Origin of the sequence: Gloeothece verrucosa PCC 7822, assembly GCF_000147335.1 — a bacterium.
GTDB lineage: Bacteria > Cyanobacteriota > Cyanobacteriia > Cyanobacteriales > Microcystaceae > Gloeothece > Gloeothece verrucosa.
This window is the reverse complement of sequence record NC_014501.1, coordinates 1-57,671: the sequence shown is the minus strand read 5'-3', so window position 1 is coordinate 57,671 and position 57,671 is coordinate 1. Positions and strand designations below refer to the sequence as shown.

The window sequence follows — 57,671 nt, the reverse complement described above, 5'->3', positions numbered from 1 at the left end:
TGTTTAGATAAGTCTGGATTATTGAGATCTCCTTTAATTAGTTCTATTTCTAAACCCTTTAAGTTATCTAAACGACTGTTAGGGCGAACTAACGCCTTGACTGAGTATCCTTGTTCTAACAATAGCCGCACTAAGTTAGTGCCGATAAACCCTGTTCCCCCTGTAACAAACACTTTAATAGTCATACTCATTTAAGATTCGTCGATTGTGATCTAGGGTATCGTAGAAGGGGAAAGTCAAAAAAGTACAAATGGTTTATTGGATTTTAACTGAACCTTTAAAGGTAGAACGGTTGACAGTTGCGATCGCTGATTTGCCTTCTTCCCTCATTGGTCTTAAATTAGTTCATTTATCCGATTTTCATTATGACGGAAAGCGGCTTTCAGAAGATTTACTTGCCGAAGTGATTGCTACCAGTAACAGAGAAAATCCTGATTTAATTGTTTTAACGGGAGATTATATTACTTATCTGCCTGATCCGATTGAAGATTTAATTGATAGGCTTAAATACCTTAAAAGCCGTTGGGGAATTTATGCCTGTTTAGGCAATCATGATATTTATTATCCGGGTGCTAAGTTACGAGTTATAGAGGCGTTTTCTCGCATAGGAATAAGGGTTTTATGGAATGAAATTGCTACGCCATTTGGTGAACAATTTCCTCTCGTTGGGTTAGCGGAATATTGGTCAAAAGAATTTGCGCCGGATTTAGTGATGAATAAACTTGATCCAAGGGTTCCTCGGCTGGTTTTGTGTCATAATCCTGATGCGGCTCAAATGTTGCAACAATGGCGAGTAGATTTACAACTTTCCGGTCATACTCACGGGGGACAAGTTGTTATTCCTGGTTTGGGTTCTGCGCCGCTTTTATTGCAATCTATTTGTCGTCTGACTCCAAAATTTTTACAGCCATTTATTCCGTATTTAAGATTATGTTCTAGAGTAGTGAAAAATTGGCACTGGGTTCAGGGATGGCATCAAGTAGGACGAAATCAATTATATATTAATCGAGGGTTGGGGACTTATTTCCCGGGTCGGGTTTTCTGTCCTCCTGAGTTAACAGTTATCAGGTTGGATAAACGTTAAGCTCAACAATTAACTTTATTTTTGTCCAGGCACTTACTGCCTAATTAGAATTGTGTTTGTTGCAATAAGTCAAAATACTTATCGATATATTAAGAAACCTCTGGGTAATCTTGCTTATGTCTAAAGATAGATCTATATTGAAATTAATGAAATAGAAATCAATATAAATTCTATTTTACAACAAAAATTCGTTGAGAATTTTTTATAGATTTCTATTATTAATATGCTTTGAAAAGCAATCATATAAGGCTTTAGAGCTTTAATAAGAACTTTGCATTGATAAGCTTTTGATGGTTGCCAAAGCTAATCTTGATGTCAAGTTGTTAAAGGAGATTAAAAATGGTGACTTTAGATGCTGCCCTAAAGAAAGAATATATTGAGCTTTACAAAAATTGTAAAATAAAATCAGAGTGTATTAATAGAATTGATCAATATATTGATCTGATTAGCCAAAAAAAAGACAAATATAAAGTTGTTGAACAAGCTACTCATGTCCCTTGGTATTTTGTTGCTGCGATTCATTTATTAGAATCAAGCCTCAATTTTAATACTCATTTACACAATGGAGACCCTCTAACGGCTCGAACGGTTCATGTCCCTAAAGGCCGTCCTGTTGAGGGACAACCCCCTTTTGACTGGCCAACATCAGCGATTGATGCCTTAAATTATGCCGGGTTATCTAGCTGGAATGATTGGAGTATTGAGGGAATGTGTTATAGTTTTGAGAAATATCACGGCTGGGGTTATCGGCAATATCATCCTCAAGTAAAATCTCCTTATTTGTGGAGTTTTAGTAATCACTATAGTAAGGGAAAATATGCAGCAGATGGAATTTATGATCCTAACTTAGTCAGTCAACAATGTGGGGCAATGGTCTTAATCAAACGCATGGAAGAACGAGGATTACTCCACATATCTGCTCCCCCACTTCAGCAAGTAAGCTGGTTAGAATTATATCGCAAAGAAGTGGGTGAAAATGCGTCTCCGCGTGCTGTGTTAGCGGCATGGGCTAACGATAAATTAATGGAGGTGGTGGAATTACCCGATCGAAGTACAGAAGATTTGATCAGTTTTTGTAGCAAGTATCCTAATGCTAAAACTTTCCACATAGCACCCTCTACTAAACCTGCTCCTGCTGTTACAACCCCTCTAGTTGTTCAAGTAACTTCTTTACCCCCTCTAGATCGTATTTTACGATGGGGAGACAAGGGAGATGATGTTAAAGCCTTACAACAAGCACTAAACCGTTTAAATTTTAACGCAGGAGCGGCTGATGGAGATTTTGGCGATCAGACGCAAGAAGCCGTTAAAGCTTTTCAGTTGCGAAGTGGTTTATTAGTTGATGGAGAAGTCGGGTCAGTAACTTGGGAAAAACTTGGTGGAACTGGGAAAGTTATTCTCCCTAATCTAGCCAGTTTTGCCGCCAGTGAAGCCGCTAAAAAACTTCGTTGGAATGGGGCTTCAAGTGATGCGGAAAAATATCTAGCTCCCTTACGACGGATCATGCAACAATTAGGTCACATCGGCCCGGAACCTGTTTTCTATAATTGGTGTGCGGCTTTTGTAACCTATTGCTGTCGCCAAGTAGGAATAGAGATTCCTGACCAACCAGAGGGGTTTTGGGCATCAATGGCTTTAGTTGACTCTTGGCAGTATTGGGGAAAACAGAAAGGGTATTGGCATCCCAAGAGAGAAGTAATTCCTGAGCGTGGAGATATTGTTACCTTTGATTGGTCAGGGGTAAACGGACAATTCAATCACATTGGTATTGTCAGAGGTTATACTTCAGGATCTTCTCTGATTGAAACGGCTGAAGGCAATGTAGACAATCAATGTGGTCATTTCAGCCGGTCTCTATCCTTAATCTCTGGAATTGTCAGAATCCGTTAATACTTGAGTTGTGGTTTGCTCAGGTAAGTCTTAGAGATTTGACCTATCTGAGCATTTTTAGGTAGTCATTTTAGTTTCGATGAAAAGCAGCACAATTAAATAGATGTATGCCGCCACCTAAAGCCAATTAAGCGCTCAGGGCATCACTAAAGCGAATTTTCAGATAATCTTCTTCCATTTTCGCCCCAGAGGGTTTTAATGCCGCCAAAGCTTGAGGTAAGACTAAATTCCGCCGATGGTTGCCGATGCGAATATTTAACTCATCCCCGGTTTTATTTAACTGCACTTGTTCTTTAGGCACTCCCGGTAAATACAATTCTAAGCTGTAATTATTTTTTTCTTGAACAACTCGAACAGTATTTTCTTTATAATAAACCTGAGCCGGATCTTCATCCTTATAAAGCGTATCTTTTAACCTTTCTAAAGCCTCTAAACCGCACATTTCCTCAGAATAAAGCGGAACCTCTTTAATGGGTAAAGGATGGAAATTGTCGTAAATTTCTTGTTTATAAATCTGTTGATTATCTTTCCATTTTTTGAAAAACGGATCAGTTACCGTATCGGGAATAATCCGATTAGCCACAATTAAATCCGTCGAAACATTATACAAACTGAGGTAAGCGTGGGCCCGTAAAGACTCTTTAATCACCATTTTTTCGGGATTAGTCACCAGCCGCACCGTTGTCTGAGTATTATCCGTCAAAACCTTTTCTAAAGCTTCAATCTGCTCATAAAATTCATAGGGAGCATCCATCACCTCTTTATCCGGTAAGGAAAACCCCGTAATAGGTTTAAAAATCGGTTCAAACAGAGGACGCAGGGCAATAGACATCCCTTGTAACGGCTTGTAAAATCTTCTCATATACCAGCCGCCCACCTCGGGAATACTCAGCAGCCGCAAAGCCGTACCCGTAGGAGCCGAGTCTATAATCAAGACATCGTAGGTTCCCTCATCATAATGCCGTTTCATCCGCACTAAACCGAAAATTTCATCCATTCCGGGTAAAATCGCTAATTCTTCGGCTTGTACCCCTTCTAACCCACGCGCCTGTAAGACTTGGGTGATGTAGCGTTTTACTGCCCCCCAATTCCCCTCTAATTCCATCAACGCATCGAGTTCTGCCCCCCAGAGGTTAGGGCGCACCAAACGGGGATCGTGTCCTAATTCGAGATCAAAGCTATCTGCTAGGGAATGGGCGGGATCGGTACTCAACACTAAGGTTCTGTAACCAAGTTCAGCACATCGCAGTCCAGTGGCAGCCGCTACGGAGGTTTTCCCGACTCCTCCTTTGCCAGTCATGAGAATTACGCGCATGGGTTGCTCTCTCAGAAATTTTACATTGCTTATTATTTATTATAGGATTTACTTTTCAATAATAATTTGTTCCCTAGAATTAACTACATCCTGAAAATAGTTGCGAATTAATTCTGGATCGATGGTAATAATTCCATCTTTGCCAAACCAGCGCTCAACAATAGCCACTGAACTCGGTTCTCCATCTAGATAACCTTGCATCAATCTAACAACGCTAAAATTGACCACATCTAAAAACTTTGAGTTATTTTCTGGCACCATACAAGCGATTCCCTCACGATTGTAGGGTTTTTGAGGGACAACTTGATAAGCATTTTTGTCGCTGACCGTTTGCCGATAACCATCCAAAACTATTCCACTTGCGGCAAAACCATCAACTTTGCCCTGTTTTACGCTATCAAATCCCTCTTGCATTGACTCGACATTAACAATTATCGCTTTGGGTTGTAAGACTTTAATTACTTGTGCAGGAATGGAGTTACGAATAGCCGCGATCCGTTTACCGGCTAAAGAGTCCACAGAACCTAATTGACTGCCGCCCTTCACTAAAAGTCGAGTACCGCCAAGGCCCATACTGACAGAGAAATCAACAAATTTATCTCGCTCCCAAGTAAAGGCAGCATTACAAATAATGTCAACTTCTTGACTTATGAGCTTAGGAATTGCATCAGTAGGAGTAACTTCCACAAATTGTAGGGTAACGTCTCTTCCGAGTTGAGTTTGAAGTTGATTTTTGAGAAAATTGAGATAATCTATCGAGTAACCCACCAGTTCGTTTTTATCATTAACATAAGCCAAAGGAACAAGATCTGTCGCTGTACCTACTACTAATGTACCTGTGCGAGCCACTCTTTCTAAAACGGTTTCGGCTCCAGATTTTAGGGGAACTCCTAAAGTAAAAGCAAGGCTTATCAGGGCAAGTGTTAATGTTTTGATCATATCTACTCCTCATTACTGGGCTGAATTCTGAAAAAATTTGGAAAAAATGTAGTAAGATAACTCGATAGGATGATTATAGATATCATGTCACGAGTTTTACCGTTTTGTAAAAAAATTTATTTAAAAATAGCTCATTACCCAAAGGGAACTAAATGAACATTACCACAACCACTGGATTAGTTGGCTTTTTATTAGCGCTATCGGCTTTCAATATTCCTTCCTCTGAGGCCAAAACTTTATATACTTCTGCTAGTCCTGTTAAACCGACGATTGAACAACGTCTAGCTAAAATTAGTGCCACTATTAGAGAACAAGAAAATCATCTGCCAGAATCAGCTAAAACCGATTTAGATACTGAAATAGCCGGGGCCTGGGGGAATGGTCGTGGTAGAGGTTGGGCTGATGGTTCAGGGGGTAGAGGTTGGGCTGATGGTTCAGGGGGTAGAGGTTGGGCTGATGGTCGCGGCGGAGGGGGTTGGGGAAATACTAGGGGCGGTGGCGGTTGGGTTAATGGCCGTAACTGGGCTGATGGTGGGGGTTTCTTGAATCGCCGTTAATCTACTAATTTTTCAATTAAATTAGGGATTTTAAGTAACTTAGAGTGATTGATAGATATAATGTCATATATCTTACCGTTTCGTTGCAAAATTAATTTTTCAATAACTGATTAGGCAAAAAGATAGGAATGAACATTACCACAACCACTGGATTAGTAGGCTTTTTATTAGCGCTGTCGGCTTTCAATATTCCTTCCTCTGAGGCCAAAACTTTAGACAATTCTGCTAGTCCTGTTAAACCGACGATTGAACAACGTCTAGCTAAAATTAGTGCCACTATTAGAGAACAAGAAAATCATCTGCCAGAATCAGCTAAAACCGATTTAGATACTGAAATAGCCGGGGCCTGGGGAAATGGTCGTGGTCGCGGTTGGGTAGATGGTTCAGGGCGTAGAGGTTGGGTAGATGGTTCAGGGTCTAGAGGTTGGGCTAATGGTCGCAACGGTGGCGGCTGGGGTAATGGTCGAGATGGAAGTTGGGTTAATGGTCGTCGTTGGGGTGATGGTGGCGGTTTCTGGAATCGCCGCTAATATTGATGAAAAAGATAGATTAATATGACTTTAAGCCAACAAAATTTTCTAGAAATCCCGGCGGCTGATATTAGCACTTTTGGCCCCATTAACCTAGTGGTTATTCAGACCACGTCTTTTTGTAATTTGGACTGTGATTATTGTTATTTACCCCATCGTCATCTGAAAAACCAGTTATCTTTAGAACTGATTGATCCGATTTTAAAAACGGTTTTAACTAGCCCTTTTGTCGAAGACAGTTTTACCATTTGCTGGCACGCCGGTGAACCTCTGGCTGTTCCCGTTGCTTTTTATCGTTCGGCTTTTCAAATTATTGCTGAAGCTCAGAAAAAATATAGTACAAAACCTTGTCAGATTTTTCAATCTGTGCAAACCAATGCGACTTTAATTAATGCGGCTTTGTGTGACCTGTTTAAAGAATATCAAGTTCTGGTAGGAGTCAGTATTGATGGCCCTGCATTTATTCATGATGCCCATCGTAAAACTCGCTCGGGTAAAGGAAGTCATGCCAGTACCATGCGCGGGATATCTTTATTACAAAAAAATGACATTCCTGTGCAAATTATTGCCGTGATTACTGAAGATTCTTTAGATTATCCGGATGAAATTTTTAACTTTTTTATGGAAAATGGACTGACGGATGTAGGATTTAATTTAGAAGAAACTGAAGGGGTTAATCAATCTTCGTCTTTGGATAAAATCGGTATAGAAGAACGTTATCGGGCTTTTATGCAAAGAATCTGGGACTTGACGGCTCAAAGTGAGGGAAAATTTCAGCTACGAGAATTTGAGTCGATTTGTACTTTAATTTATAATGATTGTCGGCTGAATAATACTGATATGAATGCTCCTTTTGTGATAGTGAGTTTTGATCATCAAGGCAATTTTTCAACCTTTGATCCTGAATTACTATCAGTTAAAACCACTGATTACGGAGATTTTATTTTAGGCAATGTTTTTCATGATACTTTAGAATCTGTTTGTCATACAGAAAAATTTCTAAAAATTTATCAGGATATGAAAACCGGGGTTGACCTCTGTCAGCAAACCTGTCAATATTTCGGCGTATGTGGTGGGGGGGCAGGCAGTAATAAGTATTGGGAAAATGGCACGTTTCGCTCTACCCAAACTCGCGCTTGTCGGTATCGTTCACAAATTATAACCGATATTATTTTAGCCGAGTTAGAAAATATTTATCAGATTACCAGTTAAAATCGCCTAGAGACGTTGCAGGCAAAGTTAGTACAGGGATGACTGATAAGACGAGCAATTAAGTTGGTGGGCACGATAAAATATTCTCTACGAGGTTTCAACTTCTAGATCTATGCCCACCCTATCATCATGATCCCACTCAAAGGCAATGAATCTTAAACGTTACCCAAAATTTAGATCTTTGTTCCTGCTTTGTTTGATAATTGTCGCTATTGTTTCCTTTAACTATTTGAGCATAGAAAAAGTCGATGCGGCTGATGAACAGTCGGGAACGAGTTCCCGGCCCCAATGTAGTTATCACCCAGAAGCTTATCAAGAGCTTAATCTAACGAATTTAAAAGATGAACTTGAAGGGACTGGTTTAATTGGTTCAATTCATGGTGCTAGTTCGTCATCTAAACTTTTTGTGCTTTCTGTACGGGAACCTGAGAATTTTTTCAATCATCGTGAGTTTTCTTTGGTGACTTATGATAGAGCGGCTTTCAAGGCTTTAACAGAGGTTAAGCGTCATGATCAAGTGTGTATTCGAGGGCGCTTTCTTGCTAATCCTAGCCAGCAAAAACATATTTTAGTAGAATCTCTAAAAATTCTAGAACCTTGGTCATATAAAAATGATTTTAAACCCTATGAAAGAAAAACTGCTCTGCCTGAAGAATTAAAAAATCAAACCAGTGTGATAGGCAAAGTTCACGCCGTAGCCGCCGATGGAGGAGTGATGGTTATTGAGTATAAAGATGCTGTGATTCCTGTATTTGTTCAATCTCCTCAATTGACTAAAGATTTATTTCGTGGCGATATTATTCGCCTCCATTATCGCTTGCAAAATCTGCCCACACAACCAACCCATTTACGACTAAATCTTGATCTCGACAAACCCCTACAAATGATTGATTCTATCGCCGCTTGGCACGAAAAAGAAATTGTTGTCAAGGGAAAATTGGTTAAGTTTCCCCAAAGTCCTCAAATCAAGTTTGATGTCTATGCGCTTGCAGTAGACACAGGGGGCATCACTCGATATTTTACTCTAGTTAATTTTGACGATGCCTCAGAATTTGAAAAAATTAGGCAAAAACTCGCCCAAATTTGGAATGATCATCTTTCTACTGCTAGTTCAGGTCGAAATATGTTGATCAATGAGGATGTGGTTATTGAAGTTCGAGGCCGGGGTAATGTTGTCTCCCCTGGACAAGCTAATCCTCAAATTTTGTTATCTGGAGTCGAAGATATTCAACTTTTAAGCTATGGCGCTACGCGCTAGGCAACAGGCGCAACAGGCAACAGTTGATTATGACAAGGTTTTATCTTCTCGCCATGTCCTAACTTTAATGCGTAGTGCTATAATTTAGCCCGCGCAGGCGGGCCGGGTTCGTCGCTGCTTGCCCTTGAGGGTTAGGCTTATTTAGGCTGAACGGGAAAACCTTGCCGCCTCAACAATTCTGCCGCTCCAGGGCCAGGATTATAATTAATTCCAAAGGTAGCATCTGGGCGATCATCGATAATTTTCGGCGTTAACAGCACAATTACCTCACTACGGTTTCCATTATTATCGGTTCGTCTAAACAAAGCACCTAATATAGGAATATCTCCTAAAATCGGCACTTTAGTAACCGTTGTTCGCTCAGTTTCGCTAATAATACCCGAAAGAATCAAGGTTTGGCCATCCCGCATTCGGATCAGTCCTGATGTCATTTCCCGCCGTGATAACAAGGTAAGGGTGTTATTTGAACCATTGCCACTATCAAAGGTCTGTGTGGCACCGGGAGCGGCAATAGTGGGACTGACGAATAAACTCACAAAGCCATTATCGTCAATGCGATCCACTTCAACGGTAAGGGTTAAACCAGCATCTTGTAGAACCGGGGTTGTGGTTCTAACGCCACTGAGAGGATCAACTTGGGTATTAACACTTTCAACCACTTTTTGGGTTAACTTGACGGTGGCTTGTTGTCCCTCTTGAACCACGAGAGTCGGGTCGGTCAGGATTTTCGCATTACCACTGGTAATACTAGCCTGTAGGGTTGCTAAGAATTTTTGGGGAAACTGGAATAAATTAGGGAGTTGATAGGTAAAAGTTCTTTGTCCAGTGGCTGCATCATAGGTAGCTGCTGATACACCGGGTTGAAACGGGTTATTAAAGGTCCCAAAACTCGGACGAGCATAGGGAATTGTGTTGTTGGCGGTTCTGAGAATATCAGCACTTCCAGAATTGAAATTCCCAAAGGGAGCATTTTGTTGATCAAAGAAAATATTGGGCGTTAAACCTCCAAGTGCATCCGGTACACTAATAACCGGAGGCGTAACGACTGAGGCGTTGGTTTGTGCTGAGGTAGGAGGATTGTAATTGCCAAAATTTAAGATGGCTGTTCCGTTATCTTGAAGAAAGAATCCATCATCAAAGCCAAAGGAAAATCTACTCGAGTAAGATTGTGTACCTTGAAGTTGAACGTCAACCACTTTGACATTGACGGCTACTTGACGACGGCGAGCATCAAGTTGCACTAGCATGGAAGTGGCAATTTCCACTTGACGCGGTTCTCCAATTAAGGTTATGGAATTGAGTCTTTGATCGGCAACAAGGGATAATCCTTGTAACAATAATGGTGAATTTACTCCGGCTTGGTTAACTACGGTGAGAGGATATAGTCCGGGTGGTGTTTCTCTGCGTCCCACGACTCGGCCTGTTAGGGGGTCGGTAATATCTTCGGTTTGTGTGACTAAACGTTGATATTCTGCGCCTTGTGTTGCCAAAAAAGTTGCTGCGTTGATGGCTTCAACTTGGTTTAGTCGTATAGTACGGGTAATTAAATTCCGAGCGGCTGCCGGCAAAGCAGTACCCACAAATATTGTCCGTCCTCGACGATTGGCTTTTAAGCCTGATACCATCAGCACAGAGTTAAACACTTCTTGTACTGATTCATTTTCTAAATCTAGAGATACGGTTTGTTGCCCTTGAGGAGCCACAGCCCCCTGTTGTCCCTGTCCTTGAGCCGCACTGGTTTGGCTATCGGTAAAGATCAGATTAAATCCGGCATAACGAGCTAACACGGCTAACACTTCCCTGGCCGGTGCTTCCCGTAAGACAAGACGAGGAATAATAGCCGCAGTTCCTAAATCAATGGTCTGGGCCATAGAGTCAATATTGGACACAGCCATATCTCCCACTGGTGGGGCTACCGCCCGAGGTAAGACGGGAAAAGCCGGGGTGGTCGGTTGAGTCTGCTTCTGCTTATCTTCAATTACGATGTCTGGATTAGGAAGCATGGGGCTAGACTGAGCCAAGAGCTTCTTATCTTTTAACTCCTCATTTTTTTCTAAGGGAAAATTGAGAGAACTTGTCTGGGGGAAAGAACTTGTTTCTGGCTCTGTTATAGATGACTCCCTGATGTCTTTACCAATAGATTCTATTGAAAAAGTTTCGGCCCCTGTTTCTGTGGTCAAAGTTTGATGGGAAAACCCGTTAAAAATGGGGGGTTTTTCCGAATGAGAGTCGGAAGATTCGGGGCTTGCCAGCAACGATGGCTGGATAGCTACAAATATCGAAGCGACTCCCCCTAATATTAGCGGATAATGATAGTTATACACGATTCACTCCTCAACCTATGTTGTCAGCAACACTTTTTATTAATAATTAATTTTCCTTTTAAGATCCTAGGATAAATCAATAATTTTTATAAACAGTCGTCCTCCTGATAATTATTGTGGGGGTTGTGCGGATTGTGATGATGGGTCGGGTGGTGGTGGTGGCAGGTCGCCAAAAGATACAGGTAAAATCACTTCTAGTAAGAAGGTGGTTTTCAGTTTGAGCTTTGCAGGTGTAAGCTTTCCGGTTCGGTCGAACACTCCGGCTTTTTGCTTGCTGTCTATTGGCTCACTCACCAGATTTTTAATTAAAATTAAAGGCTGTAATTTTTCTAAATCTCGTAATAGAGATTGGCTTTGCTCAAATTCTCCTTTCATTTCAATATTAATACTCTGACGTTTCAGCTTTTGGTTAACTCCTTGCCCAAGGGAACCATCATCTATAACCGTTACTTCCCCTTGAGGTTCAAAACTGACCAACTCTACATTTCTGGATTTAAAAAAACCATTGATATCCAATAAGAGTGTGTCCAGACTTTTTTCATTACCAAAAAAAGCTAAAATTTCTTTTCTGAGAGCTTGTTTTTGTTGCAGTTCTTGTTCTGCCGCCGCTAATTTTTTGGCAAAATTACCAGTATTTTGTTGGTTAACGTTGTCCAACAGAGAAGCTTCTTCGGTTTTTTGCTCTTGGTAAGTGGTATAGGCTGGCATAACCATATTCAACAATATATAAATTGCCCCTATTCCCCCTAAAATCGCAAAAGCTATTCCGCTTACTTTTGGGGTGAAAGTAATGCCAAAAGCCACTGGATATTTACTTGAATCTTCAAAATCCTGGCCTTCTTCTGGAGTATATTCGTCGGAAAATGTCATGGTTTTAGAACTCCTTTTTGTTCAAGGGTTTTAATCCGAGTCACTAATCCAACAGCACCATTACGAGCTAATGCTGGTAGTAATTGAGAGGCAGGACTCTCATTGAGTTGTGTGACAATAGTATATTTCACTCCCTCGGGAAACTCAACAATTAGGTTTTTTGCGACAAATTTTTCCGGATTTTCCAACTCCAGTGGTAAAGGGCTGGATTCGGCTTTGATCAATTTGATGGTCTCAGCTTTGAAAAAAGGAGAGTTTTGTAAACTTAATATAAACTTATTTACATCATCGTAATTGATGGCATAACCTTCGAGCGTTAACTGATTGGCCATCATTGATGATTGTCCGGGTGGTGCCGGTTGTCCGGGTGGTGCTGTTTGTGGCACTAAAGTTTGTTTAATGCTGCTCACTTGTACTGCTTCAGGTATTCGATTGCGAATTTCTTGTAAAATCGCTGAGGCCGGTTTGACTTGATTAAAAACACTCACTAGAGATTGTGTATTTTCATCAATAGCTTGAATGTATTTGCGAATTTGTGTTAATTTTTGATTTTGATCGGTAAACTCTTTTACCTTGACCTTTAGTTCTTCAACATTTTTCTGAGTTTGAGTGGTTTGCCAATTCAAAAGTGCTAATAAACCCAAGGGAAAAGCGATTAACAAAACCATCACTCCTAAGCCAATGAGCATCGGTATTTGTTCTTGAGCGGTGGGAGCCGCGCTTCGAGTTTGGGTAAAGGTTTTGTTGGCTTCTTCGCTTTGACGATCTTTAAGAAAATTAATATCTATGCTGTACATTTTAATTACACCTCTCGCAATCCTAAACCCAATACCGTTCCTAACCCAGGTCGTTGAACTGAGGTAATCTCTTGCTCAACATCTAAAGAAAGAGCCGTGATCGGATCGATCTGCATCGTCGGGATACTTAAGCGCTGAGTAAAAAATTCATCTAATTGGGCAAGTCCTCCCCCGGGCCCGGCCAACAAGAGTTGTACTATTTCTAATTCGTCGCTCTGATTGAGATAAAAGTTGATCGAACGACGTAATTCATCGGTTAGTTCGCCTAAAACTCTCATTAATGCGGTCATGCCTGGGTTAATCGCCGCTCCTGCGGTACTCATACTATCAAATGCCGTGACGGGAATGGTCATTCCTTGAAGAATATCAGGACTTCTCGAGGTGGGTAAATTCATTGCACGTGAGAGAGCATTTTGCAACTGATAAGTTCCGATGGGCACTGTTCGAGAAAATTGTGGCACTCCATCCACGACAATGGCTATTTCCGTATTGTCAAATTCAATATCCACCAATACGGCCGCTTCATTGGAACTAAATTGTCTTAGTTGTTCTCTAATGGTACGAATAAGGGCAAAACTATTAATTTCTATCACATCCACTTGTAAACCCGCTTGCTGAAATGTTTCTATGTAAGAGTCGGTCACTTCCCGTCGCGTTGCTACCAGCAGCACGTGAACTTTTTCAATGCCATCTTCGTCTTCAAAATAGCCGAGCTTATGATAATCAAGGTCTACTTCTTCTCTGGGATAAGGTAAATATAAACTTGCTTCATGATTGAGTACCATATCCCGTAATTCTTGATCGTCGAGTTCTGCGGGAATGGGAATAATACGGATAATTGACTCCCGCATCGGTACTCCTGTGGCTACTCGCTTGGCTTTAATCTTATACTCGGTCAACATCTCTTGGATGATTTCCGCTAAAGCTGGAGAATCCACGATTTTTCCCTCTTGGAAGATTCCTTCAGGAATTTCTACTGTACAAAATTTGGACAGTCGATAATTTTGTCCCTGTTTAGATAGTTGTGCTAGATTTACTCGCTCTGGGGTGATTTCCATCCCAAATCCTTGTGATTGCTTAGGAAGCAGTTTTTTCAAAAAACTTAACATATCTTTAAGCCTAAAGGAAAATTGAGTCCGAAGGGAGGAGTAGAGAAAGGTAAAAAAGTATTTTTTTTATCCTAGCGAATTTGACTTAATAAGGTAAATATTAAACTTACACTAGAATCAGGGCTTCTATTGAGATGATCAAATGCTCATTCAAGAGCGATGATCACCTCCCTTGGCACAGGCTCATTTCTGTTAAAAGATTCCTCCACAGCTATAGAATACCCAATCTTGGATTGTAATATTAACATATAGGTCTATCAAAGCTATAAGCCTATCCTGATGGCCAAGCACAATGTCTCTGTCTGACTTGAAAGTCGGCTCATGAGAAACTAAGCACACAAGTCTAGCAGGTCGTTAGTTAAGATAACTATTTAGAGGAGTTCTCCAACAGCTATCCGACAAATGAGAAGAACGGGTTAATCAACAATAAAAGTAGTTTAACAATTTCATTGCCCAGATGTATAGAGATTCATCAAAAATAGCGACTCATGTTTCAATCTCAACAAATTTTAACAAACCGTTATCAATTGCAACAACGATTAGGACGCACAGCCGCAGGACATCAAACTTGGTTAGCTCTCGATACAGAATCTAATCAATTGGTAACCATTAAGTTCTTGGCATTTAATCCTCAAATGGAGTGGGAGGAATTAAAATTATTTGAACGGGAAGCCCAAGTTCTTCAATCTCTGGATCATCCCCGCATTCCCCGTTATCGAGATTATTTTGAAATTGATAAAAATCTCGGACAAGGTATTCCTTGGTTTGTTTTAGTACAAGATTATATTTCTGGGTCTTCGTTACAAGATTTATTAGACCAAGGACAACGCTTTGCTGAAGATGAAATTCGCTCTCTCACCACACAAGTTTTAGAAATTCTTATTTATCTTCATGAACAAAGTCCCCCAGTGCTTCATCGAGATATTAAACCTAGTAATTTAATTCGCGGACAAGATCATCAGATTTATTTAATTGATTTTGGAGCCGTTCAAGCTCAAGCGGCTGTCACGGGAGTCACGTTTACGGTGGTAGGAACAAGCGGCTATGCGCCTTTAGAACAATTTTGGGGGCGGGCTGTTCCGGCTTCAGATTTGTATGCTTTGGGAGCAACTTTAATTCATTTGTTAACTGGAGTTTCTCCTCTAGATTTACCTCATCAAGATTCTCAGATTCAATTTGCTGATAAAGTTAGTCTTAAACCGGATTTATTAAGTTGGATTCAACAAGCTACCCAAATCAGTCTTGAAAAGCGTTTTAGCTCTGCTAGAGAAGCTCTAGAGGCTCTGCAATCGGGAAATTTACCCCGTCGTTATGGAGAAAAATTTGGCCGAAAAAATAAACTTAGTCAACCGCTAAAAAGTAAAATAAATTTGCTTAAAAATCCTGAAAAAATAGACATTTATTATCCGTGTTTTTTTCAAATAAGTTTAAGCCCTATTCAATTTTGGTTAGGAGTATCTACTGTAATTATTTTATTGATTGTGCTTCCTCCTGTGGGTTTTATTTTATTAATAGCACTGTTCTTAGGCTTCCTGAATATTCATGTTTGTTTACGAAGCGAGAGTTTTAAAATTAATTATAAATTGTGGAATTTTACTTATTCAACAAAAGAAGAAAAGAATTATGAATTGATCGGAGTATTTTTACATTGCGTCTCCAAAAGTTATCAAGTTAGACTGCGGACAACCCAAGGAACTTATATAATCGGAGAAAATCTTCAAGAAGAAGAATGTGCTTGGTTAGGCCAAGAAATTCAAGATTTTATTAGAGAGTAAAAAATTGACCAATGAGCGTAAGCGGCTCGCCCCAACCTAATGACTAATAACTAATGACTAAATCTATGAATCAATCCTTATATTATCAAATTTATTCTTTAATTCTTTATCAATCAGTTTTCACTAATGAGGTGGGAGAAGCTTTTTTAAATCTTTTACAAGCTTTAGCGCAAGAGCAGCAAACATCTACAAAAATTGCCTTACTTAAAGCCTATGGAAGCTGGGTTAAAAGCCTGGCGGCTAGAAATATAAGTTGGCAAGATTTTATGATTGAGCAAATCTTATGGGATGATAACCCCTTTAGCCGCCAAGTCCAAAAAAAATCTCTAGAAGAGTTACCCCATTCTCTAATTGATGCTGTTAAATATGACCTGACCATTTTGCAAAGTGTCTATCATTGTCAACCCGAAAAAATCACGGAATGGGTTCAAAAATATACTCAAGTTGATTTTGCTCTCATTCCTTGGACATTTCCCTCAATTAAAACCAGCTTTTTAACTTCACAGGTAAATTGGGCGGATACTGTAGAAGATTTGGCGAATTATTATCGAAAGCAGGGAAGCGGAATTTTTGCTCAATATAAAGCTTTTCGCTGGCAAAACGGAAACTTAGCAGGAATTGCTAATCCTGATCCGATAAAATTACAGGAGATTGTTGCTTATGAATCTCAAAAAGAGAGTTTAGTCAAAAATACGGAATTTTTATTAGCTGGATATCCCGCCCTTCATGTGTTATTGTATGGCAGCCGAGGAACAGGTAAATCCTCTTTAGTTAAAGCTTTATTACAACAGTATCATGAGCAAGGATTGAGATTAATTGAGGTGGGGAAATCAGAATTAAAAGACCTGGGAATTATTTTAGAAGAATTACGAGACTTACCGCAAAAATTTATTATCTTTGTGGATGATTTATCATTTGAAGAAGATGATGAGGCTTTTAAAGCCTTAAAAGTGGTTTTAGAAGGAAGTTTAACAGCCAAAGCGCGAAATGTAGTGGTTTATGCCACTTCTAACCGACGACATTTAATTCGAGAGTTTTTTGGCGATCGCCCTCGCCCCAGTGAAGGGGATGAAGTTCATGCTTGGGATACGGTACAGGAGAAATTATCGTTTAGTGATCGCTTTGGCTTAACTTTGACTTTTGAAGCGGCTAACCAGGATACTTATCTGGAAATTGTGCGGGTTTTAGCGCAACAAGCTAATATTCCTTTGTCATGGGAGGAAATTGAACAAAAAGCGAAACAGTGGGCGATCCGTCATAATGGGCGTTCAGGAAGGACAGCAAGACAGTTTATTGATTTTTTACTCGGGGAGTTAAAAAGGGCGGCAGGTTAATATTAGATTTTTCCGACTTGTTTAAAATATTAATGCCCACATTTTTAACTTCGGCTGCCATAAATGTCTATTATTACCAATCGAATCAACTTTTGGGAATCATTACTAGGACTCTACTGTACAGGTTTGATCGGCATATTATCTTTACTGTTGATAGCTGTTCCTCAGATTGAGCAATTTCTAGCTACTAATCCGGACGCTTCCGAAACACCCGTTTTTATTTTAGCGTTAATGTCTTTAATAGTTCCCTCAATTTTACTGGCTATTTCAGTTGTCATTGGTCTATTACTGAGCCAAAAAATAGGCTTACGTTCTTACATAGTTGAGTTTTTTTCTAATACAATTGAAGAGGTTAAATTAAAGAATGATTTAGTGCTAGGTTTTTGGGGAGGAATAATAGTCGCCTTAATCATTAAGTTACTAGAAACTGTTTTTCGCCTCTATATTACTGAATTAAATCAATTAGAAAATCTAACAAAATTTGATTTAAGTAAAATTTTGCTTGGTGTGTTTTATGGAGGGTTAACGGAAGAATTATTATTACGGTGGGGTTTGATGACTCTCCTTGCTTGGGGGTTATGGCGACTAACAGGGGGTAAAGATACGCCTAACAGTTGGGTGATGGGATTAGCGATCGCTATTTCTTCTATCGTATTCGGTTTAGGGCACTTACCCGCTTTAAGCGTACAATTACCTTTAACGCTACCAATTATTTTTCGGACAGTGGTGTTAAATGCGATCGGGGGTGTAATATTTGGCTGGCTATACTGGAAGCGAAGTCTAGAAGTAGCCATGATCGCTCACGCAAGCAGTCATATAGGTTTGGCTGTTCTACAAGGATTAAATGGTAAAATTTTCTAGGGTGTGCATTGCCCATCTTTTAAGTATTGGAGTGGCAATCACATGACAGACAAAACCAAAATTATTCCCTTACAATTGTCTGATGGAACCATTATCAAAGTTGAAGCAACTCCTATAGGAAAATTAATAAAAAAATACAAAAACGTAGTGGACTGACAAACTGAGGTTGACCAAATATTGCTCGGCTCGTATAGCCTTAATATAGCTGTGTTTGCCCTAAAAAATGAGTAAGAAAAGCGGATTTTATTGCATAAATACCGCTAAAAAGCTTCTCTCTAAAGTGCTAAAAAGTGATGGATTAACAATAAAAGTTTTACATCAGTCTTTAGCCATAAAACCCTTTTCTAACTTTTATCAGATTTTTCACCCAAGTCTAATTGTTAACATTTCGTAACAGAGGCATAAAAAACTCTTTTTTTTGTAGCATTCACGAAAAGATTCTCATGACAAACACACAAACATACACAAAAAATCCAACCACAGAAAAAGCTTTAGAACTCTTCTTTACTTTTGATACAGACACTCAACTTGCCCTGCTTTGGTACGGTTATTTAGACATAAAAGATCAATTAGATCCCGCTCCTCCCAATTCCGTAGAAGTAATGGGAAAAACCGTTTTTGATCAAGTGGCGGCTTTACCAAAAGAAGAACAATTACAAGCTCAACGAGACATGATTACCGGTGCAGGCGACATAGGTCGTACTTATCAAGCGCTAGACATTGGTGCAAGAATAGAAGTCTGGCTGTTATTAGGTCAGGGAATGGAACAAGGCACCATTATTCAAGTTCCTTCTGACTACGAATTGCCCGATAATACCAACGAATTCGTAGAAGCCATTAAACAAGTCAATTTTGAAGAAAGAATTAACTTCATGCGTAGCGCTGTCATGAGAATGGGTTAATCATTTAAACCTGTTTGATTTGGGTTTGAAACTGACACCTTGCTCATGTGCAGCTACACGAACGAAGCCCGCCTGCGCGGGCTAAATTTTTATTAGTAATAAAACAGATTAAACCTAAAGTTTAGTGCCGCATTCACAACAACATTTATGATGGGGCAGATTTTCAGTCCCACAGCTACGACAGATAATAGAGGTAGCACGAGACTTATCAACATAATTAGGCACCACGCCCATCATTTGAGTATTCCCTTGGCCCGGAGCAATCATCGGATAACAATCTTCATGACTTTCAACTCTCACCTCTAAAATAACCGCCCCGGGATGAGCCAACATTTCAGCAATAGCAGGGGTAAGTTCTTCTCGTTTTTGCACTAAAATACCCTTAATCCCATAAACATCTGCCAATTTACAAAAAGCCGGCGAGCCGGATTGCAAATTCGTGGCTTCATAGCGGTCGTTATAAAACAAATGTTGCCATTGACGCACCATTCCTAACCAACCATTATTGAGAATGACAATTTTTACCCCTAAACCATACTGAGCGATGGTTCCCAATTCCTGCATATTCATCTGAAAACTGCCATCGCCGCTAATACAAATGACCGGTTCATCGGCAAAGGCCACTTTAACCCCCACTGCCGCCGGCACACCATAACCCATTGTGCCTAAACCGCCGCTTGTCATCCAATGACGAGGAAGATTTTTGAGAAACTGAGCCGCCCACATTTGGTGTTGTCCCACATCTGTCGTGTAATAAGCATGAGGACATTGGCGGGCCACTTCGACGATCACTTCTTGAGGAGAAATGCTATTAGCGGGATAGGAGGGAACTAATGGATAAGTTTGTTTTAATTGTTGCAGATGTTCAAACCAGAGTTGAGTCTGTGAGTGGGGAATGTTGACTTCCTGTTGTTGCATTATTTCCCAGAGGTCTTGTAGCACCTGTAGTACATCTCCCACAATGGGCACATCAGGTTGACGATTTTTGCCCATTTCAGCCGGGTCAATATCGATGTGAATGACGTTTGCTTGTTGGGCAAATTCTTGACGTTTACCGGCCACACGATCATCAAAACGAACCCCAACGGCAATTAATAAATCACACTCACTAACCGCATAATTAGAATAAGCCGTTCCGTGCATTCCGAGCATTCCCAAGGCTAAAGGATCAGACTCATCAAAGATGCCTTTACCCATTAACGTCGTGGTGACAGGAATGTTATAGGTTTTTGCCAGTTTTTCGATCTCGACATGAGCATTAGCAATAATTGCACCGCCACCAACATACAGTAAAGGGCGTTCAGCTTTCTGAATTAATTCTATGGCTCTTTTGAGTTGACGCGGGTTTCCTTTGACGGTGGGACGATATCCGATTAATTTGATGCTTCCGGGTTCTATGGGAATATAATCAAATATTTCTGCGCCTACATCTTTGGGAATATCAATTAATACAGGCCCCGGTCTGCCGCTACTGGCTATATGAAACGCTTCAGCAATTACTCGCGGAATTTCACTCGCTTTTGAGATGATATAGGAATGTTTAACAATGGGTAGAGTAATCCCAAAAATATCCACTTCTTGAAATCCATCGGTGCCTAATAAAGAGCGAGGAACTTGCCCAGTAATCACTATAATTGGTACAGAATCCATGTGAGCAGTGGCTAAACCCGTTACTATATTGGTTGCTCCTGGCCCAGAGGTGGCTAAACAAACCCCCACTTTACCGGTTGCTCTGGCGTAACCATCGGCAGCATGAGCCGCTCCTTGTTCATGTCGGACAAGTATATGTTGGATATCTCCTCTTTGTTCGGCTTTGTAAATTTCATCATAAATTGGCAGAGTTGCGCCTCCTGGATAGCCGAAAATATGTTTCACTCCGTGACGTTTCAAACTGTCTAATAAAGCATAAGCGCCATTGACTCGTTCAGTTTTTATTGCGGCGATCGTCTCACTATTTATGTTGGTTGTCTCCATGTTAAACTCCCTTAATTTAGCTGATGAAAGAGTCATCAAATCTTAATACTTTTGCTTTTCTGTTTAGAAATATTTAGAACTGTTATGTTACAGGAATCCTAAGCGGATTTCATTTGCTCAATAATTATCAAAAATTGCTCCAGTTCTATGAGGGTCTGAGTCTAGCCCATGACTCGAGTTTAATTCAATAATAATTCTTTTTTGGTTTACTGCAACTTAAAATAAACAAAATTATTGAAAAACTTTTTAAATCTTTATGATTGAACCGTCAGTAGCTAAAGGCTTATTCTCATTAACTCTTAAGATAAAAATTATATTTGATCTGTTCTCAGCTAACTTAAAAAATTAATAGTTTTTTAAACAGGACAACTTTGTACCTCTTCGCGCCACGAGTTGCCTAGGGCAGCGCGGAGGAAATAACCCGCCAGTCACAAAATCCTCAAAGCCGGTGCCGAGAGTGTGGCAAGTAACTTGACGGTGGTACATAGCAAATAAGGTTGAGGGATATAAACTCCTCAACCCAAGAAGATTTGTGCTGTGAAATTAGGAGGATCAAGAACTTGTAGAGGCGGTTCTCAAATCGGAGCTAATTGAATAATTTTAATCCTATTGAACAGTAATACTTTGTTGCTTATTTTTTTGTTGAGAATTGAGTTGAGTAAGCATTTGTGACCAGTTCAAGGTGATCAATCTGGGTAAGAGAACACAAACAGCCGCATTGAACAGAATAATTAAAAATAATTGTAATCCACTCATTTCCATAATCAGGGCCTCTCGGATGCTTTTATTAATCTTTGCTTTTTTGCTTCTTTCTATTATGTCCCAAAAGTCCTTAAAACTCCTACTTTAAAGCGTTTAAATAACTTCTGAATGACATAAGTTTTCCTGAAGATAAGATTTATTGCAATTATTTATCAAGCAAAATTACCTGATAATATTAGTATGACTCGGGCCTCTACCATAGATACAATTAACGAACAACTATTGCTATTCATCTATAACAGCATGGCGATCTAGTAAAAGCAAGGTACGTAATTGATCAGTATCTAATTCAGTTAACCAATTTTCCCCGGCATCTACTGTCTGTTCTGCAAGTTGTTTTTTGCTTTCGATCATGTCATTAATTTTTTCTTCTAATGTGCCGGTACAAATAAACTTATGCACCTGGACATTCTGCTTTTGTCCAATGCGAAACGCTCTATCAGTGGCTTGATTTTCGACTGCCGGGTTCCACCAGCGATCAATATGAAAAACATGATTAGCACGGGTTAAATTGAGTCCGGTTCCTCCCGCTTTGAGAGAGAGAATAAAAATCGGCGGTCCGGCGGGATCATTTTGAAAACGATCAATCATTTCTTGTCGTTGTTGTCGTGGCGTTGCCCCGTATAAAAACAGTACCTCTCGACCTAATTTTTGAGTCAGATAGGGTTGTAATAGTTTACCCCACTCAGCAAATTGGGTAAAAATGAGAGCGCGATCTCCTTCTTCCACTAACTCTTCTAACATTTCCTCTAAACGCAGGAGTTTACCCGATTTTTCCCCGGAGTTTAAGCGGCTTTCTTTTAAATACTGGGCGGGATGGTTACAAACTTGTTTAAGTTTCAACAGTAAACTGAGAATTAATCCTCGCCGTTGAATACCGGTTGCTGCTTCAATATTACTCAGAGACTCATCCACTAATTTTTGATAGAGATCAGCTTGTTCAACAGACAACCCACAATAGACATTCATTTCCTGTTTTTCGGGTAAATCTTGAATAATATCCTTATCCGTTTTCAATCTCCGCAGGATAAAAGGACGCACCAAAGAGCGCAAAATGGTCAAAGATTCTTTATCCCCATACTTTTCTATAGGAATAGCAAACCGCTTTTGAAAAAATTGCTGATTTCCCAAAAACCCAGGATTGAGAAAATCCAAAATAGACCATAATTCAGACAATCTATTTTCTACCGGAGTCCCGGTTAAAGCCATACGAAAACCTGCATTTAATTTTCGGACAGCTTGAGACTGTTTAGCCTGAGCATTTTTAATATTTTGGGCCTCATCTAAAACCACCCCTTGCCATTGAATTTCCTCTAAAGTTGCCGCATCTCGATAAACCAAAGAATAACTGGTAATGACTAAATCCTTATTTTCTACTTGTCTTTTAAAGGCTTTACCTTTTTTTCTCTCATGGCCATGATGCACCAAAACAGATAGAGTGGGAGCAAATTTTTGCACCTCTCTTTCCCAGTTATTCACCACAGAAGTCGGACAAATCACTAAAGTGGGATTGACTAAGCCATATTCTTGTTTAAGATAGAGAATAAAAGCCAAAAACTGAGGGGTTTTTCCCAATCCCATATCATCCGCTAAACAAGCACCTAAGCCCCACTTTTCTAGGAAACTTAACCAGCCGGCTCCGCGATTTTGATAAGGACGTAATTCACCTCGGAAACTTTTGGGAGTGTCTAGCGGTTGGATACTTTGATTATTGGTAATATTATTAATAAATTCTTCGAGAATTCCCGAAGCTTCAAAATTGACCACCGGTAATTTAGCCAGACTTTTTGTCTCTCCGGTACTCAGACGTAAAGCATCTTCAACCGTTAAATTAATTTGCTCATTCGATTGCTCCAAAACCGATTGAGCCGCGCGAACATCTGCCGGTTGAAGGGCGATCCATTGCCCATTAATTTCTACTATCGGCGACTTTTGAGCTAATAATTTATCAAAATCTTTTTGAGAAATCGTTTGATTGCCTATAGCAATTTTTAAGTTATAACTCAGGAGACTTGCTAAATTGAGACGTTCGCCGGGTTTGGAATTGACGGCGGCTTCCACTTTAATTCCTAAACGTTTTTCATCGCCTGACACTAAACCCGGGGGTAAAATAACACCTAACCCGTTATTTTGTAATTCAGCAACAGAGGTTTTAATAAATTGATAAACTTCTATGGGATTAAGTAGACAAGCAATAGGTTTACTTTCTTGTAAACTCTGGCTAATCGGTTCATAAAGACGAGAGGCTAAACCTAATCCTTTGAGTAAAGTTTCCTGCGGCTTTTCAATGGCTCTTTTTTGCACCATTAAACGCTCAACCGGATGCTGCCAAATCGTTTCAGCCTTGACTAAAAAATGATCATCATCTAACGCTTGTAAATGATAAGTTAATTTCCAGTCCACCTCACCCACCTGAATTTGTTCATCCGTTGGCGGTTGTAGCACTAAACAAACTCTATACTGATTTTGTCCTAATTGGTTATTAGTAGGAGTAACTAAATAGTCTTGAATGGGTAATGTCCAATTGTAGAGCGCTGTTTGGACACGAGTAACATTCTTAGAGTCAAATTCAAAAGAAGGAGAATAATGAACTAAGGATTGTAACCAAGGCTGAACTATTAAACTTTTAGGAATATTAGGAACATTATCAATCCAACTCCGTAATTGAGTATCTACTAAAATCCTTAACACCTCAAGCAACAAAGCCTGGGAATCAGCAACCCCCTCGCCCTCAGCTTCTCTTGAAAAATCTTCTCCCTCCTGCAAATAAGCCCGACAAACCGTCGGCATCGTTTGAGTAAACTTAGCAAAACGAGCTTGATCAATCGCACTATCTAACAAAGGGTACCAACAACTAATCGGTTGTTCAAACGAGTCAAACAGACCCGGTAAAAATTTTCCTCGACCTAACAAATCTAAACTCCAGCGATAAATATGAAGCCAAAAAATTAGGTCTTTTCCGAAAAAAGACTCCTCGATATCAAGAACATTTAGAGGTAATTTTTTAAAAAAATTTAGAGCCACTCTAGGAGGTAAAGCAATCCCTTCTACTTGCCAAAGTTGCAAACTGAGAGATTTTTTTTGACTATCATCATCAACTTTTTGCTCAGATAAAAGAGGTAAAAAAGTTTTACTTTTCCCTTTAGCAACACTAGGTAAAGCCATCACTAAACTCGTCCATTTTTCGGCGAATTTTTCAGCCACTCCAAGCTGTTGACTTTCTAAAAAAGACGGCAACTCAGTTTGATTTAAATTAAAGGGATGAGGAGAAATAGAAGAAGCCGGTAAGGATGGCCGCCAAGTCTCCCCCCAAATAAAGAAATAACCTTTGGCAGAATGTCTAATCCAACTCCCATGTAAAGTAGGCATAAGCGTGCGGAATAATCCTAATAGTCTGAGCGTGCGGAACAAATAATCTCTGTGACTCGTCGCCTTGATCTGAGAAACAAAAAACCGAGCGGGTGTTACTCTCTTCAGCAGTGAACGGCTAAACTAGCCAATCAAAACCATCTTGTATTGTAGTTAACATTTACCGAACTCTCAAGGGTTCTCAGTTATGATTAAAACTAAAATTCCCTAAGAGACGATGAAAACAACTCTAACCACGATTACAGCAATATTAACCTGCATAAGCCTAATGATACCCGCTAGAGCCGAAAATATCGAACAATTACGCCAGTTTCTAGCCACAAAACAATGTCAGCAGTGTGATTTAAGCGGCTCCGGGTTAGTATTAGCCAACCTAGCCGGGGCAGACTTAAGAGGAGCCAACTTAAGCGGAGCCAACCTATCTCAAGCGAACTTAAGCGGAGCCAACTTAGCCGGTGCAAATTTAAGTGGAGCCTCTTTTAATGGCGCAAATTTAACGGCAGCCAACCTCAGAGGAGCAAGCGTCAACGGAACAGATTTTAGAAACGTTTATTTTGTCAATGCTGATTTAACCGGGGTAAGCTTAGATAAGGCTTATGTGCAAGGAGCCGTAGGCATTCCCGACTCAGCCGGCAACCCAGAAATGTTTTATGGTTGGGGCTTAATGGAAAATAAACAAGGAAACTTTAACGCGGCTTTGCAATATTACAATAAAGCCTTAGACTTAAACCCCAAATATGCCGAAGCCTATTTAGCTCGTAGCATGGTTCAATATCATTTCGGCAACAGCGCCCAAGCGACTCAAGATGCTAAAACAGCCTCAGAACTTTTTCAAGAACAACAAAACCCTGCCGGTTATCAAGCGGCTGAAAATTTTATTGCCGGTATGGAAGCCATCGCCAAGCGAAAAACCGATGCTCCCAGTGGAAGTACAGCCGGCATAGAAAGGGTACTTCAAACTGTCGGCGGCTTACTGTTACAATTTTTCTTACGCTATTGAGACATTATGATCACTCAACAGTTATGGGAAGATAACCAAGCTTTAGTACAGGATTGTTTAAATCATCCCTTTGTACAAGGAATTAAAAACGGAACATTACCCGTCACTAAATTCGCTTTTTATGTAGGGCAAGATGCCTTTTTTTTAGAAGCCTTTGCCCGTGCCTATAGTATTGCTGCGGCAAAAAGTCCTGACTGGGAAGGATTTTGTCATTTTCATCGCTTAGGAGATGGTGTTTTAGAAGAATTACACTTACACCAAAGCTATGCCCGTCAGTGGGGAGTCACCCTTCAAGAGATTCAAGCCGCACCAGCAACTCGCCGCTATATCGATTTTTTACTCGCTACTGCCTGGAGTCGGGATGTCGGGTTGATAGCTGTGGCCATGAGTCCCTGTATGCGTCTATATGCCTTTTTAGGACAACAATTGGCTCAAGCGGGTATCCCAACTCATCTCTATAGTAATTGGATCAAAACCTATAGTAGCCCCCTATTTGAGGAATTAGCCCAAGAAATTGAGGCATTAAGTGATCGTTATGGGGAATTGACCGAGGAAATTAAGTCGGCTTATTCCTATGCTTTGTTGTGTGAAAGAGATTTTTTTACGGCGGCTTGGGAAAGTGATTTTAGTTGAAAAATTCTTGATGAAGAAATAAAATTAAAGGAAGGTTTACCGGCTGATTTTAGGGTAGAAAATAAAGTTATTTTTGAACTTAAATCAAGAGAAACCGTAGCACCACTTGACAAAAAACAAGTTATTACCTATCTTCACCTAACCCATAAATATCTCGGATTTCTCATCAATTTCAACAGTGACTTAATCAAAAACCCTTCACCTGCCTTGTCAACAACCTATAACACCCACCCTTAACCCCCTTTGCGGAGTCGCGCGAACAACTCTTAATTATAACTTATTCAACTCAACTTCAAGAGTATAATAATATAAAAATATAAAACATCTGAACATCAATGTATTGTATCGGTTTAATGAGCGGCACATCCGTTGACGGCATTGATGCTGCCCTACTAAATATCACCGGAAAAGACATAGACTTAAAAGTTGAATTAATAGCCGGAGCAACTTATCCCTATCCTCCCGCCTTGCGAGAAAAAATCATCGCCGTATCTGAGGGAGCTTGTTTATCTATACTAGAACTGGCCCAGTTAGATGATGCGATCGCCACTCAATTTGCCTTGGCGGCTAAAAAAATACAACAGGGACATCCCCAAGCACAATTAATTGGTTCTCATGGTCAAACGGTATTTCACCGTCCGCCCAATCCTCCGAGGGGAGAATTTTCTAAAACCTCATTAGGATATAGCCTACAACTGGGACGAGGAGAAGTAATAACGGAGTTAACCGGCATCACAACGGTGAATAAATTTCGGGTAGCAGACATCGCGGCTGGTGGGCAGGGCGCTCCTCTTGTCCCTAAAGTGGATGCTTATCTGCTGTCCCATCCTACCGACGATCGCTGCATCCAAAATCTCGGCGGGATCAGCAATGTGACTTATTTACCTCCAAGAATCCATGAAAATTGGGAAGCTCAAATCTATGGTTGGGATACGGGACCGGGCAATGTTTTGTTAGATTTAGCTGTGCAAAAATTGACCAATGGTGAGAAAACCTTTGATGAAAATGGAGAATGGGCGGCACAAGGAAATCATTCGCCAGAATTATTAGATAAATGGCTACAACACGAGTTTTTTTATCAAGCTCCTCCGAAATCAACCGGACGAGAACTGTTTGGACGGGATTTTCTCGAGCGCTGCTGGACCGATGCAGTAGCCCTTCAACTGCCTCATCAAGATTTTCTCGCCACTTTAGTAGAATTAACGGTAGCCTCTATTGTTGATGCTTATCAGAGGTTTTTACCGCAAATCCCTCAAGCAGTTTTATTGTGTGGTGGAGGGAGTCGTAATTTATACTTGAAGAAGAGACTACAGGAAAATTTAGCCAATCAATCCAAAGTTTTAACCACTGATGAAGTGGGGATCAATGGGGACTATAAAGAAGCAATCGCCTTTGCTGTGTTAGCTTATTGGCGTTTTAGCTGCTCATTCCCGGGTAATTTACCTCAAGTAACTGGCGCAAGAAAACCAATGCTTTTGGGGGATATTCACCTTCCCGTCAGCTAACCTCAAATGTGATACACCAATACTGACGTTGCAGCGACAAAAGAAAAAGGTTAAAGAGCTTTCTTTTGGCTAGGGTTCAGGGTAGCACAGGATTTTTCTCCCTTTTAACCTTTTTATCCTAGGCTCAATCCAACTCTGAATCCCTAATGCGTAAGTACGGGACAACAAGCGTCTGCTGATCGGCCCGGAATAGGTCAAACATTTGATGGAGAAAAATCTTGACTCATAATTTTTTACTAGAAGCTGGACGTTGGAAGATAGAGGGAACATGGCTAGAAAGAAATCAAAAGCCGATTATAGTTAAAGGACGAACTTTGGTAGCCTGGAGCGATGATCGTTGGTTTACTATGGTGACTAAATTAGTGTTTCCTGGGAGCGAACGAGAGGAAATTTCTTATCAATATCGAGGTCGTCTCGATGAAGAAGAGCGACAATATACCTATGTCTTACAACAAAGCTTATTAGGACAAGTAGAAGGAGAAGGGTGGATTGGACCAGAAACGATTATCCAACGTTATTGGGTATTAGGCGATCGCCAAAGACGAAGTGGATTTGAAACTTTTTACCGCGTTAATCATCATACTTATCACCTCTCTAGCGGCATTCTCGCGGGTCACTATCTCACCAGTACAATGGAGGCTATCTTAGAAGCTCAAGTTTAGAAGCTACCATTAATGGAAAAATTGTCTAGCAACTGTTAATTTAAGGGCCAAATTGGGCATCTTTAGAGTGAGTTGAATGGTTCTTCGGACAGAGTGCGGTGTGTGACAAGTTCACACGGTATGGATTTATTTGTCGGACTCGAAAAGAACGAACTTTCCACCCATCTGTTATAACCAAAATCCTATTCACATCTTTTACAGTCACTTTAATTATGCCGGCCGAATCAAGACATCGTCGTTTACTGGCTAACCGCTATCAACTGACTGAGTTGATCGGTAGCGGTGCTATGGGACAAGTTTATCGAGCAGAAGACAAACTTCTGGGAGGAGTGACTGTGGCGGTCAAGTTTCTCTCTCAAGCCTTGCTGAATAAAAAAATGAGAGAGAGATTCGAACGAGAAGCCACTATTTCTGCTCTTTTAGGTGAAAAAAGTATTCATATTGTCAAAGTACGAGATTATGGAGTGGACGAAAAAGAAATTCCTTTTTATGTTATGGAATTTCTACAAGGAGAAAGTTTGAGTGAAATTATTAAATTTCATCCTCTACCTTTGTCTAGGTTTCTCAATCTAGCTCGTCAAATTTGCTTTGGTATGGAGTGCGCCCATAAAGGGATTTTATATCAAGGAGAACTCTGCCCAATTATCCATCGAGATATTAAACCTAGCAATATTCTGGTGACTCAGGACTCTGCTTTAGGAGAGTTAGTAAAAATTCTCGATTTTGGGATTGCTAAACTGGTGCAGTCTGGAGGGGATCAAACTCAGTCGTTTATGGGAACTCTGGCCTATTGTTCTCCAGAACAAATGGAAGGTAAAGAGCTAGATAATAGCTCGGATATCTATAGTTTGGGCATCATGATGTACGAAATGCTCACCGGGGATATGCCGCTATTGCCAGAAAATTCCTCGTTTGGTGGTTGGTATGAAGTGCATCACTACGCTGAACCCCAAGCGTTTAATCCCAGTTTAAAAATTCCTGTGGGATTACAAAATCTCATTCGCAAGTGTATGGGAAAAAATCCCCTTGATCGTCCTCAAAGTATTGGTGAAATTTTACAAACTCTAGAGCAAATTGAACTGGCGGCTAAACCTGCTCCTAAAGAGGAAAAAGAGCTAAAAACCGAAATGCTCCCCTTTAATGGACAACGAGATTTGAAACCGGATATCTCTGCGCGGGAGCGTACCGTGACTTTATCAGCTAAGGATGTTTGTCTCCAAAGTCAATGGCCAAAAGATAAACCCCAACAGAAAATTGTTTTTCCCCACATTATGACTTGCAAAGACGGGGCCTTAGCTACTTTGTGGGTGATGTTGGAAAAGCCAGATATTCTCACGAGCATTGCTAGTATTCGTTATAATCAGTTTCTTTTCATTCCGACTCCTCATCCGATGATTTTATGGATTACTGTTCTCTATCATCGCGAAAATGGGCCCCGTTGGCTTCCTTGTTATTTAGACCTCAAAACCCTTCAGGGGCAACAACTCGCCCGCGCTTTGGGAGAATTGGGCAATTATTGGATTTTATTTTTTGCTCTCGATGATCCGAAAAAATGCGAGCGGGCCATTACTGCTTCTATCGCGCCTAATCAATGTGAACGGCTTAAAGACTGGGCACTTCAAGGTCAAAGCGCCCGGGTGGGCAAACCCCAAATTAGCAAACGAATGTTAAAGCGGGAGCTAGATAAACTAAAACCGAAAATTTTAGTTAAGTTAGAAGCGGGATTAGAGAATATTGCTAGTAATGTTTGAATTTGTAGCTGCATCTTGTTGATCCTCTGTTGCTCTAAGCTGATTTTTATTTATGGGGCGAGAAAAACAACAGAGGAAACCAAACACCGTGCAGCACTTCATTGACGACACTGGGGACAGCCCAGTCTATAATAGGACTCCGGGGATTTTTGGCAACAGCGATGGCACTGATGTCAAATTCTACGGCTGTATGGATGATTTCTCGTAAAATATTACCTTGCTTGACTTCTATATTAACTTCTAACTCTAGTTGCTCTAACTCCTCTTTAAGGGCTTCTAGCTTCTGATGGGCTTGTTCTAGGCGATGAGTGGTGATGATGTTTTCCCGTCCTTTGTCTTCAATGATCGACAATAACATACATTTTTGTAGAGAATTGGCAGGACGATTTTGGGCATACTTTTTAATTTGGCTGATTAAATATTGACCCGCTTCACTATCACTGTAGGGAATTAACAGATAACGCCACAGGTGTTGACAGCGCAATGACAGTTCCTCAACTGTATAGGTAGAAATCAACTGCGGACGTAGAATCATTAAAGGAGAAGCGGTTTGTTTGGTTAACTCCATGCTGGTACTGCCGAAAAATTTTTCCTCTAATGCACTACGAATGGGGGTTCCTGCTATGATCACGTCAAGTTTCTCATGGTTAAGGACTCGCAGAATGGTATCGGTGGGACGACCACAGAGAACTTCGATTTTTACCTCTACTCCCTCGGGCACTTTTTGCAAGGCACCTGAAAGGCGTTCTCTAGCTTGGGCTATTTGGGTTTCGTCAACGCCCGTGAGTCTTTCTTGTTCCCATACGGGAAGACTATGAAGAAAAATAATTTTTTTTAAACCACCTTTTGCTAATTCGGGAACAAAATTAACTAAACGATCTAGTCCGTCGGTAAAATCTGTGCAAATTAAGCAACTTTGAAACATAACTTAAGAGTGATTGATCTATTGACTCTAGTATAACCACTACCATGATTTGAGCTTTTTCTCACTCGGTTTCTCGTTTATACTTCTGTTGGCTTTTTTGTGTGGCACGATTGATTAACTTTGTGGCTTAATTCTGTTTTTTCTATCATTCCTTAAGCTTCACACCATTTTGACTCCTGTAGTATACCTATTTTTTTGGCCATGCTTAGACTTCTAACCCTCTTGAGGCCCCTGCATCCCCAGCTTTTTTCTCTCAAGAGAACCCAGCTAGAGAAGGAGGTCCCATCTCTATTGGTTAGACTACTGAGACTGAGACCAAGAACCTGACTCTAGTCCCCATTGATGCTTAATAAACTCTTTGTACATATTTTCTCGCATGAGCATTTGTTCATACATTTTGACTAAAAAATTACACTAAGCAATTCTGTCACCAGAACTACTCGTCTTCAGAACGGAACGTGAGATTTTCACCTCATTCCGCTCCTCAGTAACGTGGTTCTTGTCATGAATACAGCTTACGTGGTTTCTTGTCTTTAGTTGATGACTGATTTGACTCCTTTCTACCCGGTTGACATGGCTGTCTTTGACTTGCCGATGATGACGCATTAGCTTCTCGGTAATGGCTCCATTTTCTTGCTGCGAAAATACCCAATTGTCTCCATTTACTGTATTCCAGTATTTGTTAATGACCCATGCTTTGCTTTTTCCGTTATGTTTTCTAAATCCCCACCTCATCAGTTTGATTTGTATCAGATGGTCGATTTTTGCCAATATTTCTGTACTACATAGGGGGGAGTAGTATTGACACCATCCTTGGATGATGGGATTTAATTTACGGATGAGGCTTTCTTGGGAGGCGTTACTCAGGTCATAAATTACCTTGTGGATTGCCTTTAGATGCTGCTCTTGTGCCTTTTGACTAGGGGTAATAAGGGTTTTGAATCCTTGAGAGGAGAGGTTTTTACTGACCTTGAACTGTTTGATCTTAAATCCGAGAAAGTCAAACCCTGTTTTTCCTTGATGATTATTCAAGGTATGAGTTATGTTTGTCTTTTCGGGTTTTAGGTTCAGCCCCATCTCGGATAACCATTGTGCGATGAATTCCTTACATTTGATGACGGTGTTTAAGTCAGGGTGTAAGATAACGAAGTCATCGGCATATCTGATCATATCGGGGAGTTGTGGGACCATTCCGAGGTTTTGACGACTAAATTTCCGCTTCAAGTCATTTTCCAGTGCATGAAGGACTATATTGGCTAATAGCGGGCTGATGCCTCGGCTCTGTGCAGTGCCTTCAGGGTATTCAAAGAATTTTGCACTGTCTATTAGTCCACTTTTTAGCCAAGTTTTAATTTGTCGTCGGAATTTCGGTAGGCTGTTTAATTTTGCCAGTAGTTTCTCAGGGGTGATGGTGTCAAAACACTGGGATAGGTCAGCATCTAGGACATATTTGGGTTGTTGTTTGATCGCGCTAAATATTGCCTCTATTGCATCATGATAGCTTCTCTTGGGTCTTTTTCCGTAGGAGTTCCCGTCAAATTTGGCTTCCCATTCGGGTTCTAGGGCCAGTTGGAGTAAGGCTTGTTTTGCCCTGTCTTCGAGGGTGGGAATCTTGAAAGGCGGTTTTTCCTTCCTTTCATCTTGCGGAATCTCTATTTGTCTTGCGGCTTTGGCTTTCCCGTTTAGCTTTAGGGTTTGGGCAAGTTGGATTTTTTGCGGGGAATTTAGCCATTTGATGCCATCTATTCCCGCTATTTTCTTGCCTTTGTTGTCTTGTGTCACTTTTCGGGTAGCTAGCGCTTTGGCTGACCAAGAGTTAGCTAGGGTTTTTTGGAGTCTGCGTACTGCTTTGTTGTCACCACGTTCTGCTGCTTTGTAAATGCGCTTTTGCAACTTGAAGACACGACGCTCAAGAGTGCGCCAGTTGATGTCTTTCCATTCCACCGTAGTCTTTAAACTCGTTTTAGACTTATTCATTGCTACTTGTACCTTTACATTCCACATTACCGTGAGTCTGTGGGCCTATCTTTACCGTTACAGTAAAGCCTTCGCTTCTGACTCAATCTCGCCCATTTACAGCCTGTTTTCACAGTTTTTTCGTCTTGGATGACTACTTAGTTTTCGACCTTTACTAAGAGCTTGTAAATGGGTTATCCCGTTCCCGATACCCATATTTAGGTGGTTAGGTTGACTCTTTTTCGCCGAGGTCAGACTGTGTTGCCTATTGTTCAAGAACTCAATAGGGTCTATATGACCTATGACCATTTTGGTTCACCTGTGTATCAGTGCGGAAGTCGTTCCGCACCCCTGCCTAGTTTCACAGTTACAAGTAACGACGCTTTACGACAAGTCTTTGCTTTCGCTAACCATACACCCTTGCTCGCCGTGTTATTGGTTTAGGCTACCAATAAACTCGACTTTTAACCCCGCTTTACGGATTGATGTCCATTCGCTACCGTAGGGGTTATGCTTTCACTCCCAACACTAGGAGGGAAGGATTTTGGCGGCAGTTGCGCTTTTGTCGGAAAACCGGCCCAAGGCATTGCCTTACCTTCATGGGTTATCGAGTTGTCAAGGTTCTGTTCCTACTTTCAAGCAGATTTCGGTTGGATTTTCCTTGCGGCTAATCCCCCAAACCTTTTTTTAGGCTTGGTTTATAGCCAACGGGTCACACTTCCTGGGCTTGTTCGCGACTCATTTTTTCTACTTGTGTTTCAAAGGAACGAATGCTGAATCTTTGTTCTAAAGATAATTCCATCGGTTGAGACATTTTTGATCTCCTTGTTTTTACTTAAGTCGGTTTATAAGGTAACCAGAACATTAATAACAAAGCTTCCTCAGCAGACAAGTCCCGAAAAACCTGAACTTACCTCTGAAAACTCTGCTCGGCTTGATATCAAGCAATGTAACAAATATTTGACAAGATGTCCACTATCTGTTTTAAAGTCTTGACAGACGGGGAACAATTCTCCGTAATCAGGTGTCAGATCTCAGCGTAGGCTAGGCGACAGCGAAGGGGTACTGACCCTATAATTAAAATACCCATTTTGGTTAGAAGACTAAGCATATAACTTCACTTTTAGCAAGGGTGTATTGAAAAAGTTGCTCAAAATGAACAAAAATCATAGAGGGGTCTCGTTAAAACTGGTACCGGCAAGACGAATTTCAGGAGAAATAATTGACTAAGAGTGTAAACATTCTGTAATAATCAAATAAGGCCATATCATATAAAACACTCTTGTACTTGGAACAGTTAAGAGCTATAAGAAAAAATTAAAAATTAGCTCATTCGTTAGAGGGAAACTTATTTTGACGGCAAAAGCCAATATAGTTAAAAAAAGTCTGATGACTCAGCATACTAGGTCGCTGGGAATAGATTGGCATAGCCTAGAAAGGTTGACTAAAGTTAGGCTGGGGTGCTTTACGAGTTATGCACTAACTGGTTTTGATGGTACAAGTTTTTCACCCAATCAAATAGCTGGAGGAATCTCAATATGCCTGTTCGTCTGTATGTAGGGAATTTACCCAAAGAGCCGATTGAACGCCAAGCTTTGCAAGAAATGTTTGCTGAGGCCGGTGATTCAATCACCACTAAAGTGATCAAAGACCGTAAAACTGGCAAATGTCGGGGTTTCGCCTTTGTGACTGTTCCCACTGATGAAGCGGCTGATGAATTTATTGAAAAATATAATGGTCAGCCGTTTATGGATAGCCCCATCAGAGTGGAAAAAGCCCTTCCCCGCTCCAAAGGAAAAGGGAAGGAAGATGGAGATCAACCTCAATCTAGTTCAGAAGAGGGGGCAACTACTACTGTTCCGGCCCCGGCTCCCACTCCCAAAGCTAAAAAGAGCGGTGGCGGTGGAGCTAAAAAGCGCGGTCGCTCGCAAGGCGGTGGTGGAGATCAGCGTAATAATGAGTCTTTCCAACCTGACCCTCGTTGGGCTGGAGAATTAGCAAAACTCAAGGAAATGCTGGCGGCTCAAACCTCCAATTCCTAAGCTCTGGTCAATGAGTGATTAGTAAATAGGTTTTGTCCGGTTTACTAATCACTAATCATTGATGATATGACTCCCAATTCCTATAGGATGGAAAAAGTGTTCAATACTGAGATTTTAAGGAGTCAAAGACGATGACTGTTACCAGTGATCCTGTGGTGTTAATGAAACAAGAAGTCGGTAAAGCCGCCGCTCAAAGAGTTAAATCTGACTCAATTGTGGGCTTAGGAACGGGATCAACGACTGCTTATGCAATTCAGTATATTGGCGAGCGTATCCAATCCGGAGAACTTAAAAATATTGTGGGTGTTCCTACGTCTTTTCAGGCAGAAGTTTTGGCTCGGAAATATGGCGTGCCTTTGACGACTCTTGATGTGATTGATCACATGGATTTGGCTATCGATGGGGCCGATGAAGTTGATCCCCAGAAGAATTTAATTAAAGGAGGCGGCGCGGCTCATACCCGTGAAAAAATTGTCGATTCTTTGGCCGATCAATTTATCGTTGTTGTAGATGGCGGTAAGTTAGTCGATCACTTAGGCTCGACTTTTTTGTTACCTGTTGAAGTGATTCCTATGGCAGTTAGCCCAGTCATCAAAGCTATCGAAAAACTCGGCGGCAAACCTGAGCTAAGAATGGGTGTTAAAAAAGCTGGTCCTGTGGTAACGGATCAGGGCAATTTAGTAATTGATGTTAAATTTGACAAGATAGAAGACCCCGCTAATTTAGAAAAGACACTGAATAATATTCCCGGGGTTTTGGAAAATGGTCTGTTTGTGGGAGTGGCTGATATTATTTTAGTGGGTGAAATAATAGAGGGTAAGCCGGTTGTACGAGAAATTTCTTAGGCTTTAGACTTAAAATATTTTAGGAATTTTCCGGTGGTTGGGCAAGGTCAATCTTTGAGGTTCACATCTTTTTAGAAAAATGATGCTCGACTTTGCCCCACCCGAATATTGATGATGGCTACTTGTTGCTTTAAGACCTTTTTTATGAATCAACCTTTACAAATTCGTCCTGCAATTCCTGCGGATGTTCCGACAATTTTTGCATTAATTCAAGCCTTGGCAGACTATGAAAAACTATCTGATTCCGTGACGGGAAATGCAGAACTGTTAACAGAACATTTATTTGGTCAACCTTCCTATGCAGAGGCAATTGTCGCAGAATGGGAAAGTAAAATAGTGGGCTTTGCTTTGTTTTTTCCTAACTATTCTACCTTTTTAACTAAGCCGGGGATTTATTTAGAAGATTTATTTGTTTTACCAGAATATCGCCGTAAAGGCATCGGAAAAGCCCTATTAATGTATTTAGCTCAGTTAGCCCTAGAACGAAAAGCAGGGCGTTTAGAATGGAGTGTCCTAGACTGGAATCAACCCGCTATCGATTTTTATCAAAGTATTGGGGCTTCGGTTTTGCCTGATTGGCGTATTTGTAGAGTGACGGGAAATGCTTTATCTCAATTGGCCTTGAAAGGCTGATCCCTCTATATAACCTGAGTTCGAAGACGCTTTATGGGGAAAAGGTTAAGTTCGAGGGGAAGCATTGACATAAAGGAGGCTTTATGCTTTTAGTCCTCTGGCAAAGCATAGCGGCGTAGGTATAGCAACCGCTCCTGTGCTTAGGACATCTTTTAAACTTCAAACTTAATAGCAATAAGCTTTTCCCTTCTGACTTCTGACTCCTGACTTCTGCTATAACTGGCACTCCGAAGCGGCGCGAGTTGACATACTGATAGGTCATCTTTGAGGAGAGCCGAAAGAGAACAAGCATTTTTTTGCAAAACTTCATCTACTTTTAGACAGATTTAATCGGCTGTTGTTCAGGCCAGAATATTAATGTTATACAATAAAAAGCAAATAAACTAAAACTAAATAGGTTTAAAAAATCGATACAATTTTTCAACCTTAAACAGCAAACCAATCAGGAGCAAATGATTACCTATAACAAAGCTTGGGAGGTAGCGCAGGCTTATTTGATCGCCATAGGATTAGTGATTTTGGCCATACTGTTGACTTTATTACTAGATCCGTTGCTCAAAACTCCTCTTTTCGCCTTTTTTTATCTGGCCGTCTTTCTCAGCACTTGGTATGGTGGCAGACCATCAGGACTGACAGCAAGTCTTCTGAGTTATTTAGCCATCAATTACTTGATTATTGCTCCTCGCTATGTATTAGGGTTTAAGGATATTGGAGAATTGATCCGTCTAGGTGCTTTTATCCTGTTTGTTCTGCTGATTAGTTCATTAAAGAAAAATCTAACCACCGTTGAACGACGACTCGAGAAAAATCTGCAAACCTTACAGCAAAGTGAAGAACGATTACAAACAGCCCTGACAAATGCCCCATTTCCCATGATTATTCATGCCGAAAATGGACAAATTCTTCAAATTAACCGAGCTTGGAGCGAGTTAAGCGGCTACTCTTACGCAGAAATTCCTACCATTGCGGATTGGATACAAAAAGCTTACGGGCGAGAATCGGACAATATGCGAGACTATATTGAACAACTCTATAGCCTCGATGAACGATTAGATGAAGGCGAGTTTACCATTCAAACAAGCACGGGAGAGCATCGAGTTTGGGATTTTAGTTCTCTGGCCTTGGGCCAGCTATCTGATGGAAGGCGACTGGTAATGTCGATGGCCAGCGATGTGACTGAACGTAAAAACACGGAAAACCGCCTAAAAGAGCAAGCAGACCTGCTCAATTTAGTTTATGAAGCGATTTTTGTGCGGGATGCCCACAGTGAGATCGTTTTTTGGAACCAAAGCGCCCAACAGATGTACGGATGGACAGAACAGGAAGCTAAAGGAAAAGTCACTCATAGCCTATTGAAGACGAAATTCCCCCCTTTTTGCGACAATCTTGATGAAATATTACGAGCTTCAGGACAGTGGGAGGGTGAACTCACTCATACCCGTCGAGATGGTACACAGATTATCGTCGACAGTCGTCAAGTCCTCGTGCGAGACTCACAGGGTCAGGTGAAAGGGATTTTAGAAGTCAATCGAGACATTACAGAGCGTAAGCGGACAGAGAGAAAACTATACCATAACGCTTTACATGATGCTTTAACAGGATTGCCCAATCGCATTCTCTTAATGGAACGGGTTGAGCAGGCAATTCAACGGGCAAAACGGAGAAAAAATTATTGTTTTGCGGTTTTGTTTATTGACCTTGATCGCTTTAAAAATATTAATGATAGTCTTGGGCATATTGTCGGCGATCAGTTGTTAGTGGCCATTGCTCATCGACTCCTAGAATGCGTTCGCGCCAGTGATACGGTAGCGCGTCTAGGGGGTGATGAATTCATTATTTTTTTAGACGAACTTGGGCAAGAAAAAGAGGCTTTTAAAATTACTGAACGGATTATTGAACAACTAAAAACCTCTCTTTTTGTGGACGGGTTAGAAGTATTTACTACAGCGAGTATTGGCATTGCTTTCAATAGTGATGACAATCATTCAGCGACTGAAATTCTCAGAAATGCTGATTTAGCAATGTATCGAGCTAAAGAGCAAGGAAAAGCCCGCTATGCCGTATATAATGCGGCCATGTACACTGAAGCTCAAACGATCTGGGAATTAGAAAATAATCTCCGATTAGCTCTCGAGCGGCAAGAATTCCTCTTGCATTATCAACCCATCTTCTCGTTAACCACTCAAACTCTGATGGGATTTGAAGCGCTAATTCGCTGGCAACATCCTCAACAAGGTTTGATTTCCCCAGTAGATTTTATTCCTATCGCTGAAGAAACAGGCTTAATTGTTCCTATTGGTGAGTGGGTATTGCAAGAATCTTGCCGTCAATTTGCTCTTTGGCAGCAACAATATCCTCATATCAGTGACTTAAAAATTAGCGTCAATCTTTCGGGGCGACAGTTACAAACGGGGAATTTGATTGACTTGCTTGATAAAATTCTGCTACAAACTGGCTTGTCGGGCAATAGTCTAAAACTAGAAATTACCGAAACTCTTTTAATGAAAAATTTAGAGTCTGCTAGTCTTTTACTGTCGAAATTAAAAGAACGTGCTATTCAAGTGAGTATTGATGATTTTGGCACGGGCTACTCTTCTTTAAGTTATCTCTGTCATTTACCCGTTAATACTTTAAAAATTGATCGTTCTTTTGTGACTCACGTCAATGAAATTAAAGAAAACCTACAAATTGTTAAAGCTATTATTGGGTTGGCTCGTCAGTTAGAAATTAATGTGGTTGCCGAAGGAATTGAAACTCAACAGCATTTGGATCGCTTACAAGAGTTAGAATGTGAGTATGGACAAGGCTATTTATTCTCTAAACCTTTAGAGGAAAAAGCGGTAGAAAGCCTCTTAGAACAGTCGTTAAATTAAACATTAATCTTTTTAATCATTAGCTCTCAAGGGGAATTTGCACCGTAAAAGAGGTTTTTCCGTTTTGACTTTCTACTTCAATAGTTGCCCCTAAAAGTCCAACTAATTTCCGGACTAAAGTTAATCCTATTCCCGTGCCATTGTACCGCCAAGGATCAGCTTTAGGAATGCGATAGAACTGATCAAAAATCCGCTCAAATTCTTCGGCGGGAATTTCCACTCCTGAATTGATTACACTAATTAAAATATTGTTATCTTTCATCCAAGCCGCTACGGTAATAGTTTCTCCTTTAGGACTATATTTACAGGCATTGTTGAGAAGTTCAATAACAATCCGTTCTAAAGTAGAAATATCACACTCAAACGGCAGGATAGAAGGGGAAATATCTAGGATTAAATGCTGTTGTTGTGAGCCGGTTTTGCTCAAGAAAGGTTGAACAATTTCAGGCAGCCAAATCCGTAAGTCAATCCAATCGGGAAATAAAGTGGTACTATCGGCATCAATATAACACAGGGTTAATAAATCATTGACTAATTTATTTTGCTGCTGGCAAGATTCTTTAAAAATTTCTAGCACTTGATTAAATCTTTGAGAGCTTTTGAGCCGCCCTTCTTCTTGCTCGATTTCGATTAATTTTTCTAAAGTTTCAGCCGCTAATAGAATGCTACTCATGGGAGTCCGCAGTTCATGAGAAATGGTTTTGAGAAAATTATCTTTGAGATTGTTTAGTTTTTCCAGTTCTCGAACTTGTGTTTGGGAGGCTTCATAAAGCCTAGCTTGACGAATAGCAATGGCACACTCATTAGCCACTTGCTGCACTAAGCCAATTTCTAACTCTTCAAATCCTTGTTCTCGGGGTCTAATTAGCCAAAGATTGCCTAAATTTCCCTGGTTATCAAAAATCGGACAAACTAATCGGGTTGCTTGTTTTTGTTCTGGGGCTAATTCAGGAATTCGTTCCACAAATTGAAGCGGCTGTTTTTGTAAAAGTTGTTGATACAGTTCAGGAAAGTCACTAATTTTTCGGCAAATTCCCTGACAGGTAGGAGCTTGTTGGGTACATTCATAAACAATTGTGGCTGTGGTATGTTCGTTATCGTACAGTTCAATTTTGCACCGTTCAAGCTCAAGCACTTGGCCTAATTCCTGAGTGACTGTTTGTAAAATTTGACCTTCATCGAGACTGTCACGAATTTTTTCAGTAATCAGATGGATTAAAGATTCAAATCTTAGGGACTGTTCTAATTTTTCTGTACGCTCTTTGACTTGTAATTCTAGTGCGGCATTAAATAATTTTAGTTGATGATGGAGTTCAGCTTGCTGCACGGCAATGGCTACTTGTGTGGCCAGTTGTTTGAGGAGGTTTATTTCCCATAATTCCCATTGATGGGAACAACGACAATGTTGGGCGATTAATAATCCCCATAGCTTTTCTTCTGCCACAATAGGAACCACTAAATTCGCCCTAACTTGATATTTTAGGAGTAAATTGCCATAACAGGGATGAAGCTTAGCCGCTTGAATATCTTCAAGTACCTGAATTCGGCCCTGTCTATATAGATCTCTTTGCTGAGCATTAAAGCAGGGATCTTCGACTTTTTCTCCTAAAACCGCTTTAAAAGGCTCAATAACCGATTCAACGGCCATCACTCCCTGCCCGTCTGACTCGAACCGATAAATTAATACCCGATCCGTTTTGAGGCACTGCCGCACTTCTGTAACAGTTTGGCCCAGAATCTCATCTAAATCTAGCGACTGACGAATTCGCAGAGCGATTGCTGCTATCAGTTCCTCTTGAGAAGTTTGTCCTTGGGAAACTGGCTGTATATCCCTGCCCAGATGAGGATTCATCTTTTTGCCCCACCTCAAAAATAGATTTATTATAATTATTATTTTTTCTTATTAAAACTTAACATTATTTGTGTGCTTCTTAGATATCGCTTTAATATTTCTTAATTATGAGTCAAATTGAGAGAATTTTGGCGAAGGTAAGATTTTTGTTGCTGTTGCAACTGATACATATGATTGAAAAGTTGCCAACAATACTCTTCTGAAAGTCCACAGGTAAGGGCCCCGCGCAAAACTACTTGAAAATACCAGTCATTAGGAGCGAGTTCTTGAGGGAGTTTATCAACCACAACATAAGTTCGGACTTTTTGATAAATTTTCCCTCGGCTGGTGACATCAACATATTCTTGCCGATAACCATTGCGGGGAACTTCTTCTCGTTCGTCTAGCAACTCACTCAAGCGCCAAGGTAAATTATACAACACGCCTTCTACATAAGAGTTAGAAAAGGGAATAATATCGAGAACGCCACAGTTACGATGTAAGGAACGGCGATAAAATCCTAGTCGATAGTCTTTGAGAGTCGCTGATCCGATCACATATGGGTAAGTATTTTCCCCGAGAGTGCGCTTTAAATCCACTGGACACATACAAGAACCGTAAGCAAAATAATAAAAACTTTGCTCGGGTAAGGCGGCTGGTTGCCAATGGCTGCTGTGATTTGGAGAATGAGAGGTTTGGATCTGTTGTTCAAACTGAAAACTCATTCGCTTGTAGGGGTTAGGAGTTGACTATTGAAGTATACAACTTTAACTTAAATCGGCCTGAGCTATGTCTACATTTTTTGACAAAGTGTCAGCCAGTTTATCGGCAATTCCCTCAATCCAGTTTTCATCTTGTTTGGTGTAACTTCGGGGAGCATTGGCCCCTAAAATTAACACCCCGTTTCCTAGAGGTTGACAGATAATCCCCTGAGTATTCGGCGGCAAGTAATCAAATTCTACCCGTCCCGGATAGAGCTTGAGATCTACCAAATACACAGGCTTTTGGGTTTCTAACACTCGTTCTAGGATTTTTCCGGCTTTAAATTCCGAATTCTCGGCTAATATCCCTCGTTTAAGTAACACTTTTCCCTGATAGTAAACCACCAGGGATTTAGTGATGGTATTGGTTAAAAGTAGATGAGAGGCCCAAGCTAGTTCTGTTTTGACGGCATCGGGTAAATTTTCGGCTAGTTCCATCCCTTCTCGACCGATTAACGTGACGGACTCGGGCGAACGCGGCTGTACCTGTTGCCAAATGATGCCGATTAACATCATCACTCCACTCAGAATCACTCCTACTACATCGGAGCGAGCTTGAGATGCTGTCAATTCTACTGTGGTCAATCGATTAATCAACAGTAAAAATCCTGCAAGTCCCCCAGCAAAAAAGGGTAACAGCCGCAATACTCGATTGGGATCTGATTTAGTCACATTAGTCATTAGTCATTAGTCACATTAGTCATTAGTCATTAGTCATTAGTCATTAATTTTTTTACCCTTTAGCCTATTACTCTGTCTTATTCTTCTCCGGGTTCTAAAATTCTCTGAAATAAATAGCCAGTTCCTCTAGCAGTCAGAATCAGTTCAGGATTACTGGGATCATCTTCTAATTTAGCTCTCAAACGGGAAATATGAACATCTACCACTCTTGTATCGACGTGACGTTCGGGAGTATAGCCCCACACTTCCTGTAAAATTTCTGAACGAGAGAAAGGTTCTCCTGAGCGGCTAACCAATAATTCCAACAGACTAAATTCCATGCCGGTTAGTCGAATACGCTCATCTCCTTTATACACTTGCCGCTTGTTGGTATCAATTTTAATTGAGCCGACGTGAATCACGCCAGAACTGGGAATACCGGGAGCGCCATTTTTTTCCACTCGTCTTAGCACTGAGCGAATTCTGGCTTCTAATTCCTTGGGAGAAAAGGGTTTTACCACATAATCATCGGCACCGAGTTCTAAACCCGTGATCCGATCCGCTACATCTCCTAAAGCCGTTAACATGATGATGGGGATATCAGACTCCTTTCGCAGTTCCTGACAAACGCCGTAGCCGTCTAATTTTGGCATCATCACATCTAAGACTACTAAATCAGGATTGGTTTGACGAAAAGTTTCTAAAGCTTCTTCGCCGTCAGCCGCCGTGACCACATCATAACCAATCATGGAAAGACGGGTTTCCAAGATACGGCGAATGCTGGCCTCGTCATCAACTACTAGAATTTTTTCTTTATGTGTTTCCAATTGCTCTACCTCTCCTTAATTTTTAAGTACAGTTACGGATCTATAAGAAAAATTATGAACATCTTTTTATCTAGAATATCGCTTTCTCGCTATGATTAAGCCTAAAGACTGATTTGATTAGGGCAATTTGATCTTTTTTTAAGATTTACTTAACGGTTTTTATTAGCATCTTTTGAGAATTTTAACAAGTTATTGCAGTAAATATTAAGATTTTTCAACCTTTCTTAATTTCGATAATAGAAAATGGCAAAATCTAAAACCATATACATTTGTAATACCTGTGGCTCTGAATCTAGTCAGTGGTTTGGGAAATGTCCTAGCTGCGGAGTTTACGGAACGCTAGAAGAACAAATTAGCACATCAAATAACTCTCTAATTGCTCGTGGGGGATGGCAGTCAAACACGAGACAAAATAGCAAGGCGGCGGGACCGGCACAACCGAGAATATCGATGCCCTTTTCTGAAATTACCCAAGAAGAACAGGCGCGTTTTCAGTCTGGATATGGAGAATTAGACCGGGTACTCGGGGGAGGGATCGTGCCAGGATCACTGGTTTTAATAGGCGGAGATCCAGGAATTGGGAAATCGACTTTACTACTTCAGGTAGCCAACCGGCTGTCTCAAAGACTAGCCAGAATTCTCTATGTTTCGGCAGAAGAATCCGGACAACAGATTAAGTTACGCGCTCAACGTTTAGGGGTAGGGATAGTAGAATCAGAGCCTGAAGATAGCGGCAATGGGAAGGGGAAAAAGTCCCATAAGTCAACTGCTAAAACGCCCGAAAATTCCGGCAATAATCTTTATGTTCTTCCTGAGACAGATTTAGAAGAAATCTTAAGAGAATTAGAATCTTTAAAGCCGCAAGTAGCCGTGATCGATAGTATCCAAACTTTGTATTTTGCCTCGTTAACTTCTGCTCCGGGTTCAGTAGCTCAAGTGAGAGAATGTACCTCAGCTTTGATGCAAGTGGCTAAACGAGAAAATATTACTTTATTTATTGTCGGTCACGTGACTAAAGAAGGAGCCATCGCCGGTCCGCGAGTGTTAGAACATTTAGTCGATACCGTTTTATATTTTGAAGGTGATCGCTATGCTTCCCATCGCTTACTGCGTTCGGTTAAAAACCGTTTTGGTGCCACCCATGAAATCGGAATTTTTGAAATGGTGGATCGTGGGTTAGTGGAAGTGGAAAACCCCTCAGAGTTATTTTTAGGGAACCGAGATGAATTAATTCCGGGTACAGCAACGATTGTGGCCTGTGAAGGCACTCGTCCTATTGTAGTGGAATTACAAGCGTTAGTCAGCCCGACTTCCTATGCTTCTCCTCGACGTTCGACCACAGGGGTTGAATATAACCGCTTGCAACAAATTTTAGCGGTGCTAGAAAAGCGTGTCGGCATTCCTTTGTCCAAGTTAGATGCTTATGTTGCTTCAGCCGGTGGGTTAGGGGTAGAAGAACCGGCCGCCGACTTAGGGGTGGCCATCGCTGTGGTAGCCAGTTTCCGTGATCGCGTGGTTGATCCCCGGACTATTTTAATTGGAGAAGTTGGCTTAGGGGGGCAAGTGCGGCTCGTTTCTCAGATGGAATTACGCTTAAAAGAAGCGGCTAAATTAGGGTTTAAACGGGCCATTGTGCCTAAAGGACAGACTTATCCCGAGGATATGGGCTTAGAAATTGTCCTAGTGGGTAAGGTGATTGATGCCATTATTGCCGCCATTCCGAAAGAGCGTCGTTTAGAGGAAGAAATGGAGCAAATGGTGGAATTAGAGGAACTAGAGGAGGACAACGGTTTCGATCCCGCCGACCAAAATTAAAATTCAAGAGGGTACGGGTAAAGAAAATATTTTTAGGCTTTACCTACTCCCTCGTCGAGCCAAGAGCGTACTACTTTAGGGTTCTTGTTTGGCAAGTCTTTGGCAGCCTCATCATTAGCTTTTGTACTGTCGTTAAATGCTGACAATAAGCCGATTCTCATGAAAAATTGTTGCCATCTATTGATTTACTTGTTAGAGTGTGCATAGTGGTTCTTTCGATTAACTTTCGTAAAGGAGAGGCACCATCTATGTCACTACGCTTATTTCAACATCAAATCGATGGGCAAATGCTCCCATAGCTCAACAAGAGTTAACCACTAAAGATTTATTGGAATTAAACATAAACAGTTTGTCTCATCTGTAGGCCCCATGAGGTGAATCATACTTCACGCTCACAAACAACTCTGATGAGGACTCAACTGTGGAGGTGAAGAAATTTATGGACATTCAAGGAAAAACCGCCTTAGTAACTGGTGCTTCCCGAGGAATAGGACGAGCCATCGCCTTAGAACTAGCTAAAGGCGGGATTAAACGCCTGCTATTGGTGGCCCGTGATCGCACTCGTTTAGCGCTTGTAGCAGACGAAATCAGGACATTAGGAGTAGAAACCATCACCTTAGCCTTAGATCTAACTGTGCCGATCGAAGTCAATGTCGCCATTGCGCGGGCTTGGAAAACACATGGGCCCATACATCTGCTAGTCAACTGTGCTGGTGTAGCATACCAAGCGCCCTTTTTAGAATCCAATCTCGAAAAAATTCAGCAAGAAATTTCTCTCAATGTGATGGGAATGTATACCATCACCCGTCTAGTGGCTAAACGCATGGTTGCTCAACGAGAGGGAACCATTGTTAATGTATCTAGCTTGATGGGTAAAGTAGCCGCACCCACCATGTCTACTTATTCAGCCACTAAGTTTGCGATCGTCGGCTTTACTCAAGCCTTACGTAGTGAACTGGCTCCCTATAATATCCGAGTAATAGCTTTGCTTCCCTCTCTAACCACCACTGATATGATCAAAAGATTGCAACTATTTCGGGGAGTAATGCCGATGACCCCTGAACAAGTGGCAAATGCCCTAATAATTGGCTTAAATAAAGACTCAGCCGAGATTGTGGTGGGATGGCAAAGTCACTTAGCCATCTGGTGTCAACGCCTTGCTCCCTGGCTGTTAGAAAAAATTCTTCTGTTGGCTTCTCCCTTGCCGAGATTTTCTGGCAAAGCCACCACAACCTTTAAAGTTAGTTAATAGTCAATAGTCAATAGTCAATAGTCAATAGTCAATAGTTATTCTTTGTTGGTCTTGTCCGTGAGCAAAAACTGTCATTTAGATACTATGGCAGCTTTAACAAAACCTAACGACTAACGACTAACGACTAATGACTAACGACTAACGACTAACGACTAACGACTAACGACTAACGACTAATGACTAATGACTAAAATCCAGTAGTATGAGGGGTGGGCATTGCCCACTGTATTATTTATGATGACTAAAAAGCAACGATGACCTCATCAACCTTCTCAGTCTGTATTACTCTAGGGACTCGTCCTGAAGCAATTAAACTGGCTCCGGTGATTCAACAATTTAAACAAGTACCAGAGTTTAAAACTCATCTGGTGTTAACTGGACAACACCGGGAGATGGTTGAACAAGTGATGGAGTTGTTTGATTTAAAAGCCGATCAAGATTTAAACATCATGCAGCCTAAACAAACCTTGACAGACATTACCTGTCGAAGTTTACAAGGCCTTTTAAGCATTTTTGAGACACTTCACCCCCAAATGGTTTTAGTACAGGGAGATACGACAACGGCCTTTGCGGCGGCACTAGCGGCATTTTATCAAAAGATTCCTGTGGGTCATGTTGAAGCCGGGTTACGCACCAATGATTTATTTAACCCCTATCCAGAAGAAGCCAACCGTCGTTTAATTTCTCAATTAACTCAATTACATTTTGCTCCCACCCCATTAGCCGTAGATAATTTACAAAAATCCAGCGTGACCGGCGAAATTCATCATACCGGCAATACAGTAATAGATGCTTTACTGACCGTAGCTTCTCGCCATCCTGATTGTGCGGTTTCCGGCTTAGACTGGGATCACTATCGAGTTTTGTTAGCCACCGTTCATCGCCGCGAAAATTGGGGAGAACCCTTACAAAATATCCTGGCAGGATTTCGCTTGATTTTAGAGCAATTCCCGGATACAGCTTTATTGTTACCCTTACATCGTAATCCGACCGTGCGAGAACCGATTCAAAAAGCTTTGGGAGACCATCCGCGAGTCTTTTTAACTGAACCGCTAGATTATGCTCAATTAGTAGGCGCAATAGAACGGTGTTATTTATTATTAACCGATTCTGGCGGCTTACAAGAAGAAGCCCCGAGTTTAGGAAAACCGGTCTTAGTTTTACGAGAAACCACAGAACGCCCTGAAGCAATAGAGGCAGGCACGGCTAAATTAGTGGGCACAGAACCGAATCACATTTTAGCGGCTGCCAGCGAGTTATTGCGTGATGCGGACGCTTATAACCAAATGGCAACGGCTATTAATCCTTTTGGCGATGGGAAAGCGGCTCAAAGAATTGTTTCTATTGTCAAAAATTATTTGGAAACTTAGCGAGTAATTTTATTTGTTAGTGTCTCTCAATTAGAGGTTAGCTAGAACCAATTAGAGAATTGTCCCTTTTCAGTAGGCAATTGAGAAAGGGCAATGGCAATATAGAAATATCACTCTCGCTCATCCTGCTTTAGATAGACTTAAATACTGATGTTTAAGTACATTTTTAAATCTGGTTCGGTTTGGTATCGAAGAGGGCTTTATGGACTCCTCTGGGCCATTGTTGCCTTTAGTATTATTATCACTTCTCCTCAAGCAAGTTATGGTCGGCCCTGGTGGCAAATTTTGCAACAGGGTGCAACAGCGATTCAACTCTCTAATTTATCTGATCAGCAAGAAGTTAACTTCGGTCAGCAAATTAACCAGGAGTTAGTTAAAAGTAGAAAAATTAATTTATCTCAAAATCAAGCAATTAATCAATATGTTAAAGAAATTGGTCGGCGATTAGTTCCCTATAGCAGCCGCCCGAATATTCCTTATACCTTCCAAGTGGTCAATGATAAAACGGTTAATGCTTTTGCCACTATGGGCGGTTATGTCTATATTCATACTGGATTAATCAAAATAGCCAGTAATGAGGCAGAATTAGCCAGTGTGATCGGTCATGAAATGGGACATATAGCGGCTCGTCATGCTATCAAGCAGATGCGTAATGCTGCCCTGACACAAGGATTATTAGGCGTGGCTGGACTTGATCAAAGAACTTTGGTACAACTAGGAGTACAATTGGTTTATAGTTTACCCCATAGCCGCCAAGATGAATTAGAAGCGGATCAAATGGGACTACAAACGATCGAACAAGCGGGTTATGCTCCTTCGGCGATGGTTAGTTTTATGAAAAAGTTGATGAGACAAGGGGGTTCTACACCGGCTTTTTTAAGTAGCCATCCGGCTACATCATACCGCGTTGAGCAGTTACAAGCGGCGATTGATCCCCAAACGGCTAATGTAGGTAAGGGGTTAGATTCCCAAGCTTATCAAAATCGAATTCGCTCTATTTTATAACCATGACGAATACTCTATACCAACAAATTCAGCAATTTTATGATGCTTCTAGTGGACTGTGGGAGGAAATTTGGGGTGAACATATGCATCACGGTTATTATGGCAAAGCCGGTAACCGCCAAGTCAACCGCCGTCAGGCACAAATTGATTTAATAGAAGAACTTCTGAGTTTTGCTAATATTAACACTTTAGAAAATATTCCTAAAAATATTGTCGATGTAGGTTGTGGAATAGGCGGCAGTACCCTATATTTAGCCGAAAAATTTCAGGCTTATGGGACGGGAATTAGTTTATCTCCTGTACAGGTATCAAGAGCAACCGAAAGAGCCAAAGAGGCCGGTTTAGAAACAAAGGTTAAATTTCAAGTGGCTGATGCTTTAAATATGCCCTTTGAAGATAATACTTTTGACCTTGTTTGGTCTTTAGAGAGTGGTGAACATATGCCTGATAAAACTCGATTTTTACAGGAATGTTACCGAGTCCTTCAACCGGGAGGAACTTTGATTATGGCCACTTGGTGCCATCGTCCTACTGATGGGTTAGCCGGAGATTTAACAGCAGATGAAAAGAAACATCTGAAGAAAATTTATCAAGTTTACTGCTTACCTTATGTAATTTCTTTACCCGAATATGAAACCATTGCTCTTGAATGCGGCTTTAAAAATCTTCGTTCTGATGATTGGTCTAGTGCCGTTGCGCCCTTTTGGAATGTGGTGATTACTTCGGCGATAACTCCTAAAGCAATTATCGGTCTTTTAGGCGCTGGTTGGCAAACGATTCAAGGGGCTTTATCTCTTAATTTAATGAGTAAAGGCTTTGAAAGGGGGTTAATTCGTTATGGCTTGATTTCTGCCACTAAATAAACGCATCTAGATAAAAGTAGAGATCTTGCCGACAAAGCCTCTAAAGCGAGGTTATTTTTCTTACTATTAAAAAAAAGTATCTTTTAATACAGTTTTTTTATCAACTAAGTGAATATGCTGCACTTAGCTTTTTTTAATGAGTTTCTTTAAATTATGGATAGCACGGAAACGGGGAATAAGCCTTTAAACCAATTAGGGGTGAAAAACTTACTGTCAACTATCACTGTAGGGTTAGCAATGGGGGTAATTGCTGTTATTACCTCTGTTTCTTTTGGGGCGTTGGTTTTTAATGAAGAATTATCCCAATATTTACCCGTAGGCATCGGGTTATTTCTCTTTAGTAGCATTATAGTTGGAGCCATAATCTCGATTTTAAGCGCTTATCCTGGCATGATTGCCGGGCCTCAACATACTACGGCAGTCATTCTTAATTTAGCCGCTAGTGGAATTGTCATCACGTTAATAGACAAAACCTCTGAAGAAACTATTTTATTCACTGTTGTTTCGACAATTATTTTTAACTCTGTTATTACTGGAATTATCTTTTTTAGTGTGGGTTGGCTTCGACTAGGAGAGTTAATTCGCTTTATTCCCTATCCAGTGGTAGCAGGATTTATGGCGGGTACGGGATGGTTATTAATCGAAGGAGCATTTCATACCACTGTCCATAGTCATTTAGATTTTTGGCATTTATATCAACTGCTAGAACCCGAAAAACTATTAGAGTGGCTACCGGGTTGTATTTTAGGAATTATTTTATTTCTTGTTCTTCACCGTACTCATAATTTATTAGTCGTCCCTACTATTGTGTTAGGGGTTACTGTGGTGTTTTATGTTTTTTTACAAATAAAAGGAGTTTCTCTAGAACAGGCAAGCGAACATGGATGGTTAATCGGTTCTTTTACACAGGAAAAGCTTTGGCAACCCATCAGTTTATCGGCACTAACAAAAGCGAACTGGCCAGTGATTTTTCAACAAGTTCCCACCTTAGCCAGTATTTGGATTATTGATTTAATTGGGCTGTTATTCGGAGTTAGTACAATCGAGCTTGCTGTTAAACGAGATATTAGTCTTGATCAAGAACTAAAAACAGCAGGAATTGCTAGTTTTGCGTCAGGGTTAGGGGGAGGTATGAGTGGTTATTCTCTACCGAGTGACACAGCCTTAATTTATAAATTAGGTTCTGCTAATCGATTAGTTGGCTTAGTGGCGGCGGGATTTGGTTTTATTATTTTACTGTGGGGACTACAGTTACTCACTTTATGTCCTGCTTTGATTGTGGGAGGAGTATTACTGTTACTCGGTATTGATTTGTTAATGGATTGGGTCTATTTAACTTGGTTTAAACTGCCTAAAACCGATTATGCAATTATTCTTTTAATTTTGTTTGTTATTATTGCTTTTGGTTTTATTGAAGGGGTAGTGATTGGAATTATTGCCGCCGTTATTTTATTTGCCATTAATTACAGTCAAGTCAATGTAACTAAACATATTTTATCGGGAGCGACTTATCAAAGTCATGTTCAACGCCTACCTTCTGAGGAACGCTTTTTGCGTGAACAAGGAGACGAAATTTTTATCCTAGAGTTACAAGGTTTAATCTTTTTTGGAACGGCTCATAAATTACTCAATCAAATTCGTCAACGAGTCCAAGATGTTACGCTGATTCCTTTGAGTTTTTTGATACTTGATTTTCGCTTAGTCAGTGGTTTAGATACTTCTGCCGTGCTGAGTTTTATTAAGCTGAAACAAATGTCTATGAATCACGGATTTTCTGTTATTCTCACTCATTTAGCGGCTAAAGACAGAGAACAATTACGACAAGGAGGATATTTTAAAACTGAGCAGGCACTTTATGAAATTTTTCCCGATCTAGATCGAGGGTTAGAATGGTGTGAAAACCAAATTTTACAGCGTTATAATTTAACCCTACCTCAGTATGCCTCTCTAGAACAACAGTTAACTGATCTTTTTAATGAATCTGATGTCACGACTCAATTGATGAGTTATCTCGAACCAGTTGATTTAAAACAAGGAGAATTATTATTTAAACAAGGAGATTCCCCGGACGGATTGTATTTTCTTGAGTCAGGACAAGTGACGGTTATTTTAGAATTGTCGAATCAGAAAACTAAGCGTTTAAGAACTTTTAATAGCGGCACGATTTTAGGGGAAATTGGACTCTATGCTAATGCTGCCCGTTCAGCATCGGTTATTGCCGATCAATCTAGCCGCCTTTATCATCTTTCTGATGAGGCTTTTAAAAGAATCGAAAATGATAATCCTCGATTAGCGGCTAGTTTTCATAAGTTTATTGTTAATTTATTAGCTGAACGGTTAAAAGTTAGAGAAAATGAACTGAGAAAGTTGCTCAAGTAATAGGTGCTTTGACCTCTCCCCCTAACCTACGAGAAGAGGGGGAAAATTTTGTAAGCTATAGCAATAGCAAAAAATTTTAAATTGTCATTCCGAGCTATAGCAGTCGAAGGAAAGATTAGGACGTTTCGCTCACGTAGTGGCGCAGAGCGATCCCCCCTAACCCCCCTTCATAAGGGGGGAACGTTCCTAAAACCGATGTCTTAATCTATGCTTCGATTGCTATAAGGAGGAATCTTAGATGATGTCCTAACATAAAGGCGTAGTGCTATAGTTTTTAAAATTGGACACAACAATTTTGTTGTGTTATGATTAAATCATCTAGTAGGCTAATACCAATTTTCCTTAATAATGCAATTTACCTCCCTCTAAAGCCCCCCTTAAAAAGGGGGGTTGGGGGGATCGATTAAATGCAGCGTTATAGAAAATTGGTATAAGTTAAACCAGTTTTGAAAAGCAACAAAATCTCGATGAGAGTGTTGCGTTTAATTTCTAAACTTGCCTACAGATATTGGAGGAAAAAAGAACGTTAGTTAAAGAGCAATACTATGGGTCAACTAAATTTTGTAAAAATAATTTTCTTAAAACCATGTCAATTCCTAGCTTTCAAAGCAACGGCAATTTGCCAGAAGGTATCCATCTGGCCACCTGGCAGGAAGTTGAAAATACTCTAGGTTTCAACGAGCGAAGAAAGGAACTTTTAGCCGGCTTAAAAAGGGCTTGCGAATCATTAAAACTTGCTGGCTGCAAGAGAATTTATATTGATGGGAGTTTTGCTACTAGCAAAGAATATCCAGGAGATTTTGATGGTTGTTGGCAAGACGATACAGTTGATTTTATTTATTTAAAAAGTATAGATCCTGTTTTACTGGACTTTACTAACAAACGCGCCATGCAAAAAGCTAAATATGGTGGTGAACTTTTTCCGGCCAGCTATCAAGCTGATATTTATGGTAAAACCTTTGTAGAATTTTTTCAAGAAGATAGGAATGGTAATGCTAAAGGAATTATCGCTATTGACCTTTAAAGCAGTAAATAAACTAACTTACATTACAAATGTACATAACTAACAATGATTTACAATGAACGGCAATATAACATTACTAAAAAGCAAATAAAAAAATTCGAGTTAGCCATAGCTGAACTGAGTAGTCATCAACCCTTAGATGATGAAAATCAAAAACTACGCTATCAAACTCATTTAGACGCACTCAATAGCCAACTAGAAGAACTTAGGGAGGAGGTTGAAGAATACGAAAACCTCAAAGAAGGTGACATCAAGCAATTACAATTTGAGCATTTTGAAGAGTTACCCGAAGCACTTATTAAGGCGCGTATTGTTCGGGGGTTAACTCAAGAACAACTTGCAGAAAGTTTAGGAGTTAAACCGCAGCAAGTTCAGCGCGATGAAGCTAATAAGTATTCTGGTGCTAGTTTGGCTAAAATTTTAGAGGTTGTGCGAGCGCTTAATCTTGAAATACGACAGGAGGTTATTTTTAAATAATCTGAGTAACTAACTTTTTTACGACATCTCCTTAGCGCACTCTTTGCGGCTTTGCGTGAGAATTTCACAAATTTAAACTATCCAAGCATCATCCCAAGGCCCTCCCCCAACTTCTAACCCACAAGCTAAACTCTCTGCTGTCAGAATAACTTCCCCATTACGTCTGCTCAACTCTAATCTTACATAACCTTTAGTGGTATCTCGACAGCAAAAAATCAACCCTTGATTTGTCGGCGCTCGCAGCACAGTACCGGGTAAATCTGTTGTCCCAATTAATCTTACTTCAAACTCTCCATTAACCGCTTGCATTTGCCACTTTCCCCAAGGTTGAATTTGCCAGTTAACCTGAGAATTCCAAGGAACAAACTCATAAAATTTCCCTCGATAATGAAAACAAATTAAAGCCACTTCTTCGGTCGACCATAAGACTTTTCTCCTACCGCCTCCTGCCGTTAAAGCTAAATCGGGTTCATCAATAAAACTATTACAATTAAACCAAAACCATTTTTCAGGAAAAGACGCTCCCCAATTTTTCTCACTATAGGCGGGTGCATCAATAAACTCATAAACCTTTCCATTCCAATCAATCCATCCACTCGCTAAACCATGCGCCATTAAAATCTGCCATCCTGGCTCAAATATAGGAAAATAGGATAACCATCCTGCCGTTGACTGTTGAGGTTTTTCTGGATTTCCCCACCCATAAATCGGTTTAGTTTCATATTGCCAACGACAATATTTATTACTTCCAGAATCCTTAATTAATCCTTGATGAAAAGTAGCTGTTACTTGATAACCTTGTTGAATATGTTGCTCAAATTGAGTTGGGTTGAGGAGTTGGGGAGCCATTTTTAAATCGGTTTTTCCCCAATGTCCTAACCCTAAATAATCTTTCGCCGCCCAAAACTTTTTAACATCGGGAAAAGTTCGACATAAATATTCATCATCTAAAGCCAAAATTTGTGCGGCTCCTCCGCTCACAGCTTGACCCCCTATCGGGTCTTCAATAGAATACATAAAAGCAAAAGTTTGAGCCGTATCTGGTAGCGTTACTCGAAAATACCAACCTTCAAAAAAACGTTGACTCCATCCGTCCCAGTGATAACCACTATGAGGCGTTTGTAAAGGGTTATTTTTAGTTAAGTTAGTCATCTTTTTTTATTAACTATTTAGACATTATTTTTTTGGTGGTCAATGTATATTTTAAGTTTTTGCCGCCCAAATTTTCTCAAAATCGCTCAGCCTACGGCTGTAATAGACAGGCTGTTGTAAAAAGCAAATATTCTAAATAAAATAATTTCCAAATAAATTGATAAAAAGATTTAATTCCACTCTTCTTTTCTAGCTCAACATTTTGAGAACGTAACCAAAGTAAACTCAGGAGAATGACATGAGAAAAAACGAGAAAGTAGGAATTAACTGAATTCAGCCAAAAAACTCCTGCTAAAATCATGCCCAAATAACAAATAATAATTACTGAACTAGCAATTTTAAAAACCGTTTCTTTTCCGAGAAGAATAGTAAATGTCTTAATTTTATACTTTTTATCTCCTTCCATGTCGGGAACATCTTTAAAAATCGCAATGGCCAGAGTAAACACTAATACAAATAAAGTTAATGCCCACACAGCAGAATTTAAAAATTGATGCCCGTCTAAAATTTTACTAAAATGTAAAAATAGCCCAAGATTAATAACGATACCTCTTACTGTAAAAATACAAAAAGCCGCCCAAAAAGGAAACCTTTTTAATCTTATGGGAGGTAAAGAGTAAGCCGTCCCTAAACTCAAACTAATGGCCACAGTAGCCCATAACCATATCCCTAGCCAAGCGGCTAAAATCAAAGCTAATATTCCTGTTATTAAAACAATTAAAATTCCTGCATTTCTCGATAATTCCCCAGAAGCTAGAGGCAGATTAGGCTTATTAATTTTATCAATATCAGCATCACATAATTGATTTAAACCGACGATATAAATATTGCCGCATAAACAAGCGATTAAAGTGATTAATGCTTGCCATAAATTTGTGACTGTAATGGGGCTATTAGTCGCAGCTATGGCCATGAGATATAGAGAAAAAACACTCAAAGTAGTACCAATAACTGTATGGGGACGAGAGAATTTCCAGAGGCTATATATCCAAGACATACACAAGATTTAATTAATAACCTTATTCACTGTAGCAGCCATTGACAAAAATTGCTTTGTAATTAAGAGATAAATTTTTATTATAGGAATTGGTCTGTGATGAATTTTCCTCTTACTCTCCTCAAGAGGCGGCTTGGGAGGGTCTAGCATTAAGTTGTCTTTTGAGTTCTACTGGCTAAAAGAATGCGATCACTCAACTGAGAAAGGGTTTGAGAGAGTTCTAAATCTTTTTTTTGTAATTGATTAATTTTGTCATAACTATACATGACAGTTGTATGATCTTTACCGCCGAATTCCTCGCCAATTCTCGGTAAACTTAACTCCGTATGTTGCCGCATTAAATACATACCGATTTGCCGGGCTAAACTAATCTCTCTACGGCGAGAATTACTTTTTAAATCTTCTACAGAAACATGAAATGTCTCAGCAATAATATTAAGGATCACTTCTGGGGAAACTTCGCCTCTCTCTAAAGGCGGATTTAAAACTGGGGCCAGATTTTCCACTGTCATCGATAAACCGGAAATAGCAATATAAGTAATGGCACGAATTAAAGCTCCTTCTAATTCTCTAATATTAGAGGTATAGTGAGTAGCAATATATTCAATCACTTCCCGAGGCAGCCGCATATTTTCATATTCAGCTTTTTTCTGCAAAATGGCCATGCGAGTTTCTAAATCTGGCACTTGTATATCGGCAATTAACCCCATAGAAAAACGAGAAATCAGACGGTCTTGTAAGGTGGGAATTTGTTTAGGGGGTCGATCTGAAGCGATAACAACCTGTTTACCCGCTTCATGTAAGGTATTAAAGGTATGAAAAAATTCCTCTTGAGTATATTCTTTGCCCTCAATAAACTGAATATCGTCAACTAATAAAATATCTGCCGTTCGATAATGTTCTCGGAAACTTTGTAAACTGTCTTGACGAATCGCCGCAATTAAATCATTGGTAAACTGTTCAGTAGAGACATAAAACACTTTAGAATCTGGATACATCTCTAAGCGATAATGGGCGATGGCTTGCATCAGATGGGTTTTTCCCAATCCCACCCCACCACAAAGAAATAAAGGGTTAAATTCTCGTCCGGGAGACTCAGCAACCGCTAAAGTAGCCGCATGGGCCAAGCGATTATTCGGCCCGACGACAAAGCGAGAAAAGGTATATTTAGGGTTAAGTTTGATAGGCTTAGGATTGTCCCCTAAAGACGTTGAGGGATGATAAGCAGACATTTCTGTCTCACCAATAATAGCAATGTTTTCTCCTTGGGCGGCGGTTAATTGAATATCTATAGGATAACCGAGAATTTCCTCGACAACATCGGCAATGATTTGTAAATAATTTTTTTGTAAATGATTGAGAATAAAAGGATTAGCGGCACAGATGACCAAATATTTCTCGGTCAACTGTTCAACTTTCGCTGTCGTGATCCAAGTCTCAAAGGCGGGACGAGATAAACGAGACTGTAAGCGTTCTAGAACTTGAGTCCAAAGGTCTTGGGGGGAAAGTTCCACGATTTTGTGTTAATGGGTAAACAGTAAAGAGCAATGAATGTTACGGAACCGTAATAA

The 57,671-nt window shown here is 40.4% G+C and carries 48 protein-coding genes and 2 pseudogenes (1 of these 50 running past the window's edge); 28 read left to right on the top strand and 22 right to left on the bottom strand.

What is annotated here, in order from left to right; translation table 11 throughout:
• Positions 1 to 185, bottom strand: partial view of a hopanoid-associated sugar epimerase gene (gene hpnA, locus CYAN7822_RS00235; protein ID WP_041933085.1) — the beginning only. It extends 805 nt beyond the left edge of the window; only the first 185 of its 990 coding nucleotides appear in the window; its start codon is at positions 183 to 185; its stop codon lies beyond the left edge, outside the window.
• Between the two features lie 65 nt (positions 186 to 250).
• On the opposite strand from hpnA, the gene CYAN7822_RS00230 reads away from it, so the two are divergent.
• Positions 251 to 1,084 (top strand): metallophosphoesterase, encoded by an 834-nt coding sequence (locus CYAN7822_RS00230; protein WP_013320212.1) that lies wholly within the window; start codon positions 251 to 253, stop codon positions 1,082 to 1,084.
• Positions 1,085 to 1,423: 339 nt separating this feature from the next.
• Complete coding sequence (locus CYAN7822_RS00225) at positions 1,424 to 2,974, top strand: peptidoglycan-binding protein (protein ID WP_013320211.1); 1,551 nt, start codon at positions 1,424 to 1,426, stop codon at positions 2,972 to 2,974.
• 127 nt (positions 2,975 to 3,101) lie between these two features.
• Here CYAN7822_RS00225 and CYAN7822_RS00220 read toward each other — a convergent pair whose 3' ends face one another.
• Positions 3,102 to 4,289: a TRC40/GET3/ArsA family transport-energizing ATPase gene (locus tag CYAN7822_RS00220; RefSeq protein WP_013320210.1), complete on the bottom strand. Its 1,188-nt coding sequence runs from the start codon at positions 4,287 to 4,289 to the stop codon at positions 3,102 to 3,104.
• Between the two features lie 48 nt (positions 4,290 to 4,337).
• Positions 4,338 to 5,228 (bottom strand): extracellular substrate binding-like orphan protein GrrP, encoded by an 891-nt coding sequence (gene grrP / locus CYAN7822_RS00215; RefSeq protein WP_013320209.1) that lies wholly within the window; start codon positions 5,226 to 5,228, stop codon positions 4,338 to 4,340.
• Between the two features lie 152 nt (positions 5,229 to 5,380).
• On the opposite strand from grrP, the gene grrA (CYAN7822_RS00210) reads away from it, so the two are divergent.
• The 4 genes from grrA (CYAN7822_RS00210) (at position 5,381) to CYAN7822_RS00195 (ending at position 8,785) form a co-directional block, all read left to right on the top strand.
• Positions 5,381 to 5,785 (top strand): GrrA/OscA1 family cyclophane-containing rSAM-modified RiPP, encoded by a 405-nt coding sequence (gene grrA, locus CYAN7822_RS00210; protein WP_013320208.1) that lies wholly within the window; start codon positions 5,381 to 5,383, stop codon positions 5,783 to 5,785.
• Between the two features lie 128 nt (positions 5,786 to 5,913).
• Positions 5,914 to 6,315, top strand: a complete 402-nt coding sequence (gene grrA, locus CYAN7822_RS00205; protein ID WP_013320207.1) for a GrrA/OscA1 family cyclophane-containing rSAM-modified RiPP — start codon at positions 5,914 to 5,916, stop codon at positions 6,313 to 6,315.
• 24 nt (positions 6,316 to 6,339) lie between these two features.
• Positions 6,340 to 7,527 (top strand): cyclophane-forming radical SAM/SPASM peptide maturase GrrM/OscB, encoded by a 1,188-nt coding sequence (gene grrM, locus CYAN7822_RS00200; protein WP_013320206.1) that lies wholly within the window; start codon positions 6,340 to 6,342, stop codon positions 7,525 to 7,527.
• A gap of 148 nt (positions 7,528 to 7,675) precedes the next feature.
• The gene (locus CYAN7822_RS00195) at positions 7,676 to 8,785 is read left to right on the top strand and encodes a hypothetical protein (protein ID WP_013320205.1); all 1,110 of its coding nucleotides are present in this window, start codon (positions 7,676 to 7,678) and stop codon (positions 8,783 to 8,785) included.
• A 137-nt stretch (positions 8,786 to 8,922) separates the two neighbouring features.
• Here the strand turns inward: CYAN7822_RS00195 and CYAN7822_RS00190 are convergent, their stop codons facing one another.
• From CYAN7822_RS00190 to pilM, 4 genes are all read right to left on the bottom strand, one after another.
• A complete protein-coding gene (locus tag CYAN7822_RS00190; RefSeq protein ID WP_013320203.1) occupies positions 8,923 to 11,109 on the bottom strand; it encodes a secretin and TonB N-terminal domain-containing protein in 2,187 nt (728 codons plus the stop codon).
• 111 nt (positions 11,110 to 11,220) lie between these two features.
• The gene (pilO, locus tag CYAN7822_RS00185; protein ID WP_013320202.1) at positions 11,221 to 11,979 is read right to left on the bottom strand and encodes a type 4a pilus biogenesis protein PilO; all 759 of its coding nucleotides are present in this window, start codon (positions 11,977 to 11,979) and stop codon (positions 11,221 to 11,223) included.
• Positions 11,976 to 12,776 carry a PilN domain-containing protein gene (locus tag CYAN7822_RS00180; protein ID WP_013320201.1) on the bottom strand — a complete coding sequence of 267 codons (801 nt, stop codon included), beginning with the start codon at positions 12,774 to 12,776 and terminating at the stop codon, positions 11,976 to 11,978. The genes pilO and CYAN7822_RS00180 overlap by 4 nt, the downstream gene beginning before the upstream one ends.
• A 5-nt stretch (positions 12,777 to 12,781) precedes the next feature.
• Positions 12,782 to 13,885 (bottom strand): type IV pilus assembly protein PilM, encoded by a 1,104-nt coding sequence (gene pilM / locus CYAN7822_RS00175; protein WP_013320200.1) that lies wholly within the window; start codon positions 13,883 to 13,885, stop codon positions 12,782 to 12,784.
• 488 nt (positions 13,886 to 14,373) lie between these two features.
• Here pilM and CYAN7822_RS00170 point away from each other — a divergent pair, with 488 nt between their 5' ends.
• The 4 genes from CYAN7822_RS00170 (at position 14,374) to CYAN7822_RS00155 (ending at position 18,757) form a co-directional block, all read left to right on the top strand.
• Positions 14,374 to 15,660 (top strand): serine/threonine protein kinase, encoded by a 1,287-nt coding sequence (locus tag CYAN7822_RS00170; RefSeq protein WP_013320199.1) that lies wholly within the window; start codon positions 14,374 to 14,376, stop codon positions 15,658 to 15,660.
• A gap of 65 nt (positions 15,661 to 15,725) precedes the next feature.
• A complete protein-coding gene (locus CYAN7822_RS00165) occupies positions 15,726 to 16,994 on the top strand; it encodes an ATP-binding protein (RefSeq protein ID WP_013320198.1) in 1,269 nt (422 codons plus the stop codon).
• A gap of 63 nt (positions 16,995 to 17,057) precedes the next feature.
• Entirely contained in the window at positions 17,058 to 17,855 is a 798-nt protein-coding gene (locus tag CYAN7822_RS00160) for a CPBP family intramembrane glutamic endopeptidase (RefSeq protein ID WP_013320197.1), read from the top strand.
• Between the two features lie 443 nt (positions 17,856 to 18,298).
• Positions 18,299 to 18,757, top strand: coding sequence for an orange carotenoid protein N-terminal domain-containing protein (locus CYAN7822_RS00155; RefSeq protein ID WP_013320195.1), 459 nt, complete (start codon positions 18,299 to 18,301; stop codon positions 18,755 to 18,757).
• Positions 18,758 to 18,871: 114 nt separating this feature from the next.
• Here CYAN7822_RS00155 and ilvB read toward each other — a convergent pair whose 3' ends face one another.
• The 3 genes from ilvB to CYAN7822_RS00145 form a co-directional block, all read right to left on the bottom strand.
• Complete coding sequence (gene ilvB, locus CYAN7822_RS00150; RefSeq protein WP_013320194.1) at positions 18,872 to 20,731, bottom strand: biosynthetic-type acetolactate synthase large subunit; 1,860 nt, start codon at positions 20,729 to 20,731, stop codon at positions 18,872 to 18,874.
• Between the two features lie 606 nt (positions 20,732 to 21,337).
• Positions 21,338 to 21,493, bottom strand: coding sequence for a hypothetical protein (locus CYAN7822_RS38485; protein ID WP_013320193.1), 156 nt, complete (start codon positions 21,491 to 21,493; stop codon positions 21,338 to 21,340).
• Positions 21,494 to 21,718: 225 nt separating this feature from the next.
• The gene (locus CYAN7822_RS00145; RefSeq protein WP_013320192.1) at positions 21,719 to 24,862 is read right to left on the bottom strand and encodes a DEAD/DEAH box helicase; all 3,144 of its coding nucleotides are present in this window, start codon (positions 24,860 to 24,862) and stop codon (positions 21,719 to 21,721) included.
• A 217-nt stretch (positions 24,863 to 25,079) separates the two neighbouring features.
• Between CYAN7822_RS00145 and CYAN7822_RS00140 the strand changes: the two genes are divergently transcribed.
• The 6 genes from CYAN7822_RS00140 to CYAN7822_RS00120 all read left to right on the top strand — a co-directional run bounded on the left by CYAN7822_RS00140 (position 25,080) and on the right by CYAN7822_RS00120 (position 30,413).
• Positions 25,080 to 25,862 carry a pentapeptide repeat-containing protein gene (locus tag CYAN7822_RS00140; protein ID WP_013320191.1) on the top strand — a complete coding sequence of 261 codons (783 nt, stop codon included), beginning with the start codon at positions 25,080 to 25,082 and terminating at the stop codon, positions 25,860 to 25,862.
• A 6-nt stretch (positions 25,863 to 25,868) separates the two neighbouring features.
• Complete coding sequence (locus CYAN7822_RS00135; protein WP_013320190.1) at positions 25,869 to 26,495, top strand: TenA family protein; 627 nt, start codon at positions 25,869 to 25,871, stop codon at positions 26,493 to 26,495.
• Between the two features lie 3 nt (positions 26,496 to 26,498).
• Entirely contained in the window at positions 26,499 to 26,732 is a 234-nt protein-coding gene (locus CYAN7822_RS40440) for a GxxExxY protein (protein ID WP_083786912.1), read from the top strand.
• Between the two features lie 98 nt (positions 26,733 to 26,830).
• A complete protein-coding gene (locus tag CYAN7822_RS00130) occupies positions 26,831 to 28,000 on the top strand; it encodes an anhydro-N-acetylmuramic acid kinase (protein ID WP_013320189.1) in 1,170 nt (389 codons plus the stop codon).
• A 218-nt stretch (positions 28,001 to 28,218) separates the two neighbouring features.
• Complete coding sequence (locus CYAN7822_RS00125) at positions 28,219 to 28,662, top strand: hypothetical protein (RefSeq protein WP_013320188.1); 444 nt, start codon at positions 28,219 to 28,221, stop codon at positions 28,660 to 28,662.
• Positions 28,663 to 28,874: 212 nt separating this feature from the next.
• Positions 28,875 to 30,413, top strand: coding sequence for a serine/threonine protein kinase (locus CYAN7822_RS00120; protein WP_013320187.1), 1,539 nt, complete (start codon positions 28,875 to 28,877; stop codon positions 30,411 to 30,413).
• A gap of 46 nt (positions 30,414 to 30,459) precedes the next feature.
• Here the strand turns inward: CYAN7822_RS00120 and CYAN7822_RS00115 are convergent, their stop codons facing one another.
• From CYAN7822_RS00115 to CYAN7822_RS00105, 5 genes and pseudogenes are all read right to left on the bottom strand, one after another.
• Entirely contained in the window at positions 30,460 to 31,338 is an 879-nt protein-coding gene (locus CYAN7822_RS00115) for a universal stress protein (RefSeq protein ID WP_013320186.1), read from the bottom strand.
• Positions 31,339 to 31,638: 300 nt separating this feature from the next.
• A pseudogene (locus CYAN7822_RS35420) lies at positions 31,639 to 31,749 on the bottom strand (NblA/ycf18 family protein); the annotation flags it as partial.
• A 3-nt stretch (positions 31,750 to 31,752) separates the two neighbouring features.
• On the bottom strand, positions 31,753 to 33,315 hold the full coding sequence (locus CYAN7822_RS00110; protein WP_162052113.1) for a reverse transcriptase N-terminal domain-containing protein: 1,563 nt from the start codon (positions 33,313 to 33,315) through the stop codon (positions 31,753 to 31,755).
• Between the two features lie 443 nt (positions 33,316 to 33,758).
• On the bottom strand, positions 33,759 to 33,881 hold the full coding sequence (locus CYAN7822_RS40070) for a hypothetical protein (RefSeq protein WP_280989336.1): 123 nt from the start codon (positions 33,879 to 33,881) through the stop codon (positions 33,759 to 33,761).
• Positions 33,882 to 34,012: 131 nt separating this feature from the next.
• A pseudogene (locus tag CYAN7822_RS00105) lies at positions 34,013 to 34,108 on the bottom strand (NblA/ycf18 family protein); the annotation flags it as partial.
• Between the two features lie 724 nt (positions 34,109 to 34,832).
• On the opposite strand from CYAN7822_RS00105, the gene CYAN7822_RS00100 reads away from it, so the two are divergent.
• From CYAN7822_RS00100 to CYAN7822_RS00085, 4 genes are all read left to right on the top strand, one after another.
• A complete protein-coding gene (locus CYAN7822_RS00100) occupies positions 34,833 to 35,336 on the top strand; it encodes an RNA recognition motif domain-containing protein (protein WP_013320183.1) in 504 nt (167 codons plus the stop codon).
• A 131-nt stretch (positions 35,337 to 35,467) separates the two neighbouring features.
• Positions 35,468 to 36,181, top strand: coding sequence for a ribose-5-phosphate isomerase RpiA (rpiA, locus tag CYAN7822_RS00095; RefSeq protein ID WP_013320182.1), 714 nt, complete (start codon positions 35,468 to 35,470; stop codon positions 36,179 to 36,181).
• A gap of 144 nt (positions 36,182 to 36,325) precedes the next feature.
• Positions 36,326 to 36,814: a GNAT family N-acetyltransferase gene (locus tag CYAN7822_RS00090; protein WP_013320181.1), complete on the top strand. Its 489-nt coding sequence runs from the start codon at positions 36,326 to 36,328 to the stop codon at positions 36,812 to 36,814.
• Positions 36,815 to 37,266: 452 nt separating this feature from the next.
• Positions 37,267 to 39,687: an EAL domain-containing protein gene (locus CYAN7822_RS00085; RefSeq protein ID WP_013320180.1), complete on the top strand. Its 2,421-nt coding sequence runs from the start codon at positions 37,267 to 37,269 to the stop codon at positions 39,685 to 39,687.
• A gap of 19 nt (positions 39,688 to 39,706) precedes the next feature.
• Here CYAN7822_RS00085 and CYAN7822_RS00080 read toward each other — a convergent pair whose 3' ends face one another.
• The 4 genes from CYAN7822_RS00080 to rpaB all read right to left on the bottom strand — a co-directional run bounded on the left by CYAN7822_RS00080 (position 39,707) and on the right by rpaB (position 43,766).
• Positions 39,707 to 41,539 (bottom strand): sensor histidine kinase, encoded by a 1,833-nt coding sequence (locus CYAN7822_RS00080; protein ID WP_013320179.1) that lies wholly within the window; start codon positions 41,537 to 41,539, stop codon positions 39,707 to 39,709.
• Positions 41,540 to 41,640: 101 nt separating this feature from the next.
• Complete coding sequence (locus tag CYAN7822_RS00075) at positions 41,641 to 42,243, bottom strand: gamma-glutamylcyclotransferase family protein (protein WP_013320178.1); 603 nt, start codon at positions 42,241 to 42,243, stop codon at positions 41,641 to 41,643.
• 42 nt (positions 42,244 to 42,285) lie between these two features.
• Complete coding sequence (locus CYAN7822_RS00070; RefSeq protein WP_041933405.1) at positions 42,286 to 42,951, bottom strand: cofactor assembly of complex C subunit B; 666 nt, start codon at positions 42,949 to 42,951, stop codon at positions 42,286 to 42,288.
• 86 nt (positions 42,952 to 43,037) lie between these two features.
• Positions 43,038 to 43,766, bottom strand: a complete 729-nt coding sequence (gene rpaB / locus CYAN7822_RS00065; RefSeq protein WP_013320176.1) for a response regulator transcription factor RpaB — start codon at positions 43,764 to 43,766, stop codon at positions 43,038 to 43,040.
• 243 nt (positions 43,767 to 44,009) lie between these two features.
• Here rpaB and radA point away from each other — a divergent pair, with 243 nt between their 5' ends.
• The 8 genes from radA to CYAN7822_RS00025 all read left to right on the top strand — a co-directional run bounded on the left by radA (position 44,010) and on the right by CYAN7822_RS00025 (position 53,951).
• Positions 44,010 to 45,581 carry a DNA repair protein RadA gene (gene radA / locus CYAN7822_RS00060; protein ID WP_013320175.1) on the top strand — a complete coding sequence of 524 codons (1,572 nt, stop codon included), beginning with the start codon at positions 44,010 to 44,012 and terminating at the stop codon, positions 45,579 to 45,581.
• 439 nt (positions 45,582 to 46,020) lie between these two features.
• Entirely contained in the window at positions 46,021 to 46,830 is an 810-nt protein-coding gene (locus CYAN7822_RS00055) for an SDR family NAD(P)-dependent oxidoreductase (protein ID WP_013320174.1), read from the top strand.
• A 257-nt stretch (positions 46,831 to 47,087) separates the two neighbouring features.
• Complete coding sequence (wecB, locus tag CYAN7822_RS00050) at positions 47,088 to 48,203, top strand: non-hydrolyzing UDP-N-acetylglucosamine 2-epimerase (RefSeq protein WP_013320173.1); 1,116 nt, start codon at positions 47,088 to 47,090, stop codon at positions 48,201 to 48,203.
• 150 nt (positions 48,204 to 48,353) lie between these two features.
• Complete coding sequence (locus CYAN7822_RS00045; RefSeq protein ID WP_013320172.1) at positions 48,354 to 49,208, top strand: M48 family metallopeptidase; 855 nt, start codon at positions 48,354 to 48,356, stop codon at positions 49,206 to 49,208.
• Positions 49,209 to 49,210: 2 nt separating this feature from the next.
• Entirely contained in the window at positions 49,211 to 50,071 is an 861-nt protein-coding gene (locus tag CYAN7822_RS00040; protein ID WP_013320171.1) for a methyltransferase domain-containing protein, read from the top strand.
• Positions 50,072 to 50,224: 153 nt separating this feature from the next.
• Positions 50,225 to 52,450: an SLC26A/SulP transporter family protein gene (locus tag CYAN7822_RS00035; protein ID WP_013320170.1), complete on the top strand. Its 2,226-nt coding sequence runs from the start codon at positions 50,225 to 50,227 to the stop codon at positions 52,448 to 52,450.
• Between the two features lie 586 nt (positions 52,451 to 53,036).
• A complete protein-coding gene (locus tag CYAN7822_RS00030) occupies positions 53,037 to 53,474 on the top strand; it encodes a DUF6932 family protein (protein ID WP_013320169.1) in 438 nt (145 codons plus the stop codon).
• A 45-nt stretch (positions 53,475 to 53,519) separates the two neighbouring features.
• On the top strand, positions 53,520 to 53,951 hold the full coding sequence (locus CYAN7822_RS00025; protein ID WP_013320168.1) for a helix-turn-helix transcriptional regulator: 432 nt from the start codon (positions 53,520 to 53,522) through the stop codon (positions 53,949 to 53,951).
• 72 nt (positions 53,952 to 54,023) lie between these two features.
• Here CYAN7822_RS00025 and CYAN7822_RS00020 read toward each other — a convergent pair whose 3' ends face one another.
• The 3 genes from CYAN7822_RS00020 to dnaA form a co-directional block, all read right to left on the bottom strand.
• Positions 54,024 to 55,103, bottom strand: coding sequence for a tocopherol cyclase family protein (locus CYAN7822_RS00020; RefSeq protein ID WP_013320167.1), 1,080 nt, complete (start codon positions 55,101 to 55,103; stop codon positions 54,024 to 54,026).
• 91 nt (positions 55,104 to 55,194) lie between these two features.
• Positions 55,195 to 56,100, bottom strand: coding sequence for a homogentisate phytyltransferase (locus CYAN7822_RS00015; RefSeq protein WP_013320166.1), 906 nt, complete (start codon positions 56,098 to 56,100; stop codon positions 55,195 to 55,197).
• 149 nt (positions 56,101 to 56,249) lie between these two features.
• Complete coding sequence (gene dnaA, locus CYAN7822_RS00010) at positions 56,250 to 57,614, bottom strand: chromosomal replication initiator protein DnaA (RefSeq protein WP_013320165.1); 1,365 nt, start codon at positions 57,612 to 57,614, stop codon at positions 56,250 to 56,252.
• Positions 57,615 to 57,671: the final 57 nt, after the last annotated feature.

Excerpts from the sequence above, each read along its gene's own strand:
- CYAN7822_RS00020 (WP_013320167.1), bottom strand. The coding sequence starts at position 55,103 with ATGACTAACTTAACTAAAAATAACCCTTTACAAACGCCTCATAGTGGT.
- CYAN7822_RS00040 (WP_013320171.1), top strand. The coding sequence starts at position 49,211 with ATGACGAATACTCTATACCAACAAATTCAGCAATTTTATGATGCTTCT.
- CYAN7822_RS00135 (WP_013320190.1), top strand. The coding sequence starts at position 25,869 with ATGATCACTCAACAGTTATGGGAAGATAACCAAGCTTTAGTACAGGAT.
- CYAN7822_RS00090 (WP_013320181.1), top strand. The coding sequence starts at position 36,326 with ATGAATCAACCTTTACAAATTCGTCCTGCAATTCCTGCGGATGTTCCG.
- grrP (WP_013320209.1), bottom strand. The coding sequence starts at position 5,228 with ATGATCAAAACATTAACACTTGCCCTGATAAGCCTTGCTTTTACTTTA.
- CYAN7822_RS40070 (WP_280989336.1), bottom strand. The coding sequence starts at position 33,881 with ATGCCTTGGGCCGGTTTTCCGACAAAAGCGCAACTGCCGCCAAAATCC.
- CYAN7822_RS00195 (WP_013320205.1), top strand. The coding sequence starts at position 7,676 with ATGAATCTTAAACGTTACCCAAAATTTAGATCTTTGTTCCTGCTTTGT.
- CYAN7822_RS00025 (WP_013320168.1), top strand. The coding sequence starts at position 53,520 with ATGATTTACAATGAACGGCAATATAACATTACTAAAAAGCAAATAAAA.
- CYAN7822_RS00015 (WP_013320166.1), bottom strand. The coding sequence starts at position 56,100 with ATGTCTTGGATATATAGCCTCTGGAAATTCTCTCGTCCCCATACAGTT.
- grrA (WP_013320208.1), top strand. The coding sequence starts at position 5,381 with ATGAACATTACCACAACCACTGGATTAGTTGGCTTTTTATTAGCGCTA.
- CYAN7822_RS00080 (WP_013320179.1), bottom strand. The coding sequence starts at position 41,539 with ATGAATCCTCATCTGGGCAGGGATATACAGCCAGTTTCCCAAGGACAA.
- pilO (WP_013320202.1), bottom strand. The coding sequence starts at position 11,979 with ATGACATTTTCCGACGAATATACTCCAGAAGAAGGCCAGGATTTTGAA.
- CYAN7822_RS00130 (WP_013320189.1), top strand. The coding sequence starts at position 26,831 with ATGTATTGTATCGGTTTAATGAGCGGCACATCCGTTGACGGCATTGAT.
- CYAN7822_RS00100 (WP_013320183.1), top strand. The coding sequence starts at position 34,833 with ATGCCTGTTCGTCTGTATGTAGGGAATTTACCCAAAGAGCCGATTGAA.
- radA (WP_013320175.1), top strand. The coding sequence starts at position 44,010 with ATGGCAAAATCTAAAACCATATACATTTGTAATACCTGTGGCTCTGAA.
- CYAN7822_RS00110 (WP_162052113.1), bottom strand. The coding sequence starts at position 33,315 with ATGAATAAGTCTAAAACGAGTTTAAAGACTACGGTGGAATGGAAAGAC.
- wecB (WP_013320173.1), top strand. The coding sequence starts at position 47,088 with ATGACCTCATCAACCTTCTCAGTCTGTATTACTCTAGGGACTCGTCCT.
- CYAN7822_RS00165 (WP_013320198.1), top strand. The coding sequence starts at position 15,726 with ATGAATCAATCCTTATATTATCAAATTTATTCTTTAATTCTTTATCAA.
- CYAN7822_RS00055 (WP_013320174.1), top strand. The coding sequence starts at position 46,021 with ATGGACATTCAAGGAAAAACCGCCTTAGTAACTGGTGCTTCCCGAGGA.
- CYAN7822_RS00140 (WP_013320191.1), top strand. The coding sequence starts at position 25,080 with ATGAAAACAACTCTAACCACGATTACAGCAATATTAACCTGCATAAGC.
- CYAN7822_RS00220 (WP_013320210.1), bottom strand. The coding sequence starts at position 4,289 with ATGCGCGTAATTCTCATGACTGGCAAAGGAGGAGTCGGGAAAACCTCC.
- rpiA (WP_013320182.1), top strand. The coding sequence starts at position 35,468 with ATGACTGTTACCAGTGATCCTGTGGTGTTAATGAAACAAGAAGTCGGT.
- ilvB (WP_013320194.1), bottom strand. The coding sequence starts at position 20,731 with ATGGAGACAACCAACATAAATAGTGAGACGATCGCCGCAATAAAAACT.
- grrA (WP_013320207.1), top strand. The coding sequence starts at position 5,914 with ATGAACATTACCACAACCACTGGATTAGTAGGCTTTTTATTAGCGCTG.
- CYAN7822_RS00230 (WP_013320212.1), top strand. The coding sequence starts at position 251 with ATGGTTTATTGGATTTTAACTGAACCTTTAAAGGTAGAACGGTTGACA.
- CYAN7822_RS00170 (WP_013320199.1), top strand. The coding sequence starts at position 14,374 with ATGTTTCAATCTCAACAAATTTTAACAAACCGTTATCAATTGCAACAA.
- CYAN7822_RS00035 (WP_013320170.1), top strand. The coding sequence starts at position 50,225 with ATGGATAGCACGGAAACGGGGAATAAGCCTTTAAACCAATTAGGGGTG.
- pilM (WP_013320200.1), bottom strand. The coding sequence starts at position 13,885 with ATGTTAAGTTTTTTGAAAAAACTGCTTCCTAAGCAATCACAAGGATTT.
- CYAN7822_RS00225 (WP_013320211.1), top strand. The coding sequence starts at position 1,424 with ATGGTGACTTTAGATGCTGCCCTAAAGAAAGAATATATTGAGCTTTAC.
- CYAN7822_RS00075 (WP_013320178.1), bottom strand. The coding sequence starts at position 42,243 with ATGAGTTTTCAGTTTGAACAACAGATCCAAACCTCTCATTCTCCAAAT.
- grrM (WP_013320206.1), top strand. The coding sequence starts at position 6,340 with ATGACTTTAAGCCAACAAAATTTTCTAGAAATCCCGGCGGCTGATATT.
- CYAN7822_RS38485 (WP_013320193.1), bottom strand. The coding sequence starts at position 21,493 with ATGGAAATGAGTGGATTACAATTATTTTTAATTATTCTGTTCAATGCG.
- CYAN7822_RS00030 (WP_013320169.1), top strand. The coding sequence starts at position 53,037 with ATGTCAATTCCTAGCTTTCAAAGCAACGGCAATTTGCCAGAAGGTATC.
- CYAN7822_RS00045 (WP_013320172.1), top strand. The coding sequence starts at position 48,354 with ATGTTTAAGTACATTTTTAAATCTGGTTCGGTTTGGTATCGAAGAGGG.
- CYAN7822_RS00160 (WP_013320197.1), top strand. The coding sequence starts at position 17,058 with ATGTCTATTATTACCAATCGAATCAACTTTTGGGAATCATTACTAGGA.
- CYAN7822_RS00155 (WP_013320195.1), top strand. The coding sequence starts at position 18,299 with ATGACAAACACACAAACATACACAAAAAATCCAACCACAGAAAAAGCT.
- CYAN7822_RS00120 (WP_013320187.1), top strand. The coding sequence starts at position 28,875 with ATGCCGGCCGAATCAAGACATCGTCGTTTACTGGCTAACCGCTATCAA.
- CYAN7822_RS00085 (WP_013320180.1), top strand. The coding sequence starts at position 37,267 with ATGATTACCTATAACAAAGCTTGGGAGGTAGCGCAGGCTTATTTGATC.
- CYAN7822_RS00180 (WP_013320201.1), bottom strand. The coding sequence starts at position 12,776 with ATGTACAGCATAGATATTAATTTTCTTAAAGATCGTCAAAGCGAAGAA.
- CYAN7822_RS00115 (WP_013320186.1), bottom strand. The coding sequence starts at position 31,338 with ATGTTTCAAAGTTGCTTAATTTGCACAGATTTTACCGACGGACTAGAT.
- CYAN7822_RS00145 (WP_013320192.1), bottom strand. The coding sequence starts at position 24,862 with ATGCCTACTTTACATGGGAGTTGGATTAGACATTCTGCCAAAGGTTAT.